The sequence below is a fragment of the Haladaptatus sp. AB643 genome (genome assembly GCF_024136975.1).
Lineage (GTDB): Archaea > Halobacteriota > Halobacteria > Halobacteriales > Haladaptataceae > Haladaptatus.
On sequence record NZ_JAMYJW010000018.1, the window covers coordinates 1 to 55,338 of the forward strand.

General features: G+C 61.0%; 59 protein-coding genes, 3 tRNA genes and 1 pseudogene (1 of these 63 only partly in view). 23 read left to right on the forward strand and 40 right to left on the reverse strand.

Going from position 1 to position 55,338, the window contains the following annotated elements; all coding sequences use genetic code 11:
• Nucleotides 1–642: 642 nt before the first annotated feature.
• Nucleotides 643–1,809, forward strand: a complete 1,167-nt coding sequence (gene coaBC / locus NKF25_RS23195) for a bifunctional phosphopantothenoylcysteine decarboxylase/phosphopantothenate--cysteine ligase CoaBC (RefSeq protein ID WP_253228995.1) — start codon at nt 643–645, stop codon at nt 1,807–1,809.
• A 121-nt stretch (nt 1,810–1,930) separates the two neighbouring features.
• On the opposite strand, the gene NKF25_RS23200 is transcribed toward coaBC, so the two are convergent.
• Nucleotides 1,931–2,209 carry a helix-turn-helix transcriptional regulator gene (locus tag NKF25_RS23200; RefSeq protein ID WP_253228996.1) on the reverse strand — a complete coding sequence of 93 codons (279 nt, stop codon included), beginning with the start codon at nt 2,207–2,209 and terminating at the stop codon, nt 1,931–1,933.
• 83 nt (nt 2,210–2,292) lie between these two features.
• Between NKF25_RS23200 and NKF25_RS23205 the strand changes: the two genes are divergently transcribed.
• The 5 genes from NKF25_RS23205 to NKF25_RS23225 all read left to right on the forward strand — a co-directional run bounded on the left by NKF25_RS23205 (nt 2,293) and on the right by NKF25_RS23225 (nt 6,462).
• Nucleotides 2,293–2,562, forward strand: coding sequence for a hypothetical protein (locus NKF25_RS23205; RefSeq protein ID WP_253228997.1), 270 nt, complete (start codon nt 2,293–2,295; stop codon nt 2,560–2,562).
• Nucleotides 2,563–2,696: 134 nt separating this feature from the next.
• A complete protein-coding gene (gene dacZ / locus NKF25_RS23210; RefSeq protein WP_253228998.1) occupies nt 2,697–3,509 on the forward strand; it encodes a diadenylate cyclase DacZ in 813 nt (270 codons plus the stop codon).
• Entirely contained in the window at nt 3,510–4,286 is a 777-nt protein-coding gene (locus NKF25_RS23215; RefSeq protein ID WP_253228999.1) for a mechanosensitive ion channel domain-containing protein, read from the forward strand.
• Between the two features lie 125 nt (nt 4,287–4,411).
• A complete protein-coding gene (locus NKF25_RS23220; protein WP_253229000.1) occupies nt 4,412–4,858 on the forward strand; it encodes a universal stress protein in 447 nt (148 codons plus the stop codon).
• A gap of 287 nt (nt 4,859–5,145) precedes the next feature.
• Entirely contained in the window at nt 5,146–6,462 is a 1,317-nt protein-coding gene (locus NKF25_RS23225; RefSeq protein WP_253229001.1) for an ArsB/NhaD family transporter, read from the forward strand.
• Between the two features lie 36 nt (nt 6,463–6,498).
• On the opposite strand, the gene mnhG is transcribed toward NKF25_RS23225, so the two are convergent.
• The 7 genes from mnhG to mbhE are packed head-to-tail and all read right to left on the reverse strand — an operon-like array spanning nt 6,499 to nt 12,553.
• Nucleotides 6,499–6,852: a monovalent cation/H(+) antiporter subunit G gene (mnhG, locus tag NKF25_RS23230; RefSeq protein ID WP_253229002.1), complete on the reverse strand. Its 354-nt coding sequence runs from the start codon at nt 6,850–6,852 to the stop codon at nt 6,499–6,501.
• A complete protein-coding gene (locus NKF25_RS23235; RefSeq protein ID WP_066147959.1) occupies nt 6,849–7,145 on the reverse strand; it encodes a monovalent cation/H+ antiporter complex subunit F in 297 nt (98 codons plus the stop codon). The genes mnhG and NKF25_RS23235 overlap by 4 nt, the downstream gene beginning before the upstream one ends.
• Complete coding sequence (locus NKF25_RS23240; RefSeq protein ID WP_253229003.1) at nt 7,138–7,695, reverse strand: Na+/H+ antiporter subunit E; 558 nt, start codon at nt 7,693–7,695, stop codon at nt 7,138–7,140. The genes NKF25_RS23235 and NKF25_RS23240 overlap by 8 nt, the downstream gene beginning before the upstream one ends.
• Nucleotides 7,692–9,305, reverse strand: a complete 1,614-nt coding sequence (locus NKF25_RS23245; RefSeq protein WP_253229004.1) for a proton-conducting transporter membrane subunit — start codon at nt 9,303–9,305, stop codon at nt 7,692–7,694. The genes NKF25_RS23240 and NKF25_RS23245 overlap by 4 nt, the downstream gene beginning before the upstream one ends.
• Nucleotides 9,298–9,678 (reverse strand): NADH-quinone oxidoreductase subunit K, encoded by a 381-nt coding sequence (locus NKF25_RS23250; RefSeq protein ID WP_253229005.1) that lies wholly within the window; start codon nt 9,676–9,678, stop codon nt 9,298–9,300. Before NKF25_RS23250 ends, NKF25_RS23245 begins: the two co-directional genes overlap by 8 nt.
• Complete coding sequence (locus NKF25_RS23255; protein ID WP_253229006.1) at nt 9,675–10,160, reverse strand: MnhB domain-containing protein; 486 nt, start codon at nt 10,158–10,160, stop codon at nt 9,675–9,677. The genes NKF25_RS23250 and NKF25_RS23255 overlap by 4 nt, the downstream gene beginning before the upstream one ends.
• Nucleotides 10,157–12,553: a hydrogen gas-evolving membrane-bound hydrogenase subunit E gene (gene mbhE, locus NKF25_RS23260; protein ID WP_253229061.1), complete on the reverse strand. Its 2,397-nt coding sequence runs from the start codon at nt 12,551–12,553 to the stop codon at nt 10,157–10,159. The genes NKF25_RS23255 and mbhE overlap by 4 nt, the downstream gene beginning before the upstream one ends.
• Before the next feature lie 481 nt (nt 12,554–13,034).
• On the opposite strand from mbhE, the gene NKF25_RS23265 reads away from it, so the two are divergent.
• From NKF25_RS23265 to NKF25_RS23290, 6 genes are all read left to right on the forward strand, one after another.
• The gene (locus tag NKF25_RS23265) at nt 13,035–13,439 is read left to right on the forward strand and encodes a type IV pilin N-terminal domain-containing protein (protein WP_253229007.1); all 405 of its coding nucleotides are present in this window, start codon (nt 13,035–13,037) and stop codon (nt 13,437–13,439) included.
• 403 nt (nt 13,440–13,842) lie between these two features.
• Complete coding sequence (gene hpt, locus NKF25_RS23270; RefSeq protein WP_066147938.1) at nt 13,843–14,409, forward strand: hypoxanthine/guanine phosphoribosyltransferase; 567 nt, start codon at nt 13,843–13,845, stop codon at nt 14,407–14,409.
• Nucleotides 14,369–14,749, forward strand: a complete 381-nt coding sequence (locus NKF25_RS23275) for a hypothetical protein (RefSeq protein ID WP_253229008.1) — start codon at nt 14,369–14,371, stop codon at nt 14,747–14,749. The genes hpt and NKF25_RS23275 overlap by 41 nt, the downstream gene beginning before the upstream one ends.
• Before the next feature lie 44 nt (nt 14,750–14,793).
• Nucleotides 14,794–15,045, forward strand: coding sequence for a tetratricopeptide repeat protein (locus tag NKF25_RS23280; protein ID WP_253229009.1), 252 nt, complete (start codon nt 14,794–14,796; stop codon nt 15,043–15,045).
• A 3-nt stretch (nt 15,046–15,048) separates the two neighbouring features.
• Nucleotides 15,049–15,576 (forward strand): hypothetical protein, encoded by a 528-nt coding sequence (locus NKF25_RS23285; RefSeq protein ID WP_253229010.1) that lies wholly within the window; start codon nt 15,049–15,051, stop codon nt 15,574–15,576.
• 6 nt (nt 15,577–15,582) lie between these two features.
• Nucleotides 15,583–15,795, forward strand: a complete 213-nt coding sequence (locus tag NKF25_RS23290; protein WP_253229011.1) for a hypothetical protein — start codon at nt 15,583–15,585, stop codon at nt 15,793–15,795.
• 26 nt (nt 15,796–15,821) lie between these two features.
• On the opposite strand, the gene NKF25_RS23295 is transcribed toward NKF25_RS23290, so the two are convergent.
• The 11 genes from NKF25_RS23295 to NKF25_RS23345 all read right to left on the reverse strand — a co-directional run bounded on the left by NKF25_RS23295 (nt 15,822) and on the right by NKF25_RS23345 (nt 25,608).
• Entirely contained in the window at nt 15,822–16,079 is a 258-nt protein-coding gene (locus tag NKF25_RS23295; RefSeq protein WP_253229012.1) for a hypothetical protein, read from the reverse strand.
• A gap of 40 nt (nt 16,080–16,119) precedes the next feature.
• Nucleotides 16,120–16,599 carry a hypothetical protein gene (locus tag NKF25_RS23300; protein ID WP_253229013.1) on the reverse strand — a complete coding sequence of 160 codons (480 nt, stop codon included), beginning with the start codon at nt 16,597–16,599 and terminating at the stop codon, nt 16,120–16,122.
• Nucleotides 16,600–16,602: 3 nt separating this feature from the next.
• A complete protein-coding gene (locus NKF25_RS23305; RefSeq protein ID WP_253229014.1) occupies nt 16,603–17,088 on the reverse strand; it encodes a hypothetical protein in 486 nt (161 codons plus the stop codon).
• 72 nt (nt 17,089–17,160) lie between these two features.
• The gene (locus NKF25_RS23310; protein WP_253229015.1) at nt 17,161–18,561 is read right to left on the reverse strand and encodes an ABC transporter ATP-binding protein; all 1,401 of its coding nucleotides are present in this window, start codon (nt 18,559–18,561) and stop codon (nt 17,161–17,163) included.
• Nucleotides 18,531–19,682, reverse strand: coding sequence for an ABC transporter ATP-binding protein (locus NKF25_RS23315; protein ID WP_253229016.1), 1,152 nt, complete (start codon nt 19,680–19,682; stop codon nt 18,531–18,533). Before NKF25_RS23315 ends, NKF25_RS23310 begins: the two co-directional genes overlap by 31 nt.
• Nucleotides 19,683–19,685: 3 nt before the next feature.
• Nucleotides 19,686–20,642: an ABC transporter permease gene (locus NKF25_RS23320; protein ID WP_253229017.1), complete on the reverse strand. Its 957-nt coding sequence runs from the start codon at nt 20,640–20,642 to the stop codon at nt 19,686–19,688.
• A 3-nt stretch (nt 20,643–20,645) separates the two neighbouring features.
• Nucleotides 20,646–21,632 carry an ABC transporter permease gene (locus tag NKF25_RS23325; RefSeq protein ID WP_253229018.1) on the reverse strand — a complete coding sequence of 329 codons (987 nt, stop codon included), beginning with the start codon at nt 21,630–21,632 and terminating at the stop codon, nt 20,646–20,648.
• A gap of 183 nt (nt 21,633–21,815) precedes the next feature.
• Nucleotides 21,816–23,873: an ABC transporter substrate-binding protein gene (locus tag NKF25_RS23330; RefSeq protein WP_253229019.1), complete on the reverse strand. Its 2,058-nt coding sequence runs from the start codon at nt 23,871–23,873 to the stop codon at nt 21,816–21,818.
• 460 nt (nt 23,874–24,333) lie between these two features.
• The gene (locus tag NKF25_RS23335) at nt 24,334–25,017 is read right to left on the reverse strand and encodes a type 1 glutamine amidotransferase domain-containing protein (protein WP_253229020.1); all 684 of its coding nucleotides are present in this window, start codon (nt 25,015–25,017) and stop codon (nt 24,334–24,336) included.
• A gap of 233 nt (nt 25,018–25,250) precedes the next feature.
• Nucleotides 25,251–25,325: transfer RNA gene (locus NKF25_RS23340), tRNA-Met, on the reverse strand.
• A gap of 208 nt (nt 25,326–25,533) precedes the next feature.
• Nucleotides 25,534–25,608, reverse strand: a tRNA-Met gene (locus NKF25_RS23345).
• 88 nt (nt 25,609–25,696) lie between these two features.
• On the opposite strand from NKF25_RS23345, the gene NKF25_RS23350 reads away from it, so the two are divergent.
• On the forward strand, nt 25,697–28,048 hold the full coding sequence (locus tag NKF25_RS23350) for a DUF2298 domain-containing protein (RefSeq protein WP_253229021.1): 2,352 nt from the start codon (nt 25,697–25,699) through the stop codon (nt 28,046–28,048).
• Here NKF25_RS23350 and NKF25_RS23355 read toward each other — a convergent pair.
• The 7 genes from NKF25_RS23355 to NKF25_RS23385 form a co-directional block, all read right to left on the reverse strand.
• Nucleotides 28,045–28,863 carry a nucleoside phosphorylase gene (locus NKF25_RS23355; RefSeq protein ID WP_253229022.1) on the reverse strand — a complete coding sequence of 273 codons (819 nt, stop codon included), beginning with the start codon at nt 28,861–28,863 and terminating at the stop codon, nt 28,045–28,047. The genes NKF25_RS23350 and NKF25_RS23355 overlap by 4 nt on opposite strands.
• A 59-nt stretch (nt 28,864–28,922) precedes the next feature.
• Entirely contained in the window at nt 28,923–29,450 is a 528-nt protein-coding gene (gene cdd, locus NKF25_RS23360) for a cytidine deaminase (protein ID WP_342766360.1), read from the reverse strand.
• Nucleotides 29,451–29,646: 196 nt separating this feature from the next.
• Complete coding sequence (locus tag NKF25_RS23365) at nt 29,647–30,699, reverse strand: ABC transporter permease (protein WP_253229024.1); 1,053 nt, start codon at nt 30,697–30,699, stop codon at nt 29,647–29,649.
• Complete coding sequence (locus NKF25_RS23370) at nt 30,692–32,005, reverse strand: ABC transporter permease (protein WP_253229025.1); 1,314 nt, start codon at nt 32,003–32,005, stop codon at nt 30,692–30,694. Before NKF25_RS23370 ends, NKF25_RS23365 begins: the two co-directional genes overlap by 8 nt.
• On the reverse strand, nt 32,002–33,549 hold the full coding sequence (locus tag NKF25_RS23375; RefSeq protein ID WP_253229026.1) for an ABC transporter ATP-binding protein: 1,548 nt from the start codon (nt 33,547–33,549) through the stop codon (nt 32,002–32,004). Before NKF25_RS23375 ends, NKF25_RS23370 begins: the two co-directional genes overlap by 4 nt.
• A gap of 48 nt (nt 33,550–33,597) precedes the next feature.
• On the reverse strand, nt 33,598–34,776 hold the full coding sequence (locus NKF25_RS23380) for a BMP family protein (RefSeq protein ID WP_253229027.1): 1,179 nt from the start codon (nt 34,774–34,776) through the stop codon (nt 33,598–33,600).
• An 87-nt stretch (nt 34,777–34,863) separates the two neighbouring features.
• Complete coding sequence (locus NKF25_RS23385; protein ID WP_253229028.1) at nt 34,864–36,225, reverse strand: phosphomannomutase; 1,362 nt, start codon at nt 36,223–36,225, stop codon at nt 34,864–34,866.
• Nucleotides 36,226–36,307: 82 nt separating this feature from the next.
• On the opposite strand from NKF25_RS23385, the gene NKF25_RS24345 reads away from it, so the two are divergent.
• Nucleotides 36,308–36,439, forward strand: a complete 132-nt coding sequence (locus NKF25_RS24345; protein ID WP_255359158.1) for a hypothetical protein — start codon at nt 36,308–36,310, stop codon at nt 36,437–36,439.
• A gap of 18 nt (nt 36,440–36,457) precedes the next feature.
• Here NKF25_RS24345 and NKF25_RS23390 read toward each other — a convergent pair whose 3' ends face one another.
• Nucleotides 36,458–36,931: a DUF5793 family protein gene (locus NKF25_RS23390; RefSeq protein ID WP_253229029.1), complete on the reverse strand. Its 474-nt coding sequence runs from the start codon at nt 36,929–36,931 to the stop codon at nt 36,458–36,460.
• A gap of 241 nt (nt 36,932–37,172) precedes the next feature.
• Between NKF25_RS23390 and NKF25_RS23395 the strand changes: the two genes are divergently transcribed.
• The 5 genes from NKF25_RS23395 (at nt 37,173) to NKF25_RS23415 (ending at nt 42,434) form a co-directional block, all read left to right on the forward strand.
• On the forward strand, nt 37,173–38,807 hold the full coding sequence (locus NKF25_RS23395; RefSeq protein ID WP_253229030.1) for a type II/IV secretion system ATPase subunit: 1,635 nt from the start codon (nt 37,173–37,175) through the stop codon (nt 38,805–38,807).
• A complete protein-coding gene (locus NKF25_RS23400) occupies nt 38,807–40,906 on the forward strand; it encodes a type II secretion system F family protein (RefSeq protein ID WP_253229031.1) in 2,100 nt (699 codons plus the stop codon). The genes NKF25_RS23395 and NKF25_RS23400 overlap by 1 nt, the downstream gene beginning before the upstream one ends.
• Before the next feature lie 31 nt (nt 40,907–40,937).
• Nucleotides 40,938–41,579, forward strand: a complete 642-nt coding sequence (locus tag NKF25_RS23405) for a class I SAM-dependent methyltransferase (RefSeq protein ID WP_253229032.1) — start codon at nt 40,938–40,940, stop codon at nt 41,577–41,579.
• Nucleotides 41,580–41,650: 71 nt separating this feature from the next.
• Nucleotides 41,651–41,721: transfer RNA gene (locus tag NKF25_RS23410), tRNA-Gly, on the forward strand.
• Between the two features lie 107 nt (nt 41,722–41,828).
• Nucleotides 41,829–42,434 carry a methyltransferase domain-containing protein gene (locus NKF25_RS23415; RefSeq protein WP_253229033.1) on the forward strand — a complete coding sequence of 202 codons (606 nt, stop codon included), beginning with the start codon at nt 41,829–41,831 and terminating at the stop codon, nt 42,432–42,434.
• A 15-nt stretch (nt 42,435–42,449) separates the two neighbouring features.
• Here the strand turns inward: NKF25_RS23415 and NKF25_RS23420 are convergent, their stop codons facing one another.
• The 4 genes and pseudogenes from NKF25_RS23420 to NKF25_RS23435 all read right to left on the reverse strand — a co-directional run bounded on the left by NKF25_RS23420 (nt 42,450) and on the right by NKF25_RS23435 (nt 46,972).
• Nucleotides 42,450–42,779, reverse strand: a complete 330-nt coding sequence (locus NKF25_RS23420; RefSeq protein WP_253229034.1) for a hypothetical protein — start codon at nt 42,777–42,779, stop codon at nt 42,450–42,452.
• Nucleotides 42,776–45,151 (reverse strand): penicillin acylase family protein, encoded by a 2,376-nt coding sequence (locus NKF25_RS23425; protein WP_253229035.1) that lies wholly within the window; start codon nt 45,149–45,151, stop codon nt 42,776–42,778. Before NKF25_RS23425 ends, NKF25_RS23420 begins: the two co-directional genes overlap by 4 nt.
• A 95-nt stretch (nt 45,152–45,246) precedes the next feature.
• The gene (locus tag NKF25_RS23430) at nt 45,247–45,519 is read right to left on the reverse strand and encodes a 2Fe-2S iron-sulfur cluster-binding protein (RefSeq protein WP_253229062.1); all 273 of its coding nucleotides are present in this window, start codon (nt 45,517–45,519) and stop codon (nt 45,247–45,249) included.
• 50 nt (nt 45,520–45,569) lie between these two features.
• Nucleotides 45,570–46,972, reverse strand: a pseudogene (locus NKF25_RS23435) (selenium-binding protein SBP56-related protein).
• A gap of 326 nt (nt 46,973–47,298) precedes the next feature.
• Between NKF25_RS23435 and NKF25_RS23440 the strand changes: the two are divergent.
• Nucleotides 47,299–48,000, forward strand: coding sequence for a hypothetical protein (locus NKF25_RS23440; protein ID WP_253229036.1), 702 nt, complete (start codon nt 47,299–47,301; stop codon nt 47,998–48,000).
• Nucleotides 48,001–48,073: 73 nt separating this feature from the next.
• Here NKF25_RS23440 and ndk read toward each other — a convergent pair whose 3' ends face one another.
• From ndk to NKF25_RS23465, 5 genes are all read right to left on the reverse strand, one after another.
• Nucleotides 48,074–48,532, reverse strand: coding sequence for a nucleoside-diphosphate kinase (gene ndk / locus NKF25_RS23445; protein WP_066147870.1), 459 nt, complete (start codon nt 48,530–48,532; stop codon nt 48,074–48,076).
• Nucleotides 48,529–48,720, reverse strand: coding sequence for a 50S ribosomal protein L24e (locus NKF25_RS23450; protein WP_066147867.1), 192 nt, complete (start codon nt 48,718–48,720; stop codon nt 48,529–48,531). Before NKF25_RS23450 ends, ndk begins: the two co-directional genes overlap by 4 nt.
• The gene (locus NKF25_RS23455; RefSeq protein WP_007978744.1) at nt 48,720–48,947 is read right to left on the reverse strand and encodes a 30S ribosomal protein S28e; all 228 of its coding nucleotides are present in this window, start codon (nt 48,945–48,947) and stop codon (nt 48,720–48,722) included. Before NKF25_RS23455 ends, NKF25_RS23450 begins: the two co-directional genes overlap by 1 nt.
• Nucleotides 48,948–48,958: 11 nt before the next feature.
• On the reverse strand, nt 48,959–49,321 hold the full coding sequence (rpl7ae, locus tag NKF25_RS23460) for a 50S ribosomal protein L7Ae (protein WP_066147863.1): 363 nt from the start codon (nt 49,319–49,321) through the stop codon (nt 48,959–48,961).
• A gap of 190 nt (nt 49,322–49,511) precedes the next feature.
• Nucleotides 49,512–50,054, reverse strand: coding sequence for a GNAT family N-acetyltransferase (locus NKF25_RS23465; protein ID WP_253229037.1), 543 nt, complete (start codon nt 50,052–50,054; stop codon nt 49,512–49,514).
• A gap of 143 nt (nt 50,055–50,197) precedes the next feature.
• Here NKF25_RS23465 and NKF25_RS23470 point away from each other — a divergent pair, with 143 nt between their 5' ends.
• Both NKF25_RS23470 and tmcA read left to right on the forward strand, forming a co-directional pair.
• Nucleotides 50,198–51,049 carry a heme-copper oxidase subunit III gene (locus tag NKF25_RS23470; protein ID WP_253229038.1) on the forward strand — a complete coding sequence of 284 codons (852 nt, stop codon included), beginning with the start codon at nt 50,198–50,200 and terminating at the stop codon, nt 51,047–51,049.
• 194 nt (nt 51,050–51,243) lie between these two features.
• Complete coding sequence (gene tmcA / locus NKF25_RS23475) at nt 51,244–53,493, forward strand: tRNA(Met) cytidine acetyltransferase TmcA (protein ID WP_253229039.1); 2,250 nt, start codon at nt 51,244–51,246, stop codon at nt 53,491–53,493.
• Here tmcA and NKF25_RS23480 read toward each other — a convergent pair.
• Both NKF25_RS23480 and NKF25_RS23485 read right to left on the reverse strand, forming a co-directional pair.
• On the reverse strand, nt 53,490–54,167 hold the full coding sequence (locus NKF25_RS23480; RefSeq protein ID WP_253229040.1) for a helix-turn-helix domain-containing protein: 678 nt from the start codon (nt 54,165–54,167) through the stop codon (nt 53,490–53,492). The genes tmcA and NKF25_RS23480 overlap by 4 nt on opposite strands.
• Before the next feature lie 31 nt (nt 54,168–54,198).
• A complete protein-coding gene (locus NKF25_RS23485; RefSeq protein ID WP_253229041.1) occupies nt 54,199–54,486 on the reverse strand; it encodes a HalOD1 output domain-containing protein in 288 nt (95 codons plus the stop codon).
• A 128-nt stretch (nt 54,487–54,614) separates the two neighbouring features.
• Here NKF25_RS23485 and NKF25_RS23490 point away from each other — a divergent pair, with 128 nt between their 5' ends.
• A complete protein-coding gene (locus NKF25_RS23490; protein ID WP_253229042.1) occupies nt 54,615–54,770 on the forward strand; it encodes a hypothetical protein in 156 nt (51 codons plus the stop codon).
• Nucleotides 54,771–54,801: 31 nt separating this feature from the next.
• On the opposite strand, the gene NKF25_RS23495 is transcribed toward NKF25_RS23490, so the two are convergent.
• Entirely contained in the window at nt 54,802–55,161 is a 360-nt protein-coding gene (locus tag NKF25_RS23495; RefSeq protein WP_253229043.1) for a hypothetical protein, read from the reverse strand.
• Nucleotides 55,162–55,284: 123 nt separating this feature from the next.
• Nucleotides 55,285–55,338, reverse strand: partial view of a glutamate--tRNA ligase gene (locus NKF25_RS23500; RefSeq protein WP_253229044.1) — the 3' end only. The gene runs 1,713 nt beyond the window's last position; only the last 54 of its 1,767 coding nucleotides appear in the window; its start codon lies beyond the right edge, outside the window; it ends in the stop codon at nt 55,285–55,287.

The following is a 55,338-nucleotide window of genomic DNA, read 5'->3' on the forward strand; positions in this document are numbered from 1 at the left end:
GCAATTTCGCCGGACTTCGTCCGGCTGACTGCCGAGCGTTGCTCGGCAATTACACTGTTCACCCAGAGGTTTCTTCGAAACCTCACTGTCCTCAGGACCGCTGCCAGCGCGCGCCACTCGGAAGGACAGGCTGGGCGCTATCGATCAACCGCACGGCGCGCGCGCTAGCAGTCCCGAAGCCAGCGGTCGGCTGAGGGCCTGCCTGGCGTTCCGTGCGAGGGGTGAGTGAGGGAGCGCCAGCGACCGAGCAAATCGGTTGGGGAGGGTGTGGCTGTCGTGGTGCGGGGTTGTTCGGGTGGGATGAAAGGGGCCGGCCGTTCGCGCTTCTGTAGTGGTCTGCACGAGCCACTATCCGCACGGGCGTTGCTGAGCGTGCGGATATCTCGTGCAGCGGTCACGCGAGCGACGAAGGAGCGAGGGTGACCACGGAAGACGCAGCCCGCGAACGCAGGGAGCCGGAACGTCTTCAGACAACCGCGAACGGACGGGGGCTTTCCGAACCTTCTTCGTTGCTCCTGAGTTGGAGTCGTTTCATACCGAACGAACAGATGTTTCTGAACTTTCATCGCAACGACTGCAACGAAACTCACGCAACCATCGAACCAGTGACTTTTTTCGGGGTACCCAACCCAGTAGCGAGTAATGCTGACCGGAGTCAACGTGGCGTTGGGGGTGACCGGAAGTATCGCGGCGGTGAAAGTGGTCGAACTGGCACACGAACTGCGCAGGCGCGGCGCGAACGTCCGGGCCGTGATGTCACCGAGCGCGAAGGGCATCATCAACCCGTGGGCCGTCGAGTTCGCCACAGACAACCCGGTCGTCACCGAGATAACGGGCAAAGTCGAACACGTCGAACTCTGTGGCCGTGAAGGGTGGGCCGACGTGTTCCTCGTCGCGCCCGCGACGGCGAACACCGTCGGGAAAATTGCCGGGGCCATCGACGACACGCCCGTCACGACGTGCGCGACCACGGCGCTCGGCGCGGACGTGCCCGTCGTCATCGCGCCCGCCATGCACGAACCCATGTACGATCACCCCGGCGTCCTCGATGCCATCGACCGCGTCGAATCGTGGGGCGTCGAGTTCGTCGACCCGAGAATCGAGGAAGGGAAGGCGAAGATCGCCACCGAGGACGCCATCGCGCTCGACGTCGCCCGCGCGACCACCCCCGATCTGTTCGACGGAAAGCGCGTCGTGATCACCAGCGGCGCGACCAGCGAGGCCATCGACCCCGTCCGAATCATCACGAGTCGCTCCTCCGGAAAGACGGGGCGGGCGGTCGCCCGCGCCTGCTACGTCTACGGTGCTTCCGTCACGCTGATTCACGACGGACCGACAGTCCCCTACGCCACCGTCGAGCAGGTCGAGACCAGCGCCGAGATGCTCGACGCCGTCCGCCAACACATCGAAGGACTCCCGGCCGACGTCCTCGTCTCCGTCGCTGCCATCAGCGACTACACCGCCGACGACGAGGACGAAAAGATTCGGTCGGGACGGGAACTCACCCTCGACTTGCATCCCACTCCTAAACTCATCGACACGGTTCGGGACGAACATCCCGACCTCCCCATCGTCGGGTTCAAGGCCGAAACGAGCGGCGACGACGACACGATGGTCGCCGCCGCCCGTGAAACCTTGGAACGGGTCGACCTCTCGTTCGTCGTCGCGAACGACGCGAGCGTCATGGGGAAGGAGGAAACGAGGACGCTGTTCGTCCGGCCGAACAGCGTCCGGGAGTACAGCGGGAGCAAGGACGAACTTGGACTCACCGTCGCCGAAGAACTCGCGGGCGAACTTGCAGGCGAGTAATCTCGGTGTTTACGAATTGCGGTCGGTTTTCGTGTGCTATTGTTCAGTCGGAAACGCTTCGGCACCGTCACCACCGGAGTCATGCCCACCAAAACTACCCCGTCTTCCGCACCTCGAATCCCTACTCCTCAACCTGTTCCCGCATCCACTCGAACTGCTCCCGTAACCGTTGTTCCCCGATTTCTGTCAGCGTGAACACGTCGTACAGCCCTTCGACCCGTCGCTCCACGTGCCCGCTTTCGACGAGGCGCTCCAGCGTCGCGTAGTATCGCTTGGGGTCGAGTTGTTTGTCGTAGTGTGATTCGAGTCTCGTCTTGAGTTTCTGGCCGCGGAGTTCCCCGGCCTCGGCGAGGAGGATGCACATGTCGCGGCGGGTGCCGCTCTGGTGCCAGCGTGTCATGTGGGACAATCGAGGGGCGAGGCTCACGTCGCTTTCGGGTTGGAACCGATAGCTTCGACTGCCCCCCCTTCTAACCGCCGACCATGACGACGCTCTCGGACGACGACATCACGGCCCGCTACTCCGAAACCGACAACGAGCGCATCCTCGAATTCTCGCGCGAGGGAAAAACCGCGGCGGTCGCACAGAACCGCGAAGGGTACGGGATGCTGAAAGTCAGGGAAACGGCCGACAGTCCTGAAATCGAACGTTACTACGGATTCGACATGGCGTTGGACCATGTGGCGGAACTGCTTGGCGTTCGACCGAACGACCTGCCAGTTCCCGACCCTGCCGCCGATATGGGTATGTAACGAATCGAACAGAGGACTCGGGGAAATGGACAAAACATCTCCAGTGAACGACGAGAGACACGTCCGTAAAAAGAGATTTCTGATGACATATACCCCCGCAAACCTTTTCTCCGGGGATTGAGTGGCATTCTGTAATGGCTAGCCTGAGCGAACTTCTGGAGGACCTCGTCGGGGGTGTCGACGCAGTGTTTCTCTTCTCTCCGAGCGGGTCGTACTACGAACGGTTCGCGGAACTCGACGACACGGACGTGGTCGTCGTCGCGCCGAGCAACAATGTCGGCGCGAGCAACTTCGTGGAACTGCCGCTCGAATTCACCAGTGTCAAAGACCGCATCCGGTTCGGTATCGAGGGGGCGATGGACAACGGATTCGCGGAGGACGGTGACGAACTGACCTGCGTGGCGAGCATGTTCAGTGACGGACTCGATACGGTCACCCAGACCAGGGCGGACGAGGACGTTCACTCGGGGATCTACGACCTGTTCGCCAACTCGCGGGCCGACCCCGGCGTCATCCGCGACGTGTTCGAAGTCGCCATCGAACTGGGGAAGAAGGGACAGAAAGGGAAACCCGTCGGTGCGCTGTTCATCGTCGGCGACGCGGGCAAAGTGATGAACAAGTCCCGCCCGCTGTCGTACAACCCGTTCGAGAAGAGCCACGTCCACGTCGGGGACCCCATCGTGAACGTCATGCTGAAGGAGTTCTCCCGACTCGACGGCGCGTTCGTCATCTCCGATTCGGGCAAAATCGTCTCGGCGTACCGCTACCTCGAACCGTCGGCGGAGGGCGTGGACATCCCGAAAGGACTCGGAGCACGCCACATGGCGGGCGGTGCGATCACGCGCGATACGAACGCAACGGCCATCGTCCTCTCGGAGAGTGATGGGCTCGTTCGGGCGTTCAAGGGCGGTGAGATAATTCTGGAACTCGACCCGGAGGCTTATTAGATGGCCGCGGAATGGCAGGTACTCCTCCAACAGGAGTATCGAATCGTCCTCGCCATCCTCATCCTCATCGTCGGTGGCATCGCCGGGTATCTGCTCGGTCGATTGAACATGCGTATCCTCCGTGCCGCAGGACTCCACGAAGTCGTGGAGGGGACGCCGTTCGAGCGCACCGCCCGAAGTCTCGGCACCACGACGGTTTCGCTCATCGCCCGTCTCACGTCGTGGTTCATCTACGGCGTCACGATCCTTCTCGCGCTCAACACGGCCGAACTACCGCTGAGCACGCAACTTTTCTGGCAGATAATCCTCTTCACACCGCAGTTGTTCGTCGCGGCACTCGTGTTCATCATCGGGTTCATCGTTGCGGACAAGGCCGAACTGCTCGTCAGCGAGCGACTCCGGAGCGTCAAACTCCCCGAAGTCAACGTCATCCCCCGAATCGTCAAGTACAGCATCGTCTACATCGCCTCGCTCATCGCACTGAGCCAGATCGGCATCGCGGTGATGACCTTGCTCGTCCTCTTCGGCGCGTACGTCGTCGCCGCCATCGTCTTCGGCGCGGTGGCGTTCTGGGATCTCCTCCGCTCCTCCGCGGCGGGAATCTATCTCCTGCTCAACCAGCCCTACGGCATCGGCGACGAGATCCGTGTCGCCGGAAATCAGGGCATCGTCCAGGAGGTAGATCTGTTCGTCACTCATATCGAAAACGACGGCGAGGAGTTCATCATTCCCAACCATCTCGTCTTCCGGAAGGGTGCGGTCCGACTTCGAAACTGATCCCCCGAGGGCGATTTTCGCTGTTTCGAGCGCTCGTCCGTCGTGCCGACGAGCCTCCCCGACTCGACCGACGTTGAGTCTCGTTCACCGATACTTCCTTCAACCAGCCGGTTTATTCTTCCAGTATGTACGACAACGTGTTGGTTCCGACGGACGGAAGCGACGTCTCCGAAAAAGCGGTCGAACACGCGATCCACCAGGCCAAACAGGACGGCGGGAAGCTCCACGTCCTCCACACCGTGGACGCGGACACGCTCCCGTCGTCGGTCAGTTCGATCAGCGTCGACGACGAGTTCAAGGAGATGGGGGAGGACATCGTCGATCGGGTCGTCAAGCAGGCCGAGGACGATGGAGTCGAGGCCGAGGGGACGGTCATCTCCGGTTCGTCGGCGGAGCAGATAGTCAAGTACGCCGACGAACACGACATCGACCTCATCGTCATGGGAACCCACGGGCGTACCGGAATCGGTCGCGTCATCTCGGGCAGCGTGACCGAACACGTTGTCCGGTCGGCCACCGTACCCGTCCTGGTGATCCATATCGAGGATCCGGCCGACTCCGACGACGACTGACGCTTTTGACCGACCGGAAGATCGCATCGGAACCTCTCATTTTCTCGGAAAAAGGACAGCTGTGGGACGACGCTCGAAGCAACGAATCGTAACGATTGTTCTCGAAAACGGGTTCGTATCGCGCTCCAGTGACTAAAATCGGTACATTTAGGGGATGAAAACCGAATCAAACACAGCATGATGGATAGTGCATACCGGGGCCGACGTGTATCCCGTTATTGTTCGAACACGTCGGCACCGTCTGTTGGAAGCGAAGTAGATGTGGTCGCCGATAGAGGTGACCGTTGATGGATTACGGTCTTATTGCGGCAGTAACCGTCTTCATACTCACGTACGCGCTTATTATCAGCGAACGTATCGACCGCTCCACCGTCGCGATGGCGGGTGCCGCCGCGATGGTGCTGTTGGGTATCATCTTCGACTACTTCTCGCAGGAGGAGGTCATCACCGCCATCGACTGGAACACCATCGGTCTCCTGCTCGGGATGATGCTTATCGTCGGAATTCTCGAAGAGACCGGCCTGTTCGAGGCGCTTGCGGTGTACGCCGCGAAGGTCTCTCGCGGGAACTACTACTACATGATCGTGCTGTTCAGCGTCCTCACCGCCATCGGGTCGATGACCATCGACAACGTCACCACGGTGCTCCTCGTCGCGCCGGTGTCGCTGCGAATCTGTGACGACCTCGGCGTGGACGCCAAACCGGTGTTGCTCATGGAGGCGACGTTCGCCAACATCGGCGGCGTCGGAACCCTCGTCGGCGACCCGCCGAACATCATCATCGGGAGCGCGGCAGGGCTCACCTACGTCAATTTCCTCTATAATCTGCTGCCCGTCGTCCTCCTGAGTATGGTGCTCACGCTCATCGCCTTCCGTTACTACCTCTCGGACAAAATCGAGGAGGCAAACGAGACCATCCGGGAACGTACCACCGAAAACAGCATCCTCGACCACGAACCGCGTGAGCAGGTCAAAAACTGGGGACTCCTCTACCGGAGCCTCGGAGTTCTGGTCCTCGTAACCGTCGGGTTCGCCCTGCAGGGTATCACGGGTCTCGAACCGGCGACCGTGGCGCTGGCTGGCGCTTCGTTGCTCTTACTCATCGCCAATCAGGACATGGAAGAGATGGTTTCCCGCGTCGAATGGACGACGCTCCTGTTCTTCGCGGGACTGTTCGTCGTCGTCGACGGGATCGCCAAAACTGGCGTCCTCACGACGGTTGCGAAGGCGATCGCGAGCCTGAGCACGAGCCACTACTCGGCCTCCATCGTCGTGCTGCTCCTCTCGGCCGTCGGTTCGGGTATCGTCGACAATATCCCGTTCACGGCGGCCATGATTCCGGTCATCAACTCGATGAACTCGCAACTCGGTCTCCACGGCAACGAACTCTGGTGGGCGCTCGCGATGGGTGCCGGATTCGGTGGGAACGCAACCTACATCGGTTCCTCCGCGACCGTCGTGGCCGTCAAAATCAGCGAGCGTCACGGCGACCCGATCACGTTCCGCTACTGGCTACGGTACGGAACGGTCATCATGCTCGTGACGGTCTTCACCGGGATTCTCGATCTCACGGTGCGATTCTTCCTCCTCCCGAAGTTTGCGTAGGCGTTCTTCCGTTCTCTCTCGCTCTTTCCGCTTTTCTCACCCGTCCCGTTCGTTCTCGCTCTTCCCGTTTTTCCCGTCCTCGACGTCGAAGAACGGCACGTCCATCTTTCGGGCCGACCGCGAAATCATGTGCGCGCCGGTCGGTGCCGTGATGAACAGGAAGACGATGCCGACGAGGGAGGGGATGTCCGGCCCGAACGGACCGAAGTGGACGGCACCGGCCAGGAAGATGGACGCCGCGCCGAGCGTCGTCGACTTCGTCGTGGCGTGCAGCCGATTGTACACGTCGGGGAGTCGGATGAGTCCGATGGTCCCGACCGTGAGGAAGAAACAGCCCACGGTGACGAGCACGATTTCCACCAGCCGTAGGGCGAACGCGAGCGAAGTCATCGGATGACGTCACCCCCGATGACGAACTTGGCGACGGCAATCGTGCTGACGAAGCCGACGATGGCCAGTTCGAGCGCGATCAGCACGTAGAACCCACGGTCGGCCAGGAGGGCGACGAGCACCGCGATGGCGACGACGTTCGTTGCCACGGTCTCCAATCCGACGACGCGGTCGGGGGCGGTCGGCCCGCGGATGACCCGGTAGCTACAGGCGAGCGTGAGCACGCTCGTGAGGATGAGCGCGATGGTGAGCACGGCGTCGTAGGCCTGTGCGATCATCGTGGGTTCAGTCATCGTCCTGCCCTCCTGCCCACTCGTTCCTGGACGGTATCGGTGTCGGCGTCTCGCCGAAGATGACGAACGCGTAGTCCTCCCACGTTCGGACGGATTCGACGAGCGACTCCCTGTCGCCGTCGATACTGTGAACGGAGAGGGAGTGGTCCTCCTCGTCGTAGTCGATGGTGAGCGTGCCGGGAGTGAGCGTGATGCTGTTGGCGATGGTCGTGATGGCGACGTCGCTGCGAACCCTGAGCGGGACCTCCACGACCGTCGGTTCAATGGGCATCGACGGCGAGAGGGTGAGTCGTGCGACGTCGAGGTTGGAGACGACCAGTTGTTTGACGAACGTCCACACGTAGCCGAGGACGTATCGAAGGGTTCGAGGACGCCAGACGAGCGGGCTTCTGGGAGCGTAAAATCGACGGAGCGAGTAGGAGATGACGAGACCGACCCCGAGTCCGAGCACGAACTCCGTCACGAATCCCGAAACCGTGAGCGTCGCACCGCGAACCAACATCCACAGGACGGCGAGCGCGACCGCTTGTAACATCCACCGACGCCTCATCGACTCACCTCCATCAACCCCACGCCGTTAACGTAGGCACCTGTATCGGTGGCCGCTTGAGCGGCCGCGTGGGCGGCGACGGATACCAGTTGGAAACCGAGGCCGAACGCGACCACCAGTGCCGCGAGACTCACGACGACGGTTAGCTGAATCGCGAGAGGCCGTCGGGAGATGACACCGGTCGTCGAACGCGTCTGGGTGCCCCAGAAGACGGCGTTCCATAGCCGAGTGGTGTACGCGATAGTGAGGACCGCGCCGACGAGCGTGACGGCGAGCACGAGTTGGCCGCCGACCGGATTCGTCGTGAGAACCCGCACGGCCACGTTGAACACGAACAGCTTCCCGAAGAACCCGAGAAGGGGTGGGATGCCGACGAGGGCGAGCATCCCGACGAACGCGCCGCCCGCGAGGGACGGCCGCCACGACGCCACTCCACCGAGCTGGTCGAGCGACGAAGTTCCGAACGACGCCGAGACGACGCCGCTGGTGAGGAAGAGCAGGCTCTTCGCCAGCGCGTGGGCCGCGGAGTAAACGAGCGCCGCGACGACGCCGAGCACTCGCAACTCGGGATCGGAAACTGCGGCCGCCACCGCGAGCGGCATGACGATGAAACCGACCTGCCCGATGGAGGAGTAGGCCAGCAACCGGTCGAGGTCGTCGCTGCCGACCGCCGCGAGGCCGCCGTAGATGATGCTCGCGGCCCCGGTGACGAACAGGACGGGGGCGAAGAACGAGAGCATCGACGTCCCGTGGAGGACGGACTCGAAGACCGGAAGCGACGCGGTCGAAAAGACGGTGAAGTAGAGTCTGATGATCGCGTAAATGCCGACCTTCTTCACGACGCCAGCGAGTACGGCGGTGATGGGTGTCGGTGCGACGGCGTATGCGTCGGGGACCCAGAAGTGAAGCGGCACCAACCCCGCCTTGAGCGCGAACACGACGAACAACAGGGCGGCGAGTCCCAGTACGGGAGCGACGTCGATGCCGTACGTGGCAGGATCGGACAGACGACGGGCGAGGTCGGCCATGTTGAGCGTCCCGGTCGTGGCGTACAGGCCGCCGATGCCGAGGAGCATGACCGCGCTCCCGACGAGGTTGAGGACGACGTAGGAGAGGGCCGCCCGCGTGTGCTCGGGTCCGCTGTAGAACAGCACGAAGACGTAGCTCGCCATGAGCATGACCTCGAACCAGACGAACAGGTTGAACACGTCGCCCGTCAGGAACGACCCCGTGACGCCCAGGACGAGGAAGTGATAGAGCGAGTGAAACGAGAGACGCTGGCCGTAGGGCTGGATGGAGACGACGGCGAAGACGAGCGCGGCGAGCGTGACGACTGCGGCGATGACGAGCATGAACGCCGACAGCGCGTCGGCGACGAGCGAGATACCGAACGGCGCGGGCCAGTTCGATACCTGGTAGACGAGGACGCGCGGCGTCGAACCGACTGGAAGGACGACGCGGGCGAACAGTACTGCGACGGCGACGAGGTAGGCCACGCTTCCGAGGAGGCTCACTCCCTGTTGCAAACGGAGGCGTCGACGGGCCAACAACGTGGCGATGGCCGTGAAGAGCGGTATCAAAAGCGGCGCTACGATGATCGTATCAGTCATTGTTTCCTCCTAGCATCGTGGTATCGATCGTTCCGTTCTCCTGGTAGGCGCGGTAGGTTAGCACGAGCGCCAGCGTCGTCGTGGCGAAGCTGATGACGATGGCGGTCAGGACGAGTGCCTGAACGAGCGGGTCGGTCACGCCGGACCCCCCGCCGTGACCTTCGAGGATGGGAGCGTGACCGGAGAACCCACCCATCGAGATGAGATAGACGTTCGTCGCCTGGCTGAAGACGGTGAGCCCCCAGACGACTCGAACGACGTCACGCCGGAGGATCAGGAACGTCCCGACGGCGAACAGGGTGCCCAAGACGAGCGCGACGAAGAACTGCGGTCGTTGGGGTTCGGCGGCCATGAGGAGTTCCGAAGCCATCATTCGGCCCCCACCACCGCGAGCACGGTCAGGAGCGCCCCGACGACGACGAGATAGACGCCGAAATCGAACACGAAGGCGCTGGTTAATTCGATGTCGTGAACGATCGGGAGATGCTCGATGAACACCACCGCTTGGGTCAAAAACGGTGCCTCGAACAGGATGGGAACGAGTCCGCCCCCCGCGGCTATCGCGAGGCCGAGCGCGAAGACTGTGAGGAACGCCGACACCTGTCGGGTCCCCACTTCGCGCGTCCCGTCCCGCCCGACGGTCGACCCCGCGATGATGTCCGTTTCGAGGAAGGCCTGACCGAAGACGACGTAGATGAGAGCGACCGCCGTGGCGGTCATGACTCCCGCGATGAATCCCCCTCCGGGGAGGTTGTGACCTTGGAGGAGGAAGGCGATGGCCGTCACGAGGATCAGCGGAACGACGGTCCGCGTCACGGTCCGGGTGATGACCGTCGTGTCGGCTTCGTCGCTCATTGCATCTCACCCCGTCCTCGCATGGCGATCAGCGTGAGGACTGCGAGTGCGGCCATCGCGATGACGCTGATCTCACCCATCGTGTCGAAGGCACGGAAGTCGACGAGAATGACGTTGACGATGTTCGAGCCACCGCCGTAATCGAAGAGGAACGTACCGTGTGATTTCGGGACGCCCGCACGTTCGACGAAGAAGGAAGCGATTCCCTCCTTCGGATTCGCCGCGGTCGTGAACAGAACCGTCAGGAAGACGGTGAATCCCACGGCTGCGGACACGATGGCGTCCCGCGTCGCCGTCCAGCGATCGATCCTCCCATAATACGCCGGGAGCTTCTCCAGTACAAGCAGGAAGATGACGAGGATGAGCGTCTCGGCGATCAGTTGCGTCAGCGCCAGATCAGGCGCGCGTCCGAGGATAAAGAATATCGCGACCATGAACCCCATCACCGAAAGCGTGAGCACTCCCGCGATGTGCGAGTCGGCGACGGTGACCGCCACCGCCGCGACCACGGCCACGAACAAAACGAAGATGGTCGGGAGCGTCACCACGGCCCCGGAAATCGCCGGGATCGACGACGATGCCGCGGCGTACGCGCCGAGCGTCAGAACGGCGATGGTCGCGAAGAGCCAGACGGCGTAGGTTCGGAGCGGCGCACTTCGAGTGTGGAGCGTCGTCGCCACCCGCGGATCGCTCAGTCCGTCCACCGCGTTGTCGTACCACCAGTTCACGCGGAGCGGGTCGATGGCGAGCAGGCGATTCACCCCCTCGTGGAGGTCGTCGTAGTACGGGTACGTGACGAGGCCGAGACCGATGGTGACTGCGCTCATCACGGCGGCCGGCGTGACGGCGGTCGGAAGGTGGTAGCTGAAATGAACCGCTTCGACGTGTCCGCCCGGCCCCGGCGGAAGCACGCTTTCCACGACGGTCCCGACGAAGTGATCGAGCGCGGTCGGTGCGATACCGAACGTGTCGGTCACGCCGCCGAGGCCGATGAGCGCCGCAATGATACCGAGGATGACGGGCGGCACCAGCATGGCGAGCGGCGGACGATGGACGTGGCCCAATCCCGTCGGTTTCTCGCCGAAGAAGAGCATCATGAACCGCACCGAGTACAGAAACGTGAAGATGCTCCCGAAGACGGCGACGACGGGGAACAACCACGCGAGGCCGCCGTGAACGTGAGCCGCGTGGTAGGCCGATTCGAACAGCAGTTCCTTCGAGTAGAACCCGTTGAACGGCGGGACGCCAGCCATTCCGAGGGCGGCGATGACCGTGACGGCCGCCGTAATCGGAAGGTCACGCCACAGACCGCCGAGATGGTCGATCGTTCTGGTCCCCGCTTCGTGTGCGATAATACCCGCGACGAGGAACAGCGCCGCCTTGAACATCGCGTGGTTGAGGATGTGGAACGCGCCGGTTTCGGCCCCGAACTCGGAGGCGAAACCGAATCCGGCGATGATGAGTCCGAGATGGCTCGCCGTCGAGTAGGCCAACAGTTCCTTGATGTCGGTCGCGGCGACGGCGAGGATGGCCGTGACGGTCATCGTCACCAACCCCAGGATCGCAAAGAGCAACATCCAGTCCGGAATCGCGTGAACCTCCTCCGGGAGGAACAGCGGACGGAATCGCCCGACGAGGTAGACACCGGCCTTGACCATCGTCGCGGAGTGGAGGAACGCCGACACCGGCGTCGGCGCTTCCATCGCGTTCGGCAGCCAGATGTGGAGGGGTACCTGCGCGGATTTCGCCGCCGCACCGACCGCGATGAGCACGAGTGCGGGAACGAACAACCCGTTCGAGTGGAGTTGTTCGCTCGCGTTGGCGACGTTTGCAGGCGTGAGGATTCCGTTGGGTCCGAACATCGCGTACGTCCCGGTTACGTTGTGGATGAGGAGGAACCCTATCAGCATGAACAGCCCACCGGCGACCGTGATAAGCATCGACTTCCGCGCGGCGTACTGTGCCGACGGTCGGTCGGAGTAGTGGCCGATGAGGACGAACGACGTGAGACTCGTCAGTTCCCAGAAGACGAACAGGGAGATGAGGTCGGCGGCGAACGCCACGCCGAGCATCGACCCCATGAACGCCAGCAGTGTAGTGTAATACTTCGCCTTCCCCGGTTCGCCGTCCATGTATCGTCCGGAATACGTCAGGATGAGGACGCCGACGCCGCTGGCGAGGAATCCGATGAGAAGCGAGAGTCCGTCCACGTAGAAGCGAAGCGAGACTCCGAGCGAGGGAATCCACGGGAAGGAAACGGAGGCGTTCGTGCCGAGCAGGCTGGCGACCATCCCGAAGCACGCGAGCGCCACCGCCGCCGCGTAGTAGGCGGTTCGGTCGCGGAGAACGCGGTAGACGAGCGGCGTCACGGCCGCCGCCGCGAAGGGGAGCATCACCAACACAAGCACGACGAGGCCTGCCGAATTCGAGGGCGATTGCACGCTCGAAAGTGGCGATGGACGTACCTTAACAGTTCTCAAACCGGCCGTGATTTGTTCGGACACGACATCCGAGTAGATTAGTTTCGTGACATCACGGTGCTCCGCTTTCTTCTTTCAGCCTCGTGAACAAGTAGACAAGTTTAGATGTCGAACGTTCGAGACGATTCGAAGGGATGTTCGTTTCAATATTTGAGTTCTAAAATACACCCATGATTTTGAGAACTATCATACATTGATAACTAAATATATACAGCCATATCTTTATTAGGTAGTAGTAGCTAATCCTGTTATAGCGCGCATACCATCCGGAGAAAGCAAATCCGAGTCAGGTTCGATATATCCTGTTCCAGGTATCTAATCGTAGCTGTCGGAAATTTTACCGACGAGGGAAAGTTCTGGTGGTGCGGCAGCGCGTCGAAGGAGAAATCGATATATGACACTCAAGGAAAGATTCAATTCGAAGCTGTCTAGCAGCAGAGGCGTGAGTCCCGTAATCGGCGTGATACTAATGGTTGCCATTACGGTCATCTTGGCGGCCGTGATCGGAACGTTCGTGATGGGTCTGGGGAACAACGTGGACAAGAATGCACAAGTGGGCGTATCGTTCGACCAAGTTAGTAGTAACTCGGTCGACGTTCAGTTGACCCAACTCGGGAACGTCCAGAGCGCCGAAAACGTATCCGTAACGTCGCAGGATTGTGAAGTCGACGGAGATGGGAAATTCAACGAAGTCGGGGGGATAATTTCCGTCTCCAAGTGTGAAAGTGGCGACAAGATCGTCGTCAAAGCGACTGTAAGCGGTAAACCAAGCGTCGTTTCCACCTATACGGTCAACTGATTTCCTCGACCCTACGCTATCGTTTCGGTATTTTGTCGTTAGAGGCACGGACTTCTTTTGGACAGGCGTCCTCTCTCGAAAGGATGGAAACAAATCGAACCCTGCTGGGTTAGTAGGGTAGGGGGTGTTGTTGGCAATCGATTTGTCGCGGGCTTTTCCGACCCGCATATTTTCGTAGGGGAAAGAGTGTAAAAGTGATGAGCCTTATCCGGACTGAAAGTGAAAGTGATGGAGGTGACGAATCCGGCGACCACCTCGCAACCGACGGGGACCGATTCCATCGCGTAACGATCTAACCTCTCGCACATCGAAATCTGTTCTCCCACCACATACCGCTCCGTAAACCTCGATTTGCGAGAATCCATATCCATCACCTTTTACTGATGGACGGAATACGACCAACATGGACCAGTTGAAGGAGTCCCTTCTGGACGCCCCGATCATCGAGAAAGACGGCTATCATTACTTCGTACACCCCATCAGCGACGGGATTCCGATGCTCGAACCGACGCTGCTTCGCGAAATCGTCATCAAGATCATCCGAAAGGCGGATCTGGAGAACGTCGATAAGATCGTCACCCCTGCGGCGATGGGAATCCACATCTCGACGGCCGTCTCGCTGATGACGGACATCCCGCTGGTGGTCATCCGAAAACGCCAGTACGGACTCGACGGGGAGGTTTCGCTCTCCCAGCAAACCGGCTACTCGGAGAACGAGATGTTCATCAACAACGTCGACGAGGGCGACCGCGTGCTCCTGTTGGACGACGTGCTCTCGACGGGCGGAACAATGAAGGCCGTCACGCAAGCGCTCGAATACATCGGCGCGGACGTGGTGGACGTGTGTGCCGTTATCAAGAAGGTCGGCGCGAACGAACTGGACGACACGGATTACACGGTGAAGACGCTCATCAACGTGGACGTCCAAGATGGCGAAGTCGTCATCGTCGACGAACACGGCGACGGATAAGATGGTCTCCCGCCAGTTCCTGTCGATGCTTTCGACGACGACGCTCGTCACTGGAGCGCTCCTCGTTGGCGATGCCATTCACGGTTCGATCGTGGTGGGTAGCTACGGAATCACATCGCCTGCGGCCGTTCTTCGGGTACTGCCGGGTATTATCCTCGTCTACGTTGGCTACTCCCTCCGTGAAAACCACGAACTGTTCATCTCCTCGTATTTTTCGGGACGGGAAGCGGCGGCGAAACCGGAGGGAAGCGAGGAGTTCGACGAACGAATGTCGCCGCTGTCGGGGGAGAGTATGGACAACCTCGAAAAAAGAGAGCGCGAGCGGAATAAAAGCGAGTGAACTCGTTGCAGAACGTTTATGATTGTGCACAATTAGCACAAACCATGGCGTTGAAGACTAGCGTCCCTAAACCGTTGCGTGGTCCGATTGGGCTACTGTCGATAATTACCGCCCTCCTTGGAATCGTTATCGGATACATCTACTTGTTGTTCGGCCTGTCGTTGTATTTCAATCTCATCCCTCAGATGGCGGACACGATGACGGGCGGCGAATCGCTCGTCGTCATCGTCACTGGTGTCGCCCTCTTCGTCGTCGGCTATGCTGGCTGGCGTGGCTTCAACTACTTTGCATACTGAGTAATGGATATCAGAAACCATCCGGACGCCCCGGACTTCGAGGAACTTCAGGACATCCTCATCGAACCCGTTGCACGGTCGGAAATCGAAGCACGTCGGGACGATGGTGCGCTCCTCATCGAGGACAACGTTCGTGAGCGGGAGGATTTGAACGTCGTCGCATACGTCAGCGACGATAGCGATGGATCTGACGCGACGGACATCGGGGTTCCACTGTACCGTCTCATTCAACTGTTCGGCACGCCACAACTGCCCGAGTTACAGGCTGGAGAGGACATCAGCGGCCGCCGGGACGCTACCTTCAAATATCTCTTTCGGGTGACGCATAAGGGGGACCCCGTCGAACTCCCATCGGAGTGGCTCATGACGATTCACGATTCACACGTCAGATTTGCTGCCAGCGTCGCCGAATGGCGGGACGGAAACACGGACTTCGTTGCCGATCCGAAACTCGCCTTGACGACCTACGCGCTTGCACTACAACTCGTCCTCGACCCCGTCGAGTGTGTGTACGAAGGAGTTCCGTTCTGAACCGCTATGGACGGCCTTGGGGATCGGGTGTTTTACTGGGTCAATGACGAGACCAATATCTCGATACTGTTGTTCGTCGCCGTCGCAGTGCTCGGCGGGGCGAGTCTCATCCTCTTCGTGGTTTCGAAGGAAAAGTCGGTTACCCAACTGGAGTTCCTGCTACTCATCTCTGCGATGATCATCATGTTCTACATGACGATTCGGAACAGCACGTTTTGATTCCCGCCGCTGGCAGTTCGTTCGGGTCAGCGGGTTCGGACGTGCATGATGACGAAAACGAGCGCGATCGCGACGAACAGAAGCCCTGCAAAGGCGGGAACGATGGCTCCGTACGGGTATAGTCCGTATGAATGACCCACGAACGCGACGAGGAGCAGCACCGGAACCGAGAGGAGGAAAAAGAGGGACGAGAGATAGCTCGCGACCGTCGGATCGTCCGCGTGTTTTGCGAAGGTCCCGCGCTCTCGGGCCGAGCGCTCCCGCGTTGGTAGGTCTTTTGACACGGGTACTGGTATCGACGGACGGATCAAAACTGTCACGGTTTCAGGCTGTCACGTAGGCATCGACCGTCAGCGTCAGGAGGTATGCGCCGAGGAATACCCCTGCGTAGACGAGAAGAACATCCCGGAGAGCGTTTCCGAGCAGCCTCGGTAGCAACAGGTCGCGTGCAGTTCCGGAGTATGGGAGCAACAAGAGCGGCGCGACCCACGACAGCGTCAGCGTGATCGTCCCGGAGAGGAACGCTACGATGCCGATACGAATGCTCTCATGCAAGTCGTATGCGAGGAGGTGTGCGAAAGCCCCCGTCGATGCGACCAACAGGAGGATATACTGCGGGTTTATCGTCCACGTGATCAGGCTCGACTGAGTGTAGGTGAACGCCGCCATCCCGCCGATGATACCGGTGAGTATTCCCTTGCCGACGGTCGAAAGCGTCCGAACCAGTGGGGAGTCGTTCCCCTCGTCGGTCGCCCATTCGGTCGTCCTTGGCTTCGCGCTCGTCTCAGTTTTTGGTTCCGTCATCGTTCAGTCATCGTTCCGTACGTACACCTGCACCTTTTTCCCCCCGATTCGGCCGCGAACAAATCCGGTGAACGAAATCGACCCGGATTTTACCGCTTGCCTCGTCCGAGAAATCCGACCGGGGTCGATGTCCAGTTTGATTCGAATCATCTCCGTTCCCTTCGCGGGGACGTTCGTCTCGTCGAAGGGTGTCGACGTCCCATCGGTTAACTGCGTTTCTCCGTCGTAAACGTGTATCAGACCGTCATAAAACACGATGTCCCGCTGTGTCGGATTGTGGATCGTCAGTGTCGTCACGAGGTTCGATCCGTCCGCGGTCACGCTGGTATCCGAGGTCGTCACGCTGGCCGATCGAACGTTCATCGCCGCGGTGTGTCCCTGTAAGGTCGGGACGAAGAACCAAGTAGTGATGGCCGCGACGAGGACGACAGCGGCGACGAGGAGGGGTTGGTTTGGTGTAAGCGCAGAACGGAGGTTCGAATTTGACATTCAGTGACATTTGCTATGGATGTGTCCGATGTAAAGTTTTCTAACAGGATGGCTTCGAGAAGAGGGACGGGATCAGTCGGAAGCGTCCGGTGCGATGGGTTCCGTGTTCGGTGTCGATGGATCGTACAGATGACACGCACTGACTTGGTCTCCGGACTCGTGGAGTTGTGGGACCTCCCGTTCACAGATGGTGTTGAACTGCCGGTCGAGTTGCTCCATCGCGTCTTCCTCGTTGCCGTCGAGGAGGTCCCGCGTGGCGGACCGAAGCGCGTTTTCGGCCTGTCGTGGCATGTCGAGAGCGCTGAGGGTCACCGCTCCAGCCTCTTCACCGGGTAGTTGGTGTTCCTCGGGCAGTTCGAGTGCAAGACCAACTTCGAGGATTCGGTCTACCGCGTCTCGCTGCTCCGCGTGTCGTTCGGCGATGTCCTCGACCGAGATGTCTCCCGTTTGAACTCGATGTTTGAAACTGAAACCACGCCGGAACGCCTCTTGACTTCCCGTCCAGTCCTCGGACGGGATGATCTTCGAGCAGCGGGGGTGGAATCGACAGCCAGTCGGTGGGTTTCTGGGGTTCGGAACCTCGCCGGTGACGTTCGCCCGCCGACGTTGTGTTTCGGGCTCGATCTCCGGCACCGCATCGAAGAGGGCTTCGGTGTACGGATGTTTGGGATCGTTCACCACCTCGTCGGTTGGTCCCTGTTCGACGATTCCACCGAGATACATGATCGCGGTTCGGTCACACATGTACCGAATCAGCGAGAGGTCGTGACTGATGAACACGTACGTCAACCCGTACTCTTCCTGTAGCTCCTTCATCAGGTTCAGCACACCCGCCCGGATGGAAACGTCGAGCATCGAGACGGGTTCGTCACAGACGATGAAATCGGGATTCACGACGAGCGCACGCGCGATAGCGACGCGCTGGCGCTCGCCACCGGACAGTTCCTTCGGGAACTCGTTCAGGTAGGCTTCCGCGGGCGAGAGCCCGACGTCGTTCAACACCTGAACGACCCGCTCGCGCCGGTCCTGGTAGCCGTCCCCGATATCGTTGATTTTGAGCGGTTCGACGACCGACTGAAACACAGTCATTCGGGGGTTCAAGCTCTCGAACGGGTCCTGGAAGATCATCTGGACGCGCTGGCGGAACACCTTCTGGTCCTCCCGAGCCAGTTCGCCCATATCCCGTCCGTCGAACATGATCCGTCCCTCGGTCGGGTCGTACAGCTTGACCAGTAGTTTCCCGAGCGTGGTCTTCCCACACCCGGATTCACCGGCGATACCCATGATATCGCCTTTGTTGATATTCAGATCGACGTTCTGCACTGCCCGAACGGGTTGGGCCTCTCGACCGAGCAGCTGGTCGATGACACCCTGTGAAAGGCCGAACAGTTTCGAGACGTTTTGAATCTCTACTAGTGCATCTCCGTCGTGGTCCGTTTCGGTTAGTGCGTTTGCGTCGTGATCTGTTGCCATTTTTCCTCCTTTCGTGCTTCAGTACGGATCGTTTCGAGTTCGTCAACCCGATAGCACGCCGATCGATGGACGTGGGGTGAACTCGCTTCGCTTCGCTTTCCGGATTCCGCTCGTTCGGCGTCGTACATCGGTGGGTGTGCCGAACGACATTCGTCCACGACGAACGGACACCGAGACGCGAACCGACAGCCGTCGGCCGGGTCGAGCAACGTTGGCGGCGACCCGGGAATGGAGACGAGGTCTTGATCCGCCTTTTCGACCGTCGGGAACGAATTCTTCAGTCCGAGCGTGTACGGGTTCGCGGATTCCGTTATTACCTCCTCCATCGGACCGCTTTCCATTATCTTTCCGCCGTACATCACCGCGAGCTGGTCACAGATTTCGGCCATGACGCTCACGTCGTGACTGACGACGAGGATGGCAACGTCGAACTCGTCTTGAAGCGTTTCCAACTCCTCCAAGATTCGGTCCTGGATAATGACGTCGAGCGCCGTCGTCGGCTCGTCTGCGATGAGCATGTCCGGGTTGCAGGCCATCGCCATCGCGATGACGGCACGTTGTTTCATGCCACCACTGTACTGGTGTGCGTAGTCGTCCGCACGCTCGGGGTCGATGCCGACCCGCTGAATGAGGTCGCGTGCTCGTTCGTGTGCTTGTTCCGCCGGTATATCCGGTTCGTGCCGCAGGATGGCCTCGACGATCTGGTCGCCGACTTTGTACACCGGATTGAGTGCGTTCATCGCACTCTGTGGAATCAGCGCGATGTTCCGCCACCGAACGTCACGGATTTGTTGGTTATCCAGTCGTGCGAGATCGGTCATCCCGTCCTCACGAACCGGGTATCGGTCGTCCTCGATTACCTCTCGTCGGACGTTTCCGTTCCCGTCCTCCCATTCGGGGAGGGTTCCGTCGAACCAAATCTCGCCGCGTTCGATGTACCCGTTCGAATCGAGCAGGTGCATCAGCGACTTCGACAGCGTGGTTTTCCCACACCCTGATTCACCGACGAGACCGTACGTCTCGCCGTGTTCGATGCTAAAGCTGACGCCATCGACGGCGTGGACCTGCTTGTCCCCGGCGTCGTAGCGAACCGATAGATCGTTGACTTCTAGCAGTGACATGAGTTACTCCTGTGGGTTGGCGAGGTCCTCCACCGAGAATCCGATGAAGTAGAACGCTGCTGCGAGGGACGTGATCGCTAGCCCCGGCGGGATGAGCCACCACGGTGCGTCGAAGATGTGGCTCGTCGCTTGGACGTTTTCGAGCATTATCCCCCACGAGTGTGTACCGGATGAGACGTACCCGAGGAATGCGAGCGATGCCTGTGCGAGGATCGCGCCCGCCGCGTCCTGGGCAAGGAACACGAACGCGAGTGGAATAACGTTCGGCAGGATGTGACGAAACACGATTCGCGTGTCGCTCGCCCCCGCGACGCGCGCCGACTCGATGTACGCCCGTTCCTTGAGCGACAACGTCTCACCGCGGATGAGGATGCAGTTGTTGAGCCACGAGGTGACCGCGATGCCGATGATGATGTTCGTCGTGTTGACGCCATTGACGGCGACGAGAACGATGAGGAACGGGAGGAACGGCAACCCGTACATCACGTCCACGATGCGCTGGATGGCTTCGTCGATCCACGTGTCACCGTAAAACCCGCTGATGAGACCGAGCGGGACGCCGACGAGACTGGAGAGCAATCCCGCGGCGAACCCGATGTACAGTGCAGTTTTCGTCGAGTAAATCAACAGTGTCAGAACACCTTCCCCCTCGTCGGTCGTTCCGAGCGGTGCGAAAAACGGATCACCGAACGCCGGGGGATGTGGTAGCTGGCTGATCTGCTGGGGGGTCATGCGGGCGGTCTGGTCCTCCCCGAGGTAGGCTACCCAGTTGAGGGAGTGGGGGGCGAATACCGACGGGAAGAGCGCCCACAGGATGTAGACGACGAGGATGATGAGCCCGATAACGCCCATCTTGTGCTGCGTATATCGGCTCCATCCCCGTCGGAATCGTTCGATCCGCGGTTTCCACTGCTCTTTGAGCGTACTTGTCGTTGAAGCGTTTTCGGATTGTGTTGACATTCGTTAGTCCCCTCCAAACTTGATTCGCGGGTCGAGGAAGGTGTATGCGACGTCCGTCAGCAGTCGCATGGAGATGATGAGTATCGCGGTCATGAAGAACGCTGCCTGTGCAATCGGGTAGTCCCTTCCTTGCACTGCACTCACCAGCAGCTTCCCGATACCGGGCCAGCTGAACACCTGCTCGATGATGACGCTCCCGTCCACGAGGAACGCGAGGCCGACGATAGCCTGTGTCGCGACCGGAATCAATGCGTTCCGCGCCGCGTGTTTCATCATCACGGTACGTTCGCTGAGCCCCTTCGCTCGCGCGAGGAATACGTAATCCTCCCCGGTGACGTTGTTCATCGACGGTCGCATGACGAGCATGGAACCGACCCATCCGACGAACGCGATGCTGAAGAGCGGTAACGCGATGTGAGAGAGGATGTTCGACATCGCCAAGAACGGCGTCCAATCCGGCACTCCGAATTGATCGACCATGTACGCGCTTTTTAGCAGTTTCAGTTTGTAGTTGAACACCCAGATGAACAGCCACGCGATCCAGAACGCGGGCATCGAGTACATGAAGAGACCGGACGTGTAGATGGTCTTGTCCTTGTTCGACCCTCGCCACCAGCCCAGATACATTCCGATGAGTGGGCCGATAGTGTACGCGATGATGAACCCAGCACCGAACAGGATGATCGTTCGCGGGAAGCGTCGGATGATGACGTCCCAGACAGCGACGTGCTTCGTCGGCGACCGACCGAAGTTGCCCGTCTGGTAGTTGACCATGTAGTGTAGGTACTGTTTCCACAGCGGTTGGTTCAGCCCCCACTGTTGTCTGATTCGCTCGATTTGCGCCGGTTTCATCTTCGGAGTGATCATACTCGAAATGATCGACCCGGGCATACTGTGAATGAGCAAGAATATGATCGTCATGATGACGAGTAGTGTCAGATATGAGACGACCAATCGCTTTGCGAGATAGCGGGTGCTGATCTTTGTCATACTCTACCGTCCGTTGATTTCGACATACTGTTTACCATATCGTTTATTTGTGTGTATCCATGTCATTCATGGAATACCTTCATTATCAATGTGATGATTTTCGTATCGATCACGTAGTAAATTCAACCACCGATTTCCCCTGCCATACCGCGAAAACCCACTCGGAAGGGCTCGAAGACGCGATTACTGCTTCAGGTTCTCTTTCAGGTAGATGCTGCTGTACTCCGCGTCCCAGTTCGCATAGCCCGGGTCGACGATGTTCTTCACGAACCCGCCGAACTTCTTCGAGTTGACCGGCCAGCGGTATTTGTCGTAGGACTGGACCATGTACGGCATGTCGAGATAGATCTTTTCCATCGCCTTCGCGTACTTCTTGGACCGCTTGTCGGGGTCGGTCTCCTTGTACGCCTTTTCGAGAAGCTTGTCTGCGCTTCCGCCCGCCACACCGTACCCGGTGGAATTGTAGGCGAACTTGTCGGTGTCGTCTCCCGAATTTCCGGAATAGAAGAACGAGTGAAGCGACGTTCCGTATGCGCTAGTTCCGCCCCAGCCCATCGGATACACGTCGAAGTCCTCCTTTTGGTACACCTTACCCGTCATGGTGTTGAACGAGATCGACTCGGTGTGGGCCGGGATACCGAGTTGATGCAAGTTGTTCTTCCAGCGGTTGATCCCTTTCGCGATCTTGGGCTGTTCCCCTGGCGGGTCGATGAGGAGGGTGATGCCACCGTCGCCCATCATCTCCGTGATGGTCTTGCCGTCGACCCGAATCTCCTTCGTCACGTCGGCATCCGATTTCTTGAGAACGTCCGATTTGACCGGACCGAACGTGTACTTGTACTTCGCCTTCGACTGGCTCGCTTTGACGCCCGAGAACGAGCCGGGGAACTTCTTCCCGACGAACGTGCCTTTCGATCCGTCGATGACTTTTCCGTCCGTCAGGTACTTGCGAACACCTTCGACATCCGGCTTCTTACCTTTCTCCGCACGGAAGTCGAATGCGTTGGTGCGGGGGTCTTCAAGCAGTTCGCCACCGTACACGGTCTCGGGACGCACACCTTTGTACCCCGGTGACTGGGCGTAATCGCCTTTGAGGACGTATCCGCCGTGCAGCTGGGTCGTCCAGTAGTAGTCGTCGAACATGAACGCCATCGCCTGCCGGAGGGCAACGTCGTCGAGCGGCGAGCGACGGCAGTTGAAACCACAGTACGAAAATCCGCTGTCGTACCCTTTGACGAGACCGGCGCCGTCCATCTTCTTGACCTTCGGAATCTTCGAGGACTCCAAGCTGCCGTAGTGCGTGTCGATTTCGTCGTGCAGGAAGGCCTGCGTCATCGCCGACGTTCCACCATACACCTTGAAGTTCACGCCGTCGAGGAACGGACCGCCGTGAATGAGCGTCTTGCTCTCCTTCTTCCAGTCGAGCTTATTGAGCGCGTACTCGTTCTCGATGTAATCGCGGCGGAACTTGATCTGCATCGACGTGTCCGCGTTCCATTTGACCAGCTTACCCGGCCCGGTTCCGACTGGACCCTCGTCGTTCGCCTTCGTCGGGTCGTAGTTCTTGTAATCGACACCCTCCCACTTGTGTTTGGGAATGATGGGAGCGCCGCCGACGACGTCCGAGTCCCACGTCCCAACCTGCTGGGACAGTTTGATGTGGAAGTCCCAGTCGTTTTTCGCTTCCTCGATCTTGTCGAAGTAGTTCCAGACGGACCACTGACCGGGCTTGTTGTCGAGCTGGAACTGGTAGGAGAACAGGATGTCCTCCATCTTGAATTCCTCACCGTCGTTCCATTTCAAGCCGTCTTTTCGGGCTTTGACGTAAACATCCGGTTTGTCCTTGTCCGCATTCTTCAGGGTCCAGTCGGTGAAGACCTCCGGTTTCATTTCGAACGTGACCGGGTCCTGTGCGACACCATAATCGTACACGGGGTCCAGCGCAACCGCAGAATACACGCTGCCCGCCAGCATAATGTTCGGACTGTCCGGTGCGGTATCCATCCCGTACCGGAGCGTTCCACCCGGTTTGATATCGTCCGGAGAAAGGGTATTCTGACTCGGTTCTTTCGTCGTTTCGGTTTCCCCATTCCCTGTCGACGTGTCGGAAGAAGTTCCTTTGCTGTCACCACTGTTACCGGAACAACCCGCAAGGGAGAGAGCAACAGCACCGGCCCCACTTGCCTTCAGAAACTTCCGTCGGCTATCATCTGCACCACTTCGGTTGCGTCGCCGTGGCATACCAAAGACTTGTAGAAGATGTATTTAAAGTTACTGGTTAGAATAAGCATTTAGTCTTTCAGGCTTCATAGAAGCAATTCACGTAATAAAACTAGTAAAGAGTTTCAATCGTATTCGACAATTAGAATAAGGAAATTAATGTTCAGCACTTACTTCCCTGGCAAGCATCCCATAATAGATCGTCCCAGCAACTGCGGTCGTCGCTAGCATAAAATACGATTGGAACGAAAGCATCCCGGAATGATTCCGGGTCCATGCGAGACTGAGAGCGGACCAGAGGGTGGCGATGGAAAATGCGATAGTCAGTAACCACAGCCCCGTTGACCGGCGTCCGGAGCGGAGAACGGGGATGGCAATTATCATGACTACCCCTGCCAACACCGCCAACACGCCGCGCGTCCCTAGCATCTCGTGTCAACTGGGAACGAATCAACTATAAATTACCCGCTTCGGATCCGGATCACTCGATCCCGAGCGCGGAGAGGAGCGTCGTCGCCGCGTCATGCGACGACCCCGGTCCGCGTGCGGTAAGTAGATCACCGTCGGTCCGAACACTGGTTTCGGCGTCGAGTTCGGCGTCCCACGTTCCACCCGCCGCTTTCACTTCGTCCTCGACCCAGTACGGTAGTTTCCGGCCGTCCGGCATGCAGTCGTCGTCATCGACGATTCCCTCCTCCCACTCGTTCGGGAACCCGGTGACGTTTCGTCCGTCCACGAGGAAGCCTCCGTCACTGTCACGAGTGAACGCCAGCAAGCCAACGGCGTGACAGACGACGAGTGCTTTCGTATCGCCCGTTTCGACCGCATCACGGAGCAGGTTTCGTGCGTGCTTGTCCTGGTTTACGTCCCACTCCGTCCCATGGCCACCGGGGAAGACGACGGCATCGTATTCCTCGACGCTCGTCGTCGCTAGCGGAACCGGATCCTGCAGTCGCGGGTCCGTTTCGTCGGCTTCCCGAACACGCTCTGCGGTTTCTTCGCCCACGTTCTCGGGGTCGATGGATCGCTCATCGACCACGGGTTTTCCCCCACTCGGCGTCGTGACCGTTATCTCGACACCCGCCTCATCCAGCGTTTGCAGCGGTTCGATACACTCCTCTCCCCAATATCCTTCTTCGCTCACCACGAACAGTGCGGATGGCATGTACGGTTCTACCGGTGCAAGGGGAATAAGTCGGATGGCACCGGCCGATTTTGAGGGAAAGGGAGAACCGACCGATGAAAGACGAATCGTGTGAAAACAGCGGGAGATAGATTCGAACCCCGGTCGTTTCGCTTGGCTCCACTCCCTGATCCAAATCTACTCCGCAGGATTATCCAGCTAAATAACCGCGACGAGGCTCAGCTCGTCGCTTGAGAGTTGAAGTAAAGGGAAAATAGCGGGAGGTAGATTTGAACTACCGATCTGCGGGTTATGAGCCCGCCGGAATCTCCTGGCTATCCCATCCCGCTATCAGTTCATACTGCCGTCCGGTAGTTAAGGGTTGTGATTAAGAAATAACTGGTCGGTGAAAGTCGTGTGTAAATAGCGGGAGGTAGATTCGAACCACGGCCGTTCCGCTTCGCTTCCTGATTCAAATCCACTCCGTGTAGGTTCATGCAATCCCGACGACAGCGGCAAGACTCTGCCCGTCATTCGGGAGTTGAGATCGAAGTAAAATAGCGGGAGGTAGATTTGAACTACCGATCTGCGGGTTATGAGCCCGCCGGAATCTCCTGGCTATCCCATCCCGCTATCAGTTCATACTGCCGTCCAGTGGTTAAGGGTTGTGATTCGGCCGCCGTGTGTGGGTTTGTGCCGCGATCGTATACGACAAAAAAGTATGTCTATTGCAATACACAACCACAAGAAGTATATCACTGCGGTGCTCCGAATGACCCAGATGGAGTTCGTGCTCGTCGCGTTCTGGCTGGTAATATACTACGCACTCGCGCTCGCCGGACTTCCGATCACAGCCGCGCTCTTTCAGGGGTTCCCCGACCGTGGGGCGACGTTCGCCCTTCCGGCGAGTCTCGTCGTGGTGACGGTCGTCACCTATTGGCTCGGCCAGTTTACGTTTACGAGCGCTACCGTCGTCGTCGCAATCGTCGTTCTCGCCGCCCTCTCGATGGCGTTGACGCGGTACGACCTCGAACTCGATTTGGAGGGGTACACGGAAGCGATGGTCGTTTTCACGGTCGCGTTCTGCTTTCTCGTCGTGGTCCGGGCCATCGATCCGGCCATCATCGCGACCGGGGGCGAGAAGTTCCTCGATTTCGGCGTGCTGCAATCGCTCATGCGAACCCCGAAGCTCCCGCCCGAGGACATGTGGTTTGCAGGGAAATCGATTCAGTACTACTACGGCGGCCATCTCATCGCCGCGATTCTGACGAAACTCACGGGGACGCTCCCCCGCTACAGCTACAACCTCGCCCTCTCCGGCTTCTACGGTATGCTCATCACGTCCGCCTACGGTCTGGCGAGCGCGATCGCCGACAGGCAGGGGATACCTCGACGCTTCGCCGGTATCGCTGCCGGGTTCTTCGTCGGCTTCGCCGGGAACGTTTACACCCCCTTGCGCCTGCTCGCGGGAAGCTTCCCACAGTGGTTGCTGGAAGCGATCGCGAAACCGCTGGAGATGGACCCGTCGGCGATTCCCATCTCGCCGACCGATTTCCACTACTGGGACGCCAGCCGCGTCATGGTCGGGACGATAAACGAGTTCCCCTTCTTCGCGTATCTGAACGGGGACCTTCACGCCCACATGATGGGACAGCCGTTCCTGTTGTTCGTCGCGGCGCTCGGCTATGCCATATATCGTTCCGACACCAAGCGGCGACGTCTCCTCCTCTTCGTCGCGCTTCCACCCGTCGTCGGCTTTATCAGCACCGTCAGTTTCTGGAGCTTTCCGACCGCACTCGGTGTCGTCTGGCTTTCGCTCGTGTTCGCCGAAGGACATCCGGCAACGCTCGTTCCGCACGGCGAGCGACTGCTTCAAATCGGCGAACGATCGCGGTTGGCCGACGAACTCATCAGGATCGTACTTTCGCTGCTCATCGTCGTCGCCGTCGGCGGTCTCGCCTTCGTGTGGGCGGCCCCATTCATCCTCAACGTGCTGCTCGGGGCCGCAGGCGCACGTGGTCTCGGCTTTCTGCCCGACCGGAGCAACGCCGTCGAGTTGCTCATCGTCCACGGCATCTTCCTCTGTCTGTTCGTGCTGTATCTCGGGATGAATGCCCGATGGAAGGACAGGGATACGGCACTCGTGGTGATCTTCGGTCTCCTGTTGGGTCTCCTGAGTTGGAAAGCAGGGGCCGCGGCGCTGCTGTTGGTTGCCCCGCTTCTCGTCGGTGGATGGTTGCTCCTCCGTTCGGACGCCGACCTCGGGTTCGAGACGGTACTGTTGGTGGCCGGTGCGGGACTCGTCCTGCTCGTCGAATTCGTCTACGTGCGCGACAACGCCATTTCCGGACGGTTCAACACGGTGTTCAAGGTATACATGCAACTGTGGGTCCTCTGGGGTGTCGCCGCGGGCGTCGCACTGACACGGTTGGTAGCGGCCGCGATTCCAGCCGAGACGGCCACTCGGACCGAAACGACCACTCGAAGCCAAACATCACGATTAAGCAGGCAGGCGACTGCGGTCTGTGCGACGCTTCTCGTACTGGTCGCATCCGTGTACGGCGTGTTCTCCCTGGGGGAGCACGTGACGACGGACAACCCGATCCATCGAGCGGACGACCCGACGCTCGACGGGTTGGCGTTCGTCCAAACGTTCCACCCCGGCGAAGCCGGAGCGATCGAATGGCTCGACGCGAGAAAGGGACGACCGCACATCGTGTCCGCGCCCGGAAAGCCCTACGTCTGGGGGAGTCCTGCGTCGTCGCTCACCGGCGTTCCGACCATCGTCGGTTGGTATCAAGAGCAGATTTATCGCGGGAGCGATGCCTACCAGGCTCGAAAGAACGACGTCGCGGCGATTTTCTCACCGACCACGACGTGGAAAACCCGTGCGGAGCTACTGGAACGATACGACGTCGAATACATATACTATGGCCCGCGCGAGCGGGAGCGCTACGGTCAGACGTCGTTCGAACGCTTCCCCGGAATCCACCGAGTGTATCGCTCCGGGTCGGTGGCGATCTACCGCGTCAACGGGACTGTTATCGAACAGCAGGTCAGGAAAACGAGCTAGTCGAGGGAGAGACCCGGGTGCCAGCGGTCCACACCTGCCTCCGCTTTCACCTCGTCCATCCGTGCGAGTAGCTTCACCGCGAGGCTGGCCGTTTCGGCGGCCCGATGTTCGCCTTCGGTTCGGAACTCGCCGGTCTCGCGGTTCGCGTACACCGAACAGATCGCCCCCGCTCGGAGACCGTAGACGTTCGCAATCGTCAGAATCGCGCTCGCTTCCATCTCGATGTTTTTCACGTTCGCGTCCCGCAGATGGGACACGAGTTCGTCGCCTCCCTCCGCGAGGAAACCCTCGAATCCGGGACGGCCCTGCCCCGCGTAGAAGCTGTCGGCGCTCATCGTGATGCCGGTGTGGTAGTCATAATCCAGTCGTTCCGCCGCGGCGACCAGCGCCGCGACGACTTCGTAATCCGCGACCGCCGGATAATCCTCCCGAACGTACTCGTCGCTCGTCCCTTCCTGTCGAACCCCGCCGGTCGTGATGACGAGGTCGCCGACGCTCATCTCGGGTTGGATCGCTCCGCAGGACCCGACACGGATGAACGTGTCCGCACCGATTCGCGCCAGTTCCTCGACCGCAATCGCGGCCGACGGACTGCCGATGCCGGTCGAAGTGACGCTGATGGGCGCGTCGTCGTACGTTCCCGTCACGGTTCGGTACTCGCGGTGGAACGCCTTCTCGTCCGCCGAGTCCCAGAACTGCGTTATCTTCTCGACGCGCTCCGGATTGCCGGGCAGGAGAACCGCGTTCGCAACGTCGTCCTCGCCGACTTCGATGTGGTACTGTACCTCCGCGTTTGGGTCTTCGCTATCATCCATACCACTCACGTTCGCCGCCGCAGAAATAGGTGCTTCGCGTTTCGGGCGACGGGCGACGATCAGTCCAGCATCTCCTCGGTGATCGTGTCCGGCAGCAACTCACCGAGGGTGTACTCCTTCACCTCGTCGCCGTGGTCGCAGACGATCACGAGGTCGTCGTCGCAGAACTCGGCGAGCGTCTGGCGGCACATCCCGCACGGCGTCACGCCGTCACGGCGCGCGGAACTAACCGCGAGACGGTCGAACTCCCGGTGTCCCGACTTTATCGCCTCAGCGAACGCGACTTCCTCCGCGTGAAGCGAGTTGCTGAAGTTCGCGTTTTCGATGTTACAACCGACGTAGACGGTTCCATCCGCGGTTCTGAGCGCTGCCCCGACCGGGTACTCCGAGTACGGGACGTGCGCACGGTCCTGAATCTCGCGTGCCTGCTCGACGAGTTCGTCCATACGACGGATGCGTGACGACGGTTCAAATAAGACGCGAAAACACGAATTGTGAGAGAAGCGGAGGGAGCGGTCGGCGCGCGAAGATGCGGTGGACGCGCCGCGTCCGCGCGATTTTTCTCCCCTGTTTCCCCGAACGTTCATATACCATCACGGAACCAGAACCGCCGTGTTTCACGGACTGCTCGTTTCGCTCGCGCTCGTTCAAACCCTGTTATCCGCGACCTTCCGGAACTTCCCACAGCAACCGCTCCTCGCGTCGAACGAATCGGGAAAACGGACCGGGACCGAAATCGACCGAAAAACGATATCGGCGAACGACCGACCGCCGCCTTGCGCCTTACTCTTCGCCGGATTCGTAGTGCTCGCCTGCGGCGTCCGGGGTTCGCGTGTGTCCGACGAACACCAACACGATGATGACCGTCACGTACGGGATGATTCCGATGAGTTCGCGTGGCACGTTGAACCCGACCTGCTGAAGTCGCAACTGAAGCGCATCGAGGCTGGCGAAGAGGAACGACGCGCCGAACGCGCCGAACGGGTTGTAGTTCCCGAACAGGTAGGCGGTGATGCCGATCCAGCCACGGCCGTTGACCATCGTGGTGCCGCTGCCGTTGAACAGCCCTGCCTGCCCGAGCGAGAGTCCCGCACCCCCGATTCCGGCGAGGAGTCCCGAGATGAGGACGCTCGCGTAGCGGACGCGATGAACGTCCACCCCGACCGTGTCGAGTGCCATCGGGTTCTCCCCGCTGGCTTTCACCCACTGACCGAACGCCGTCTTGTTCAGGATTCCCCACGTCAGCGGAACGGCGATGAGGAGCATGTACACCGTCGGGTTCGCGTTGAAGAGCACCGGACCGATGACCGGAATCTTCGCGAGAAGCGGAATCCGCCAGTTCGTTATCGTGCCGACGCTCGGACTGTTGATGCCGCCCCACAGGATCTTGCTCGCGAACGGTGCGAGACCCAGCGCGATGAGCCACACCGCGAGTCCGGCGATGATCTGGTCGGCCTTGAACTCGATGCAGACGACGGCGAACAGGAGTGCGAGCAGTCCGCTCGCGATGACCGCGGCGAAGAAGCCGAGCCAGAGGGTCGTCTGTGTCGCGCCTGCCGGTCCGGCGAGCGCGTTGGCGACCGCGACACCGGTGAACGCCGAGATGATGAGGTGCCCTTCGAGTCCGATGTTGATGACGCCGCTTTTCTCGGCGAAGATACCACCGAGTGCGGCGAATCCGATCGGTACCGTCGCCCGGAGTGCGGCACTCGCATAGCTCCCGTTGATCGTGCCGACGATCTTGCCGACGACGCTGTTCGGGAACAGGAACCCGACGACGCCGATGATCGCCGCGACGACGATGGACCATATGGTTAGCCGAACGCGTCTATTCATCGTTCTCACCTCCTTCGACGGTCGTACCGCCATCCGCGGCGACGGCACCCGACGAACTCGGGGTCGTCACCCGTTTGCCGATCATCCGGAAGAACTCCGGCATGGCGACGAACAGGATGATGAGCCCGCGCAGGACGCCGACTAGCTGTTTCGGCACGCCGAGTCCGAAGTCGATGGCGAGGCTTCCGCTTTTCAGCATTCCGAAGAGGAGCGCTGCTAGCGGGATACCGAGCGGGTTGTTACCCGCCAGAATCGTCACCGTGATACCGTCAAAACCGTAGGATGGAACGCCTTGTTGCCACCGACCCAGAATCATCAGGACGTACACCGTCCCCGCGATTCCGGCGACGGCACCGGAGAGTGCCATGCTCGATACCATCGTTCGCTTCGCGTCCACGCCACCGTACTCCGCGGCTTCCGGTTGGACGCCGCTCGTCCTGAGGTCGTACCCGAACGCCGTTCGGTGGAGGAGCAGGTAGGCCCCGCCCGCGAGGGCGAGCGCGCCGATGAGGACGAGGATGGAGAAGGACGCCTGGCTCGGGAAGACGATGGGTGACAGCACCGCCGCCGACGGCATCGGACGCGTTTCGACTGTCTGACTCGCCGGATTCTTGAAGTACTCCGAGACGAGGACGAACGCGATACCCGTGGCGATGAAGTTGAGCATGATGGTCGTGATGACCTCGTTCGCATCCGCGTACGCCTTCATCGCTCCCGGTATCGCACCGTAGATACCACCGACGACCGCTCCGGCTAGCAATCCGAGCGGGATGAGGATGATGCTTCCCACGAGTCCGCCGGGGACGTGTGGGGCGACCCACAGCACCGACAACGCGGAGCCGAGCCCACCGAGGACGAGTTGTCCTTGCGTTCCGATGTTGAACATCCCCGCCCGGAACGCGATGGCGGCGGCCAGTCCGGCGAGCAGGAGGACGCTCGTCTGGCGCAGCGTCACCGCGAGGCTGAACTTGTCGAGGACGAAGTCCGGCGGGAACAGGGTGGACGTCTGTGGGTTGGCGAACGATCCCACGAAGAGGTACTTGTACACCTGGATCGGGTTGTAACAGAACGACCCCGGAATCGGGAACTGGACCCCCCAGCCGCCCGTTCCCGGAATCGTGATGAGGACTTGCTGTGCGAGGAACGGATCGGAACAGGTCGCGACCCACCCCGAGATGAGGATGACGAACCCGCCGACGATGATCGACATGACGAGCGCGGCGAGGCTGATGAGAATTCGTTCGACCGCCGACGTTTCCGTGAGTCGAGTGAGGCCCTTTTCGGCTTGGTCCCGCCACGAACTCACTGGACTTCACCTCGGAGACTGGGTGTGTCATCCGGATGCTCGCCCGCCATCAGCAGGCCGAGTTCCTCTTCGGTTACGTGGTCCGGGTCAACGACGTCCATGATGGTTCCTTCGTACATGACTGCGAGTCGGTCCGAGAGCTGCTGCACTTCGTCGAGTTTCGAGGAGATGAGGACGATGGCCTTCCCTTCCGCGCGCAAGTCGAGCAGTCGGTCGTGGATGAACTCGATACTGCCGACGTCCACACCACGCGTCGGATGCGCGGCGACGACGAGCGACGGGTCACGAGCGAACTCCCGACCGACGATGAACTTCTGTTGGTTCCCGCCCGAAAGCGACTCCGCCGACGCGTCGGCGTCGGGCGGTCGCACGTCGTACTCCTCGATGATGTCCTCAGCGTGTACCCGTGTCCCGTTCCAGTCGATTCGACCGTCGTGTGAGTACGGCTCCGAATGCTGACTTCCGAGGAGGCCGTTCTCCACGAGGTCGAACTCCATGACGAGACCGCGAACTTGCCGGTCTTCGGGAATGTAGGCCATTCCGGCGTCGATTCGCTCCCGGCGGGACAGTCCAGTAATGTCCCGACCGTCGAACGAAACCGCGCCTTCGTCCGGCGAGCGGAGGCCGGTGATTGCCTCGATGAGTTCGGATTGGCCGTTTCCGTCGACACCGGCGATGCCGAACACTTCCCCTTCACGGGCGACGACGTCGACGCCGGACACCTGTTCGACGCCACGTTCGTCCGTGATTCGAAGCCCGGAGACGTTGAGCATCACGTCGCCGGGGTCCGCGGGGTCCTTGTCCGTTTCGAGGAGCACTTCACGACCGACCATGAGTTCCGCGAGTTCCTCGCGGTTCGTGGTGTCGGTATCGACCGAACCGACGTTCTTTCCGTCCCGAAGGACGGTGATTTGGTCGGCGGCGTGCATCGCCTCGCCGAGTTTGTGGGTGATGAAGATGATGCTCTTTCCCTGTGCCGTGAGTTCGTCGAGAACCGAGAGCAACTCCTCGATTTCCTGTGGCGTGAGCACTGCGGTCGGCTCGTCGAGGATGAGGACGTCCGCGCCCCGATACAGTGCTTTCAGGATTTCGACGCGCTGTTGCACGCCGACGCTCACGTCTTCGACGAGCGCGTTCGGGTCCACGTCGAACCCGTACTGCTCGCTTAGTTCTCGCACCTCGCGTTCGGCGCGAGCTCGGTCCATTGCCAATCCACCCCACTTTCGAGGTTCGTTGCCGAGAACGATGTTTTCCGTAATCGTGAGGGTATCGACGAGCATGAAGTGCTGGTGAATCATGCCGATGCCGTTGTCGATAGCATCACGCGGCGAATCGAACTCGCGTGGTTGGCCGTCGATGACGACGTTCCCCTCGGTGGGTTCGTACAGTCCGTAGAGGACGTTCATCAGCGTCGTCTTCCCGGCACCGTTCTCCCCTAAAAGTGCGTGAATCGACCCCGGCTCTATCGTCAGATCGACGTTGTCGTTTGCGACGACACCCGGGAATCGCTTCGTAATGCCGTCGAGATGTACCGCCCGGCTCATTCTAATTCTGGATTTCCGTCCTACTTGTTTAAGCGCGCGGGTTTGCGCTTACTGCTTTGGTTTCGTCGGGACTTCGATGTCGCCGTTGACGATTGCTTTGCGCGATTCGTCCACTTTGTCCTTGACGTCCTGTGGAATCTTCGAACCGAGGTCCGCGCCGTACACGGCTTCGATACCGCCATCTTTCAGACCGAGCGTGTTGACTTGGCCGCCCTTGAACTCCCCGTTCATGACGTGCTTCGTGCAGCGGTAAACCGCCTCGTCCACTTTCTTCACCATGCTGGCGAGGATGACGGGGCTGAACTTCGCCGTCCCTTTCGCCTTCGATTGGTCGCTGTCGACACCGATGGCGAACCGACCCTTCTGGTTCGCGGCTTTGAACACACCGTTTCCGGTGCCACCCGCCGCGTGGTAGACGATGTCCGCACCGCTCTCGTACATCGAAATCGCCGCTTCCTTCCCCTTAACCGGGTCGCTGTACGTACCGGCGTACGCCGTTTTGACCTCGATGTCCTCGCTCGCGCGTGCGACACCGGCCTTGTAGCCTGCCTCGAACTTCTTGATGAGCGGAACTTCCTTCCCGCCGACGAAGCCGACGACTTTCTTGTCGGGGTTCGTCGAACCTTTTCCGGCGCTGAAGTCCATCTGAGTCAGCTGTCCGGCGAGGTTACCGACGAGGAACGAGCCCTGTTGTTCCTTGAAGGTGTAGTTCGCGACGTTCTTCACGAGGTCACCGTTGTCCTTCTCCGCCACGCTGTCCACGAGCATGAAGTCCTGGTCGGGGTACTGACTGGCGTTCTTGATCAGGGAGTTCGTCTGGACGTAGCCGATACAGCAGATGAGGTCGTAGTTCGGGCTGCTGGACTGGGCGAACTGCCGCTGGAGGTTCTCCACGTCGCTCGGCGAGTCGGGTTCCGCGTTCTGGAACTGAACGCCGAACTCCTGTTTCGCCTGTTTGATTCCCTTGTTCGCCATGTCGTTGAACGAGTTGTCCCCGAGACCGCCCGTCGCGTAGACCATCCCGACGTTGGTGTCCTTGCCGCTGTCGGAGCTCCCGTCGGTCCCCGTCGAGGAGGTGTCGTCCCCGCTCCCGCCGTCGCTGCTGGTGTCGCCGCCACCGTCCCCATTACTGTCACTGGGGCTACTGATACAACCAGCAAGTCCGGCGATGCCGACGGTACCGCCTACTTTCATCACCGTTCGACGCCGTTTGTCAATGTCCGTCATCTATGAGTAATCAGACGAGTGATTTGTGATAAACGCGTCGCTTTGCGCTCGAAATCCCGAAAAATAACTGAAACACGGCGTCGTCGGTTACTTTTTTACACTCGATACGGCGTTCGTTACGATATCCTTTGTTCGGGCGACGAGGTCGTCCACGTCCTCGCTTTCGGCGTAAATTCTGACGTATGGCTCGGTGCCGCTCGGTCGGACGAGGACCCACGATCCATCCGAAAGCTCCGCACGAACCCCGTACTCCGTCTCGACGGTGGCCTCGGGGAACTGTTCGGGGAGCGTCGTTTCGACCCGTTCCATCGTTCCCGTCTTCGCGTCGTCGGGACAATCGACGCTTACCTTTCGATACGGGCGCTCGGTCACGTCGGAACGGAGCGGTTCGATGCCCCCGGCGTCCGCGATGAGTCGCGAGAGCACCGCCGCGCTCACCACGCCGTCGATCCACCCGCCGAACTCCGTGTGAATGTGCTTCCACGGTTCGGCGGCGAACACGACTTCGGTATCCTCGTCGCCGTCTTCGAGTGCCGATGCGATTCCCTCGTGAAGCGACCCGAGTCGGACGCGTTCGACGCGCCCCCCGGCCTCACGAACGCGCTCATCGATTCGTGCCGAGGCGTTTGGCGTCGTCACGACCACCGGGTCCGCGGCCTCGCTGTCCCTCGTGTAATGTTCCGCGAGGATTGCGACGACGGTGTCCTCGTGGACGACATCGCCGTCCGCGTTGACGACGACGATTCGGTCCGAATCCCCGTCGTGGGCCAGTCCGAACTCGAAATCGTCGGCGGCGACGAACGAACGGAGGTCGGTCAGCGTCTCGGGTGTCGGCTTGCTCGGGCGGCCGGGGAAGTGCCCGTCCACGTTCGCGTTGAGCGAGATTACTTGTGCACCCAGCGCTCGGAGGACTTGGGGTGTCGCCACACTCGCCATCCCGTTGCCACAATCGACGGCGACGCGGACGCCGTTCAGCGGTGCACCGTACTCCCGCGCGTACTCCATCACCGCCTTCCGGTACGTGTGGAGAACGTCCTCCCGGGAACTCTCTCCCCACTCGTCCCAGGGGCGAGGCGGCAGGTCGTCTTCGACGCCGGTTTCGACGGCCCGCTCGGCGGTGCGGTCGTACTCCTGCCCGTCGTGAAAGAGTTTGATACCGTTGTCAGTCGGGGGGTTGTGGCTCGCCGTGAGCATGACGCCACGACGACCCTGCGACGCGAACGCGAGTGCGGGTGTCGGAAGCTGACCCGCACGGTAGACGGTTGCCCCGGCACTTTCCAACCCGGCTTCCATCGCGGCGGCCAGTGCCGCGCCGGTTTCCCGTCCGTCGCGGGCGACGACGAACGCCTCTCCCTGTTGTCCAGCGGCCCGTCCGACGGCGAGCGCGAGTTCGGGAGTTACCCGCTCGACGACATCACCGCGGATACCCGCAGTTCCGAACAAGTTCATACGAGAGGCTTCGTATCCTGGTACTTAGGTCCTCTCGATTTCCCCAACAACGATTATGGCACCGTCCGTCGTAGACGTTGACATGAACCTGCCAAGGCTGACGACGCCGAACGGATTGTTCGACTATCTGATCGGGACAATCATCCTCCTCGCGGCAATCGCGGGGATCTATATCGCGGCGGTGATGACCGGCGTCATCGCTCCGTGGTTCTGAAGGCGCGAAAAAGGAGGTTTACAGTTCGACGCCGCTCGGGATGAGACTGTGCTGGCGCAGTAGATTACCGGCGTCGTTGTACACGAGGAACGTACTCTTGTCGTATTCGACCACGTGGTCCCCGTTGATCGCGATATCGACGTGATAGCGGCCGTTCGACTCGTCAGTCTCGTCGCCGTACGCGCGGGCCGCGCGGATGAACCGAAGCACGTCGTCCGCGTCTTCGTTCAGTTCGAGGATGAAGTCACCCGTCGTTCGATTCGTCACGCTCACGACGCCCGTCGCCGACGGGTCGTCGAGACTGGCCTGTAGTCGAAAGGTAACGTCCGTCTCTCCCGCATCGAGAAGATCCCCGGATGGACCGGTAAGCCGCTCACGAAGCGTGGCGGACGGTCCCTCGAAATCGATGATTACCGTCGGTTTCTGGGGCGTCCCGCCTGTTTCGACCCAGTCGATATTTTCGACGTTCAATGTGAAATAATCGCGCCTCATTCCGTACCCGAACCTACGTTCTCGCGTCTCATGAACGTAACGCCATGTACCGAAACGTGAGCACTCCTCTCGAAAGGCAAATAATCATATTCCAATGTCATTTACCGTCTCGGTACCTGTCGAGCCATTGATTTAAGTATCCCCACTTCGATGAGCGTGACAAGATACGTCTCTCACGCGCTGGACAGGGGGAAACCGGAATCGGCCGTCCGGTCCGACGCGTGATGGACACTAGACAAACATGTCGGGGCTAACGTTCAATGAACTGACCGTCCGCGCGCGCGAATTGCGACACACGATTCGGCGCACCGCCGAGATGCTTCGGGGGTCGACCGTAGCGGTCGATGACTACGACCCGACGTCGCACGGCTCGCTCATTACGTTTACTGGTGTTTCGGGATACGAGGAAATCGAACGATACTGGTTGAACGCGCCGTTCGCGTTCGTCTCCATCAACTACGACTCGGGAGCGAACGAGTATCTGTATCACGTCGTCGAACCGGAATTGGACGATTTCGAGGTCGAACTGCTGGACCGGCTGTTTTCGGATCTGCGCGAATCGCTCATCTATCGTCGGGAGATGGGCGGTGAAACGGCCGAGGCCCTCCTCCGTGACGAACTGGGGGAACTGCTCGAAGTGTACGGCGTCGAGGTGGATCCGGCCACGTTTTTCCGGCTTCTCTACTACCTCTTCCGGTCGTTCCGGGGGTTCGGCAAACTCGATCCGCTCATCCACGACCCGCACATCGAGGACATCTCCTGTGACGGCTACGACCTCCCGATCTTCGTCTATCACGACGAGTACAACGACATCGGGACGAACGTCGTCTACTCCGAGGAGGAACTCGACAGCCTCGTCGTCCGCCTCGCCCAACAGTCGGGTCAACACGTCAGCGTCGGCGAACCCGTCGTGGAGGCGACTCTGCCAGACGGAAGCCGTGCGGAACTCGCGCTCGGCCAGGAGGTCACCCCGCGCGGATCGGCGTTCACCATCCGGAAGTATGCCGACGAGCCGTTCACCCCCGTCGATTTGATAAACTACGGTACCTTCGGCCTCGACCAGATGGCCTACCTCTGGTTGGCCATCGAGAACAACAGATCGCTCATCTTCGCGGGCGGGACGGCGTCCGGAAAGACCACCTCGATGAACGCGATTTCGATGTTCATCCCGCCGCGCTCGAAAGTGCTCAGCATCGAGGACACCCGCGAGTTGACGCTGTATCACGACAACTGGCTCTCCTCGGTCACCCGCGACCGGTTGGACGCCGGGAACGACATCACGATGTACGACCTGCTTCGCTCGGCGCTGCGCCATCGTCCCGAGTACATCGTCGTCGGTGAGGTTCGCGGGAACGAAGCGATGACGCTGTTTCAGGCGATGAACACCGGCCACACGACCTACTCCACGATGCACGCCGACAGCGTGCAGACGGTCATCAACCGCCTGGAAAACGAACCCATCAACGTCCCGCGCGCGATGATACAGTCACTCGACATTCTCTCCATCCAGTCGTTGACCTACGTCGGCGAGGAGCGCGTGCGACGGAATCAGGCACTCGCCGAGATCAACGGTATCGACCAACGAACCGGGGATTTGGACTACACGACCGCGTTCACGTGGGACGCGGCAGGCGATACGTTTCATAAACGCGACAGCGGCGTGCTGGATGGGATTCGACGCGACCACGGTTGGACGCAGTCGCAACTGCTCGCCGAACTTCGGGACAGAAAACTCGTCCTTCAGTATCTCCGCGAGAACGGTATCTCGGACTACCGTCGGTTCACCGCGATGGTCAACGAGTACTATGCCGACCCCGAAACCGTCGTCTCGAACGTCGAACGCACCATCGGCTCGCCCGTGGCGGAGTTCGACTGATGGGGTTGCTGAACTTCGTCCCGCTCGTCCTCGCACTCGTTCTCCTCGCACCCGTCGCACTCGCCCCGGTCAGCACGACGGCGTATCGAACCGTCACGCGAGTTTCCCTCCAAACTTTCGGCACCTACGTTCGTGATAGCGGGCGGCGACGGAACCGCCGGGAGGAGGTTCTTCGGGCGGCACACGTCGGTGAGACGTACCGACTGTACGCTTCGAAGACGTGGGTGTACGGCACGTTGGCCGCCATCTCCGGAAGCATCCTCGGGGTTTACGTCGCCGGACTCGTGTTGGCGACCCTCTCCGTGTCCCCTACCGTGCTCCGGAGCGAACTTCCGACGAAGTTGGATTTCCTCGCCGACCTCGTCGTCGTTCCCTCGTTGTCCATCGGTCATCTGTTCGTCCTCCTACTGTTCAGCAGCGCGACGGTCGGCCTTCTCGGTGGGAGGTTAACGTACTGGCTCAGATGGGAGCTACCAGCGTACGAAGGGAACACACGCGCGCGTAAGATCGACAGCAGCCTCTCACGAACGGTCGCGTTCACGTACGCACTCTCCCGAAGCGGGATGGGAATGCCGGACATCATGCGGATTCTGGCACGAAACCGCGACGTGTACGGTGAGGCGGCCGAGGAGATCGCCGTCGGGGTCAAAGCGATGGACCTGTTCGGCCTCGACGTTCTCACCGCCATCAGACAGATGTCGCGTCAATCCCCGAGCGAGAAGTTCGAGGATTTCGGCGAGAACTTGGCGAGCGTCCTCCAGAGCGGCCGGAGTCTCCCGTCGTATCTCAGCGAGCAGTACGAACGTTACCAACGCGACGCGAAAGCCGAGCAGGAGGCGTTCCTCGAACTGCTTTCGGTCCTCGCCGAGGGGTACGTGTCGCTGTTCGTCGTCGGTCCGCTCCTGCTCATCACGATCCTCGTCATCATGGGATTGATGGGTATCGCCGACACGCTTCGGTTCCTCTACCTGACGGCGTATCTGTTGATCCCGCTCGGCAACGTCGGGTTCGTCGTCTACCTCGACAGCATCACCGAATCGCTGCACATCAGCCGCGAGAACCGGACCGCACCGATGGCGACCGTCCCAACGGTTCGTCGCGTGAGCGACCCGGACGCGGGACGGACGGTGAGCGACGGCGGAACGACCGTCTCGAACGCCGAGCGATTGGCCGCCTACGACAAGTTCGAGAACGTTCGAACCGCGTTGACCGAACCGCTCCGAACCGTGCGGGAGAACCCGGACGCCCTGCTGTATCTGACGGTTCCTCTCGCGTTGCTTTCGATCGTCGTTCGAATCCTCCCGGACCTCGCGGCGGGGACGGCGACCATCCCGTCCGCGGACGACGTCGTGGTGCAGGCCGCCCTGTTCGTGTTGGGGACGTACGCCGTCGTCCAATGGAACAATCGCCGTCGGCTCAAAGCCATCGAGGCGGCCATCCCGGACATGCTCGACCGACTCGCCAGCGTCAACGAAGCCGGGATGACGGTCGTGGAGAGTTTTCGGCGGGTGACGAAGGGGGACCTCGGCGCGTTGAACGAGGAGTTGGCGCGCATGGAACGCGACATCGAATGGGGAACCGACACCGCGACCGCGCTTCGGCGGTTCGAAGACCGAATCGATACGCCCACCGTCACGCGTGTGGTGTCGCTGGTGACGAACGCGATGCGCGCGAGCGGCGACATCGGGCGCGTCCTCCGGATCGCGGCGGACGACGCACAGGAATCCAAACGCCTCCAACGCCAGCGCGAGGACGAGATGATGACCTACCTCATCATCATCTACCTCTCGTTTTTGATCTTCCTCGTCATCATCGGGACGCTCTCGGCCATCCTCGTTCCAGCGCTCCAGAACCTCCCATCCGGAAACGCCGCCGGAAGTCCCGTCACGATCGGCGGACTCGGCAACATCTCGACGGTGAACATCCACGCCTACACCGTGGTCTTCTTCCACACCGCGCTCGTCCAGGCCGTCTTTTCCGGCTTCGTCGCGGGCAAGATGGGCGAGGGGAAGGTCCGGGACGGCGCGAAACACGCGACGGCGATGCTCGCCATCGCGTACGTCGCGTTCCTCGTCATCGACTTCGTCGTCTTCTCGTAGGACATTTGAGTTCCCCGCTCGGAGTTCGGGTATGAAACCGACGAGCCACGACGTGCGGGCGACCTACGACCGCATCGCGGCCCACTTCGCGAAGACGCGGGAGTACGCGTGGCCCGAAGTCGAGTCGTTTCTCGACGACCGAGCGGGTGAAATCGGCCTCGACCTCGGCTGTGCCAACGGTCGTCACTCCGAACTGCTCGCCGACCACGCAAAGCGCGTCGTCGGCGCGGACGTGAGCGCGGGCCTGCTCGCGGAGGCCCGAGAGCGCGCGACCGAACGGGAGTTCGACCTCTACTTGGTGCAGTGTGACGCGGCACGGATTCCGTTCGCCGCCGACGCCTTCGACCTCGCGGTGTACGTTGCCACGCTTCACCATCTGCCGACCCGCGAGGCCCGTATCGGGAGTTTAGACGAACTCGCTCGCGTCCTCTCCCCGGATGGCACCGCGCTGGTCAGCGCGTGGAGCACGGCCCACGACAAGTTCGACCGCGAGGAGGGGTTCGACACGACCGTCGATTGGACGCTCCCCGGCGGCGAGACCGTTCCGCGCTTCTATCACATCTACTCGCCCGACGAGTTCCGGGAGGACCTCGAAAACAGCGCGTTGAAACCGGAAGACGTGGCGATTTCGAGCGGGAACTGCTACGCCGTCGTCCGCGGGCGAAAACAGTAACACCCTTAAGCCGGGGTGCACAATTCGAGAGTACACTCGGATGCACGCAACAGCGTGACCGGGTAATGCACGCACCGGTGGTCTAGTGGCAGGACCTGAGCCTTCCAAGCTCATGGCACGGGTTCAAATCCCGTCCGGTGCATTCTTCGATTATCAGGTTTCGAGCAGTGAGCACGTCGGTCGTCGGCGTCGCCTATTTTCGGCGGCAGTGACACCTATATCCCTCCCGTCCATCGTTCAGTTCACACGATGACCGACCCGGATACGATCGAAACCTATCAAGCGGTCGCCGACGAGTATCGAGACCGGAACGCCGACAGGACGGGAGTCGAGGAGTTGGTCGAACGATTTCTCGAAGCGGTTGAAGGGGCGACCGACGGTGACCACGCGCGAATCGCGGACGTCGGGTGTGGGCCGGGGTGGGAATCGGCGACGTTCAGCGATCACGGGCATTCGGTGGTCGGTATCGACCTCACGCCGAACTTCCTCCGGGCGGCGCGGGACGTCGCACCGACTGCGGAGTTCGCGCGGATGGACATGCGCAGTCTCTCCCTCGAATCGGACTCCTTCGACGGCCTCTGGTCGTGTGCGTCGTTTCTCCACGTCCCGCGGGAGGACGCGCCGCCGACGCTGGAGGAGTTCCATCGGGTGCTCGAATCCGGTGGAATCTTTCTCCTCTCGGTCAAACACGGCGAAGGGGAGGTCGACGGCGACGTGTACGAGACGGACGAACGGTCGTTCACGCTCTACCGCCCCGACGAACTGTCGAAGATGGCCGAGGAGGCAGGATTCACGGTGGATTCGGTCAGCGTCGATGCGACCCAGACGTGGCTGCAACTCCTGGCACGTGCGTGATTTTCTTCCTCCGTTTCACACCAGCGTCCGTGCCAGTCCGCCGACCGCGCCGAGGACCAACGGAATCGCGACGGCAAGGGCGGTGATTTGCCCCATTTCGACCCCTCGCCCGAGCGAACCGTGGAGTGCGAGCAGGCCGCCGAAGACGAGCAGTACGAGGACCCCGAACCCGATTCCGGCGAGGACGCCGCGTTTCCAGTTCATCGTCAGCAGACTCACCAGTGCCCCGCCGATCAGCAGGCCGATCCAGTGGAACCACGCGAGTGCGAGGCCGGCGAGTGCGCCGATGGCGATGAACGCCACGCGTTGGATCGGGTCGGCGCGGAGGGCGTCCAGTCGGCTCATCGGTCGCCTCCGAATTCGACGGCGACGTTCCCGCGAATCTCGTGGGTCAGGGGTTTGTACTTCGTGTCCGCCCACCGCTTCAGTTGGTCGTGATAGTGGTCGGAGAAGTAATCGCCCGAATTGCCGCCCGGCAGGATGGCCTCCGAATCTCCCTTCATCGGACAAATCATCCGCCAACTGCTGCCGACCGCCGATTCCTTGCGGTAGTTGTTGACGGTCTGGCTCGACCCGTCGGTCGGAATCACGGGGGAGTTCAGAAACGACTGGTCGAACGGGTGGGTGATGGCCTCCGTCGTGTTGTAGTCGCCGTACACTTCGGCGTCGGACGCATCGATGGCTTCCGTCGCCGTCTCAAGCGCGCGCACCATCGTGGCTTTGCGTCCGTCGCTACCGAACCAGCGACTTCCCCGAAGATGCGCCAACACCCAATCGCGCGAGTAGTAACTGTCGTCCAATCCGGCTTGTTCGAACGTCTTCCCGAAGACCTCCTCACGGAACGCGTCGAACCACTGGACGAACAGCAGGGCGGCCCGCGAGTCGCGTTCCATGCGGTAGTCCCAGTCGGACAGCGTTTTCACGGCCGATTCGAGTCCGTCCTCACCTTTCTCGCGCGCCGCCTCGACCAGCGTCGGAACCAGTGCCTCCGCCCGCTTGTCGAGCGTGTCGTCCTGTATTCCCTCCATCGTCGCCACGTCGATGTCTCCGGATTTCGCCTTCTCGTCCAGCAGTTCGTAGATGCGCTGGGCGCGGTAGGGGCTGGCGTACGCTTCCGACAGATACGGGTCGTTCGTGATCCGCTGATTCGCCGTTGCGATGAGGTCCGGGTCGGTGACGTGTGGCTTTTCGTCGAACGGGACGAACCCCTCCCACGTCGAGACGCCGAACGGTTCGAACCCTTTCCATTCGGCTTCCCCGGCCGACCCGTCGAAGATTCGGTCGCCGCGGACTTGCTTCCCGTCCACCATCCGGCGCGGAATCTTGCCGGTGGTGTAATACAGCGTGTTCCCGTCCCGGTCGGCGTAGACGAGGTTTTGGGTCGGTTCGTCGAACTTCTTCGTCGCCGCGCGCAGGTCGTCCACGCCGTCACTCGTGTTGTACTCGTGAATCGCCAGCGTCGTGTCCGTGGCAGAGTGGCCCGTCCACGCGACGCCGACCCGGTAGCCGTCGCGTTCGAGCACCGGACCGTGGACGGTCTTCCGAAGCGTGGTCGTCCTGTTTGTCCCGTCCGCGACCTCGATCTCCCGCTGTTGGGTTTCGAAATCGCGCCACTCGCCCTTGTAGCGGTATCGGTCGCCATCGATTTCGTATCGGTAAAAGTCGATGACGTCCGCACCCGCGTTGGTGAATCCCCACGCCCCGGCGTGGTTCTCACCGATGACGACGAACGGGACGCCGGGGAACGTGACGCCGCGGACTCGCGTGTCGCCCTGCTCCAGGTTCATCTCGTACCACACCGGCGGTGCCATCAGGCTCAGGTGAGGGTCGTTCGCCACGATGGGCTTGCCGTTCGCCGTGTGCTTCCCCGAGACGAGCCAACTGTTCGACCCGATGCCGTGATCGCGCTCGAAGTTTCCCAACCAGTCGAGTAGCGGCGTTCCGATACCATCGGGGTCGGTGGTATCGGGTGCGGGAATGCTGTTCGACGAGTTCGCCGACGTCGCCGACGTTCCTTCGTCCGTCCCGCGAATGACTGGCGAATCATGATCGAGCCGTTCCGGATACAGCTCCGTGGCCGCCTTTTGGCCGAGTTTCGAGGCCACCTTCGCCTTCCGGAGCGTGAGAAAGCTCCCCGTCAGCTCCCACGAGATCTGTTTTTCCATCAGCATCGTGTCCGCGGGCGTCCACTCCGCCGGTTCGTACTCCAACAGGCCGAACTCCAGCGGGAGCGGTTCGTTCTCGATGTGAGCGTTCACGCCCGCCGAAAACGCCCTCACGAGTTCGCCGGTGTCCGTGTCGGCGATGTGCTTCCACGTCGCTTCCGCCGCCCCCACGAAATCCATCTGAATGTGGAACTCGTCGGAATCGGCCGCCAACTCGCCGACGACGGCCGCCACCTGTCCGGACATTAGCCGACGTTGCAGGTCGAGTTGGAACAGTCGGTCCCGGGCTTGCGCGTACCCCACCGCGAAATACAGCGCCCGCTCGTTCTCCGCCGTGATGTTCGGCACGCCGTCCTCGTCGTACCGGAGCGCCGCCGTTCCGTACTCGCTCTCGACGCTCCCGTCCGTGTCGTCCGTGGCCGTCCCCCACGCCTCCCCGCTCAACGGCGCAAACCGCCGGAGGTAACTCCCGACCGGTGAGAGCGCGCCGCCGACCGCGGTCCCACCGATTATCGCCCCGACGAGCGCCCGTCGCGTGATTTCCCGGTCCATGTGCCGAACTGTTTCGTAGTAGATGTAAATAACGTTATCTTTCAATCATAGGAATTCCCGAACGGGACACGAAAACTACCACGCCGGATCCCCGACTACTTCCACGGATTCGTCACGAGGTCGGCGTGGACCGCGGTTCCGACTTCGATCCGGCAGTCGGTTTGCGGCCGGGCGATACAGAGCAGGACGTAACCGTCCGCCAACGAATCCGATTTCAACGCCCGCGGTTCGCGTTCGTGTTCGATTTCGCCGGACAGCAACCGGCCAGTGCAAGTGGCACACGCGCCGGTCCGACAGCCGAACGGAAGGCCGATTCCTTCTCGTTCAGCGGCATCGAGCACGGACTCCCCGCCGGTTGTGCGAATCACACGCTCCCCGCCATTCCGCCAGTCGAGTCGAACGCGATACTCGCGAGCACTCACTGCCACACGTCGCTCGTGCAGTCGCCGTCGGGCCACCGGATTTCGTGTGCCCGGGCGGGGCCGTTCGGCATCTCGCCGAAGTCCACGAGGAAGTCCTCGTCCAGCGTCATCGTTCCTTTTCGTGGGTTCACATCGGCTTTGAGCATCACCGATCCCTCCTCTTTCTCCTCCGGGTAGAACTGGTTGTCCCACGTGGAGAACAGCGAGGTCGTCCAGTAGAGACGCTCGCCGTCGATGCTGAGTTGGAGCATCTGCGGTCCGGCGACTACTTCCCTATCGTCCTCACCCGTCGGGTGTCGCGGACCGAACAGTCCACCGGCCCAGAGTTGATCGGACAACCGCGGGTTCGACGGGTCGCTCACGTCGTACATCCGCACGTCGCCGTGGAGCCAGTTCGAGAAGAACAGGTATCGATCATCCATCGAGACGACGAGGTCGGTGATGAGACCGGGAACCGGCATGTCCCAGTCGTCGTGTTCGCGCGATTCGACGTCGATGACCTTCTCCGCGAACCACTCCTTTCGCGCTCGTAGAAGTGGAAGATGTTCGAGGATAGCGCCGCACCGACGTAGCCGTGGGCGGACTCCGGACTGTGCAGGAAGCGGACTTCCAGCGGAATCATACCCTCCTCGCCGAGGTCGATGGTCTGCTGGAGCTGTCGCTCCGTCCAGTCCCAGAAGTGGAGTTTGTGGCCGTACTTGCCCGCCTCGACGTCCTCCAAATCGAATCCCGGATAGTAGGTCTTCGGCGCGGCCCACTCCGAGGAGACCATCACGTTGTGGCGTGGCTGATACCAGAAGTCGTAGTTCATCTCCATCTCGCCCGGCGGGTCCCATCGCCCCTCGATTTCGAAGTCGTCGTTCAGTTCGAGAAAACCGCCCGGCAGGTCGCCGTCCTCGTTCCCCAGCATCGAAATGAGGATTTCCCCGTCCGGAATGCAGTGGACGGTGTGCGGTGCCGAGAGGTCGTACTCGTACACCTCCTCGGGTTCGATGACCTTGACGATTTCCGGGTTCTCCCGGTCCTTCGTGTCGATGATGTGCAGTCGGGACGAGCGCTGGCCCGGTACCACGAGGTGCCGTCGTTCCAGTCCCTCGACGTGACAGGACGACGAACAGGCGTTCCACCCGAAGTGGTGCAGTTCGTCGCCCTTGTTCGGCATCTCGACCCGGTCGATGACCTCGGTGTACGTGTCCGACTCCGGGTTCACGTCCACGACCGACAGGAAGTCCGGCGCGTCCACGTCCGTCCCGACGTACAGCGACGGCACGTACGCGATCTCCTCGCGCTCGGCCTCCTCGATGGCGGCCTGCGGCGTGGCATATCCCGGCCCCTCCACGTCGTGGTGGTGTTCGTGCTCTTCGTGCGCTCCGCTTTCCGATGTTTCGGTATCGCTCATCGTGATCCCCCCTCAATTATGGGCTTCGGTAGCAATCGTCGTGACGGGGTGCTTTGCGGCAAGTATTGCCGTAAAATGAGTGGTTAACACGACAATCTTCGTCACGCCCAGAATCGCACGGCACTCCGAACATTTCCAGACGGTTACGGTGCTAAGCTTCGCGTCCGTGTCGCTCTCCACGATTTCGATCAGGCCTCGCCACAGGCGATGCAGTGACCGATACCACGAAACTGCCGAATTCGGTCACCTACTTTGCGGCCTTCGGCGTCGCTTAACCAACCCGAACTGCCACAACTGCTAACAGTTATCCTCGCGAACCAGACGACGTGTTCTTTCCGACATCGCTCGTCGTCGGCGTGCTCGCTTCCAGCGCGCTGGTGATGGGTAGTTCACTCGGCACGTTCTGGACGCCGTCGGACGACGTGGTGGCGGCCGCGTTGGCCTTCTCCAGCGGCGCGCTCATCACCGCGTTGACCTTCGATTTGTTCGAAGAGGCGTTCAACATGGGCGGCCCGTGGTACGCCGGAGCGGGGTTGATGGCCGGTGCGGCGGTGTTCGTCGGTGCCGATATGCTCATCGACCGCTACGCGTCGAGCCAGTCCGGGTTCGCCCTGCTGGCCGGTGTCACCCTCGACGGCGTGCCCGAGAACACCGCCCTCGGCGTCACCATCGGCGGCGCGGGACACGTCCACTATCTCACCCTGCTGGTCGCCATCTTCGCCTCGAACTTTCCCGAATCGCTCAACGGTGCGACGGACATGCAGGGTCAGGACTATTCGAGGAAGGACATCATAGGCCTCTGGGTGCTCGTCGCCGGACTGCTGACCGCCGCCGTCGTTATCGGAAGCGTCGTCTCGGCCGGATTCGGGGACAAACTGCTCTCCTTCGTTCGGGCGTTCGCCGGAGGTGCGGTGCTCGCGTCGCTCGCCGTGACCGTCATCCCCGAGGCGTTCGACGAGGGCGGTCCGCTCGTCGCGATTGCAACGGCGGCCGGGTTCCTCCTGACGTTCGTTCTGACGAGCGGGTAGCGTCCGAGCGAAATGGCCGTCGCTCATCGACTAACTTCCAGAAAATGAATTCGTAATCTGCAACGTCAGTGGCTTATTCGTACAGCCACTCGGCGTCGACTTGCTCGTAATCGACCAGTTCCTCTTCGTCGAAGAACAGGCCGATTTCGCGCTCGTTTGCGCCCTCGTCCTCGTGGTCCGAACCGTGGATCACGTTTCGGCCGAGGTCGAGACCGAAGTCGCCACGGATGGTGCCCGGGGCGGATTCGGCTGGGTCGGTTTCGCCCATCATGCGGCGAACCTGTCGTGTTGCGTCTTGCCCTTCCCAGACCATCGCGAAGACCGGGCCGGACGTGATGAACTCGACGAGGCCGTCGAAGAACGGCTTGCCCTCGTGTTCACCGTAGTGGTCGTGGGCGAGTTCCTCGCTGATCTGCATGAACTTGCCGCCGACCATCTTCAGTCCGCGGTCCTCGAACCGGGAGACGATTTCCCCGATGAGACCGCGCTGAACGCCGTCGGGCTTGACCATCACGAAGGTTCGTTCGCTCATTCGTTACCACTCTCTGCTTGGCCGGCCTCGGTCCATTCGAGGTCGCGCGGTTCGCGCCCGAGGTCGGCGTTCTTCTCGCACTTCGCGGAGCAGTAGTGGATGGTCGTTCCGTCTACGCGGACGAACATCGTTCCCGTGCCGGGTTCGATGTCGTTTCCGCAGTAATCACACTCGCGTGTCTGTGGCATTATTGTCCTCCGATGGAGTCTGCCTCACGTGCGGTCTCTCGCAACTGGAGCACGTCGCCCTCTCGGACCGGCCCGAGACAGTTGCGAGTGATGATTCGCCCTTGGTTGCTACCTTCACGGATGCGGCACTTGACCTGCATGGCCTCGCCGTGCATCCCCGTCTTACCGACGATTTCGATGACCTCGGCGGAGGTGGAATCCTCCTGTCCGGTCTCTTCAGCACTCATCGTCTACCACCTCACCGAAGTTCCTCGACCTTCGAGGCGATGTCGTCCACGTCGTCGCTGGCTTCGCCAGCGTCAACGATGGCGGCGGCGGCGCTGCCGACTTCGAGTCCGGCCGCGTGACCGACATCGTCCTGCGTCTCGACGAAGATGAAGGAGATTCCCTTCTCGTCGGCGAGTTCGGGCAGGTGCATGACGATTTCCTCCGGCGTCACGTCTTCCGCGACGTAGATGAGGTCGGCGTTGCCGCGCTCGACTGCCTTGGTCGTCTCGTTCGTTCCTTTCTTTACACTTCCTGTGTCCCGTGCGACTTCGAGCGCGTCGAGCGCTCGGTCCTGCAAGTCAGCTGGGACGTCGTAATTGACGTATACTGGCATAGGTTGTTCACCTCTCCTACGCGCTGGCTCAGGCTCCCCTGCCGGATGAGTCCTGTACGGCTAGGAGCATCATCAACCCCGCGTAGGTTGTACCCTCCAGTAGAGTATGCCCCCATAAAAACGCTTTCAAATCCATGACGGGGTGCCACGGTGGCGCACACGCTCCTATCGGGCGATTTCGGAGGATTATTCATGGGACTCGAAACCGCCGTCCCACTCCTCGCGGAGCAGGCCGTAAACGAAGGTATCGTGGTACCCCCCCACGCCAAAACGTGTGGTCACGAAGTCGGCCCTCCCGCTGGAATCCCAATCGCTCCACGAGTCCCTGTGACCCGTCGTTGAAATCCCCGATTCGAGCGAACACGCGATGGAGTCCTCTGGTGCCGAAGGCGTACCGGAGGAGCAGCGAAACGGCTTCCGTCGCGTAGCCCTCGCCCTGCCAGTCGGAATCGAGCCAGTAGGCAATCTCGCCGTGGTCGCGCTCGACGCGGAACAGGTTCGCCTCGCCGATCGGTTCACCGTCCACACAGACGAGGAAGTTCGAATCGCCGTTGTCCGCCGAAATCGTGTTCTCGAAGAACTCCTCGGTCTGCTCGTGGTTGTACGGTCGGACGAACCCGAGCGACGTTCGGATGGCCGGATCAGTTCGAGCGCGCTGGATGAAGTCGACGTCCTCCCGTTCGGTCGTCCTGAGTTCGACTCGTTCACCGGAGCAGAAGATGGGGCCAGGCATGCTCGTACCGAAACGGACGAATGACAAAAACGTTTCAATTCACCGTTCGACTGGGCAATTTCCCGGTCGAAACGTTTCCGACGAATCCGAACACCTGTTTTGTGCGTTCGACCCGTACGTCGGTTCATGAGTGGGGGCCGGTCATGAGCACCGAAACGGTGGCCGACGAGGAGGAACAGCACTTTTCAGCGCCCGAGGATTGGCCGAAGGATTTCGGCGAAGCCTCGTGGTGGCCGTTCATCGGCGCCCTGGGTATCGTCAGCCTGTACGTCGGCGCCGGGTTGTACGTCCTGAGCCACGGCGGAAACAGCTACGTTCCGACGTTCGTCAGCCCTGTCCTGTTCGTCTTGGGGACGATGGTCTTCCTCACCGGACTGTACGGGTGGTTGTATCACGGGTTCGTGGACCAGTACTGGAAACATGACGGTTCTGGGGGGACGAAACTCCGCTGGGGGATGACCCTGTTCCTCGGGACCGAAGTGGCGACGTTCGGCGCGGGATTCGTCTACTACTTCTTCATCCGCGTCGGGACGTGGCCGCCGGCCGGAGGCATTCCGGACGTACTGAGTGCACTCGTCCTCGTCAACACGGTCATCCTCGTCGCCAGCAGCGGGACGCTCCACTACGCGCATATGTCGCTACTCCGTGGGCATCGACAGCGATTCATCGCCTTCCTCGGGTTGACCGTTCTCCTGGGAGTGGTCTTCATCGGCGGGCAGATTTACGAGTACATGCTGTTCATCACGCACGAGGGATTCACCATCACGTCAGGCGTTTTCGGGAGCGCCTTCTTCGGCCTGACCGGCTTACACGGCCTCCACGTCACGCTGGGTATCGTCCTCATGAGCGTCCTGTTCATCCGCGCACTGTACGGCCAGTTCTCGGAGGAACGGGACACCTCGGTGACGACCGTCACGATGTACTGGCACTTCGTGGACGCCGTCTGGATCCTGCTCGTCGTTGCACTGTACGCCGGATCGTCGCTTGCAGGGTAGCCGACGGAAAGTAATTTTCAATGACATAACCCAGAAAGCATATACGTGAAGCCATGGACATTCTATCCGGCGAGGTCCCCGCGCACGAAATGCGAGCGGGTTGACGCCATCACGTAAACCCCACCTCGCCGCGACTCCTGTCTTTTCCTCCACCAAAGAGAAACATCCTTGCGGCGAACCGACCAAACACGGACGTGAACGTCTCGTCACTGGTGGCCGCGCTCCGCAACGAAGCCCGCGAGTCGAACGAGCGGCGACTCCTCGTCCTCGCCGGGGACCGCGAGGAGGGCTACGAAATCGCTCAGGATGCCCTCGCCGCCGCAAAAATCCCCGAGGGGAAAACCGCACAGGTCGCCCCTCGAAGCGTGCTCGACTGCGAACGAGTGAGCCAGAACCGGGCCGGGAACCTCCTCGGAACGACCCACGAGGCGGTCGTCTTCGACGCTCACGACGAACTTCGACCGAACGCGCTCGGGAGGGTCGTCGGCGCGGTGGACGGCGGCGGCCTCTTCGTGTTGCTCACACCGCCGCTGGACTCGTGGGCGACCCGCCGGGACGACTTCGACGCGACGCTCGCGGTCCCGCCGTACTCCGTCGATGACGTGAGCGGGAACTTCCGACGACGGTTCGTCTCCCTGCTTCGTGCCCACCGTGGAATCGCCATCGTGGACGTGGATTCCGAATCCGTCGAGGACGACGGACTGACGGATCCCGCGCCGCGATTGGCCGACCGTGAAACCGAACGGACGTTCTCGGGCGAGGACGAAATCTTCCCCGCGGCCGCCATCGAATCCTGTCTCACCGACGATCAAGCTTCGGCCGTCCACGCCTTCGACGCGCTTTCAGAACCCGACAACGCGGTCGTCGTCGAAGCCGACAGGGGCCGTGGAAAGTCGAGCGCCGCGGGAATCGCCGCCGGGTGCTTCGCCGCGGACGGCGAGGACGTGCTCGTGACGGCCCGAAGCTATCGGAGCGCCCGCGAGGTTTTCGTCCGCGCGGCCGCGCTGCTCGACACGGTAGGCGAACTCGCCGACACGGACCACGACCCGCCGACCGAAATCACGACGAAGGAGGGCGGAAGCGTTCGATTCGAAAAGCCGACGGAGGCGGTTTCGGTCGACGCCGATATCGTGTTCGTGGACGAGGCCGCCGCGCTCCCGGTACGGATGCTGGAGCGGTTCCTGTCGTTCCCGCGAGTTGCGTTCACGACGACGATTCACGGCTACGAGGGTGCCGGACGTGGCTTCTCGGTACGCTTCCGCACCCGACTCGAAGGGAGCGGCCACGACGTGACCGACGTGAGTCTGGTCGAACCGATCCGGTACGCGCCCGGCGATCCGATCGAGGTGTGGTCGTTTCGTGCGCTCGCGCTCGACGCACGACCCGCCGTGGACCCGCTCGTCATCGACGCGACCCCCGACACGGCGGAGTATCGAACGATCGATGCGGACGACCTGCTCGCCGACGAGAACCTGCTCCGGGAGACGTTCGGCCTGCTCGTGCTCGCCCATTATCGGACGGAACCCGCCGACCTCGCCCGACTGTTGGACGCGCCGAACGTCGCGGTTCGGGCGCTCTGCTGGAACGACCACGTCGTCAGCGTGGCGTTGTTGGCTCGCGAAGGGAACCTTCCGACGGACGTGCGCGAACACATGTACGACGGCGGTCGGGTGAAGGGCAACATGCTCCCCGACGTGCTGACGACGCAACTCCGCGACTTCGACGCCGGAATCCCCACCGGAATGCGAATCATGCGAATCGCAACCCACCACGCCGTGCGCTCGTCCGGATTGGGGTCCCGTCTGCTCGCCGAGGTTCGCCGGGAGTTCTCGGACCTCGATTGGCTCGGCACGGGGTTCGGCGCAACCCCCGAACTGCTGCGGTTCTGGCGCGAAAACGGCTATCGAACCGTCCAACTCTCGACCACGCGCAACGACGCCAGCGGCGAGTACTCCGCGCTCATGTTCGACCCGATCTCCTCCACGGGAAGGGACCTGTACGACCGTCACGCCCGTCGGTTCGCCGGACGGATCGCTTCGGTGCTTTCGGACGCCCTCGACGACATGGACCCCGACGTCGTCCGCGAATCGCTGCTGGCGACCGATACCGAAATTTCGCTCTCCTCGCTCACCGACTGGGAGTGGCGGCTGGTCGCCGCGAGCGCCTACGGCCCGGGGCAGTTCGACCACGGCCCCGCCCCGTTCCGGAAACTGGTCGTGAAACAGCTCGCCGACCCGGCGGCCCCGGACCTGCTTTCGCCGCGTCAGGAGCGGCTACTGGTTCGGAAGGTACTCCAAGCCCATCGCTGGTCCGCCGTTGCGGACGAACTCGGCTTTCACTCCCCCGGCGAAGCGATGCGGGCGCTGGGCGCGTCGTTCCAGCCGTTGGTCGATACCTACGGAAACGAGGCCGCACTGGCGGAGAAGGCGCGATATTCGGATTAATCGAGCCGGTCGTCCGCGATTTCGTTCGGTCCCGTCGTGAGGATGTGACGGCTCACGGTCCGGTGAGCGCGTCGGAGCCGTTTCGACAGGGCCTGTTGGCTGATGTCGAGTTCCTCGGCCAACTCGCTCAGGTTCGTTTCTCGTGGTACCTCGAAGTAACCCGAATCGAGCGCGGAGTTCAGCGCCGTCCGCTGTTTCGACGTGAGGAGGAACTGACCATCGACCGTCGGCGTCTCCGGCGTGTGTAACCGCTTCAACTCGACGCTGACGTCGTGATGGCTCAAGTCTGACTGGAGTTTCGAGATGTGGTCGCGGTGTTCGAACCGCATCTGGAAATCCCACCCTTGTTTTGCGGCGGTGCCGGTGAGGATGACGGGGTCGCTCTCCAGCACGTCCTCGACCGTTTCCCGGGTCTCGTCCGACCACTCGATACGGAAGAGTGACCCGTAGGGGATTTCGGTGAGCTTCGTCACCGAAACCGTCGTCGGATCGTCACGGAGTTCCCGCTCCACCGTGGTCGTCGTCCCCCCACACGCCCAGAGATAGGGGAGGAACCGACTCGCGGGGTGTGCGACCATCCGTTCGATTTCGACGGCCATGTTCGGGATCGCAGCGAAAGCCTGCGAGAGTGCGAACTCCTCGGTAGGAATCGTGAATTCTGCAATGACGCTCATTTTGTTCCAGTCCCCGTAGCGCATTCCGGCATCAAACGTCCGCCTCGATGATGATGATGCGAACGTTACTCAGCACGACCACTTCACACCCATGATAAGTAAACTTAACTCGCCCCGAAGTTCGCATCTTTCCCCGATGGCTGTCCGCGAACAACTCGTTGAGCGCGTCCGCGTTCACCGTCTCATACAGCGGCGGTAGACGATGTATCTCGGTGTTCGTCGTCGCCGCGACGGCGGTGACTACCCCCTCCGTGACGGTTTCACCGGCGTCGATTTCGTACACGAAATCGGCACCTTCCTCCAACTCAGCAGCGTCCATAGGGAATGGAGTTTCGCAGCGTCCCTGAAACGCGGGGTTATTCTTGAAACCCTTTTATATTAACTCCGCCGCCGTATCCACGGTTCGATCAGTACAGCCATGTGATTCCGATCCGTTGTATTCAGCCGATGAACTGTGCCGAAAACGACTGTGAAAACGAAGCGGCGGTCCGACTCCACATCCCGTGGGCTGACAACCGACTCGTCTGTACGAGTCACGCAAGGGTGCTGGCGCAGCAGGACGGTGTCGTCGCGGAACCGCTTGCGGACGTGGACTGGGAGTGAGACGCGAACTCGTCCCCGATCGATGTGCGGACTACGATGTGGTGGATCGATAGTAATCGCGCTGGCTGAACAGATACAGTACCAGTACGACGCCGACCAGTGCATTCGAGAGGTTTCCCGTTTCCCCTGCCACGACGAGCGAGAATCGCCACAGTGTACTTCCCCCCAGTACGACCATCGCAATCCATAACCCGGTCCGGTTCCCCGCGTATAGGAGGTACGCGAGTAACAGCAGTCCGACGATGATGGGGACCGCTATCACTTCCAGTACCGGACTCCCCCTCGAAAGCATCCACGCCAGCATCCAGAAGAACGCGTACAACAGCAACAACAGACAGAGAAGGCTGATTCCGAGCGGCGTCCGTTTTTCTTCCCCCGCCTCTTCTGTCACTATTCAACGATTTTTGTAGCAGACGATATAGTTGTCGGTGCCCGTAGTCGTCCGGGGACGACCGAAATCCGAGTACCGGTCGGAGTTCCTCGACAAACAGAGGAACGACGGGGTTCCGCCGAGTTACTCGTGCGCGAAGTAGGTCACCGTCTCGTCGCCGTCCTCACTGTCTCGCGG

Bases quoted from the DNA above. Each gene is read 5' to 3' on its own strand.
- NKF25_RS23485 (WP_253229041.1), bottom strand. From the start codon at position 54,486: ATGGACGCTGCTGAGTTGGAGGAAGGTGCCGATTTCGTGTACGAAATC.
- NKF25_RS23400 (WP_253229031.1), top strand. From the start codon at position 38,807: ATGGGGTTGCTGAACTTCGTCCCGCTCGTCCTCGCACTCGTTCTCCTC.
- NKF25_RS23490 (WP_253229042.1), top strand. From the start codon at position 54,615: ATGAACTGTGCCGAAAACGACTGTGAAAACGAAGCGGCGGTCCGACTC.
- NKF25_RS23250 (WP_253229005.1), bottom strand. From the start codon at position 9,678: ATGATGGCTTCGGAACTCCTCATGGCCGCCGAACCCCAACGACCGCAG.
- NKF25_RS23335 (WP_253229020.1), bottom strand. From the start codon at position 25,017: ATGCCATCCGCACTGTTCGTGGTGAGCGAAGAAGGATATTGGGGAGAG.
- NKF25_RS23305 (WP_253229014.1), bottom strand. From the start codon at position 17,088: ATGTCAAATTCGAACCTCCGTTCTGCGCTTACACCAAACCAACCCCTC.
- NKF25_RS23385 (WP_253229028.1), bottom strand. From the start codon at position 36,225: ATGAACTTGTTCGGAACTGCGGGTATCCGCGGTGATGTCGTCGAGCGG.
- NKF25_RS23390 (WP_253229029.1), bottom strand. From the start codon at position 36,931: ATGAGGCGCGATTATTTCACATTGAACGTCGAAAATATCGACTGGGTC.
- mnhG (WP_253229002.1), bottom strand. From the start codon at position 6,852: ATGACTTCGCTCGCGTTCGCCCTACGGCTGGTGGAAATCGTGCTCGTC.
- NKF25_RS23290 (WP_253229011.1), top strand. From the start codon at position 15,583: ATGGACGGCCTTGGGGATCGGGTGTTTTACTGGGTCAATGACGAGACC.
- ndk (WP_066147870.1), bottom strand. From the start codon at position 48,532: ATGAGCGAACGAACCTTCGTGATGGTCAAGCCCGACGGCGTTCAGCGC.
- NKF25_RS23330 (WP_253229019.1), bottom strand. From the start codon at position 23,873: ATGCCACGGCGACGCAACCGAAGTGGTGCAGATGATAGCCGACGGAAG.
- NKF25_RS23220 (WP_253229000.1), top strand. From the start codon at position 4,412: ATGTACGACAACGTGTTGGTTCCGACGGACGGAAGCGACGTCTCCGAA.
- NKF25_RS23265 (WP_253229007.1), top strand. From the start codon at position 13,035: ATGACACTCAAGGAAAGATTCAATTCGAAGCTGTCTAGCAGCAGAGGC.
- NKF25_RS23480 (WP_253229040.1), bottom strand. From the start codon at position 54,167: ATGAGCGTCATTGCAGAATTCACGATTCCTACCGAGGAGTTCGCACTC.
- NKF25_RS23255 (WP_253229006.1), bottom strand. From the start codon at position 10,160: ATGAGCGACGAAGCCGACACGACGGTCATCACCCGGACCGTGACGCGG.
- NKF25_RS23365 (WP_253229024.1), bottom strand. From the start codon at position 30,699: ATGAATAGACGCGTTCGGCTAACCATATGGTCCATCGTCGTCGCGGCG.
- cdd (WP_342766360.1), bottom strand. From the start codon at position 29,450: ATGAACGTTCGGGGAAACAGGGGAGAAAAATCGCGCGGACGCGGCGCG.
- NKF25_RS23315 (WP_253229016.1), bottom strand. From the start codon at position 19,682: ATGTCACTGCTAGAAGTCAACGATCTATCGGTTCGCTACGACGCCGGG.
- NKF25_RS23240 (WP_253229003.1), bottom strand. From the start codon at position 7,695: ATGAGGCGTCGGTGGATGTTACAAGCGGTCGCGCTCGCCGTCCTGTGG.
- NKF25_RS23215 (WP_253228999.1), top strand. From the start codon at position 3,510: ATGGCCGCGGAATGGCAGGTACTCCTCCAACAGGAGTATCGAATCGTC.
- NKF25_RS23420 (WP_253229034.1), bottom strand. From the start codon at position 42,779: ATGAGCCGACTGGACGCCCTCCGCGCCGACCCGATCCAACGCGTGGCG.
- NKF25_RS23205 (WP_253228997.1), top strand. From the start codon at position 2,293: ATGACGACGCTCTCGGACGACGACATCACGGCCCGCTACTCCGAAACC.
- NKF25_RS23245 (WP_253229004.1), bottom strand. From the start codon at position 9,305: ATGACTGATACGATCATCGTAGCGCCGCTTTTGATACCGCTCTTCACG.
- NKF25_RS23320 (WP_253229017.1), bottom strand. From the start codon at position 20,642: ATGTCAACACAATCCGAAAACGCTTCAACGACAAGTACGCTCAAAGAG.
- NKF25_RS23465 (WP_253229037.1), bottom strand. From the start codon at position 50,054: ATGCCTGGCCCCATCTTCTGCTCCGGTGAACGAGTCGAACTCAGGACG.
- NKF25_RS23405 (WP_253229032.1), top strand. From the start codon at position 40,938: ATGAAACCGACGAGCCACGACGTGCGGGCGACCTACGACCGCATCGCG.
- NKF25_RS23355 (WP_253229022.1), bottom strand. From the start codon at position 28,863: ATGGATGATAGCGAAGACCCAAACGCGGAGGTACAGTACCACATCGAA.
- NKF25_RS23285 (WP_253229010.1), top strand. From the start codon at position 15,049: ATGGATATCAGAAACCATCCGGACGCCCCGGACTTCGAGGAACTTCAG.
- NKF25_RS23300 (WP_253229013.1), bottom strand. From the start codon at position 16,599: ATGACGGAACCAAAAACTGAGACGAGCGCGAAGCCAAGGACGACCGAA.
- hpt (WP_066147938.1), top strand. From the start codon at position 13,843: ATGGACCAGTTGAAGGAGTCCCTTCTGGACGCCCCGATCATCGAGAAA.
- coaBC (WP_253228995.1), top strand. From the start codon at position 643: ATGCTGACCGGAGTCAACGTGGCGTTGGGGGTGACCGGAAGTATCGCG.
- NKF25_RS23470 (WP_253229038.1), top strand. From the start codon at position 50,198: ATGAGCACCGAAACGGTGGCCGACGAGGAGGAACAGCACTTTTCAGCG.
- NKF25_RS23450 (WP_066147867.1), bottom strand. From the start codon at position 48,720: ATGCCACAGACACGCGAGTGTGATTACTGCGGAAACGACATCGAACCC.
- NKF25_RS23310 (WP_253229015.1), bottom strand. From the start codon at position 18,561: ATGGCAACAGATCACGACGCAAACGCACTAACCGAAACGGACCACGAC.
- NKF25_RS23235 (WP_066147959.1), bottom strand. From the start codon at position 7,145: ATGACTGAACCCACGATGATCGCACAGGCCTACGACGCCGTGCTCACC.
- NKF25_RS23350 (WP_253229021.1), top strand. From the start codon at position 25,697: ATGTCTATTGCAATACACAACCACAAGAAGTATATCACTGCGGTGCTC.
- NKF25_RS23380 (WP_253229027.1), bottom strand. From the start codon at position 34,776: ATGACGGACATTGACAAACGGCGTCGAACGGTGATGAAAGTAGGCGGT.
- NKF25_RS23200 (WP_253228996.1), bottom strand. From the start codon at position 2,209: ATGACACGCTGGCACCAGAGCGGCACCCGCCGCGACATGTGCATCCTC.
- NKF25_RS23225 (WP_253229001.1), top strand. From the start codon at position 5,146: ATGGATTACGGTCTTATTGCGGCAGTAACCGTCTTCATACTCACGTAC.
- NKF25_RS23425 (WP_253229035.1), bottom strand. From the start codon at position 45,151: ATGGACCGGGAAATCACGCGACGGGCGCTCGTCGGGGCGATAATCGGT.
- NKF25_RS23415 (WP_253229033.1), top strand. From the start codon at position 41,829: ATGACCGACCCGGATACGATCGAAACCTATCAAGCGGTCGCCGACGAG.
- NKF25_RS23395 (WP_253229030.1), top strand. From the start codon at position 37,173: ATGTCGGGGCTAACGTTCAATGAACTGACCGTCCGCGCGCGCGAATTG.
- NKF25_RS23280 (WP_253229009.1), top strand. From the start codon at position 14,794: ATGGCGTTGAAGACTAGCGTCCCTAAACCGTTGCGTGGTCCGATTGGG.
- NKF25_RS23455 (WP_007978744.1), bottom strand. From the start codon at position 48,947: ATGAGTGCTGAAGAGACCGGACAGGAGGATTCCACCTCCGCCGAGGTC.
- NKF25_RS24345 (WP_255359158.1), top strand. From the start codon at position 36,308: ATGAACCTGCCAAGGCTGACGACGCCGAACGGATTGTTCGACTATCTG.
- mbhE (WP_253229061.1), bottom strand. From the start codon at position 12,553: ATGCTCCCCTTCGCGGCGGCGGCCGTGACGCCGCTCGTCTACCGCGTT.
- NKF25_RS23275 (WP_253229008.1), top strand. From the start codon at position 14,369: ATGGCGAAGTCGTCATCGTCGACGAACACGGCGACGGATAAGATGGTC.
- rpl7ae (WP_066147863.1), bottom strand. From the start codon at position 49,321: ATGCCAGTATACGTCAATTACGACGTCCCAGCTGACTTGCAGGACCGA.
- dacZ (WP_253228998.1), top strand. From the start codon at position 2,697: ATGGCTAGCCTGAGCGAACTTCTGGAGGACCTCGTCGGGGGTGTCGAC.
- NKF25_RS23325 (WP_253229018.1), bottom strand. From the start codon at position 21,632: ATGACAAAGATCAGCACCCGCTATCTCGCAAAGCGATTGGTCGTCTCA.
- NKF25_RS23375 (WP_253229026.1), bottom strand. From the start codon at position 33,549: ATGAGCCGGGCGGTACATCTCGACGGCATTACGAAGCGATTCCCGGGT.